Source organism: Ruegeria sp. BHSB196 (genome assembly GCF_059613135.1).
Window position 1 is genome coordinate 1 of sequence record NZ_JBXWRY010000032.1, and the last position, 44,684, is coordinate 44,684.

A 44,684-nucleotide genomic window follows, 5' to 3' on the forward strand; every position below is an offset into this window, starting at 1 on the left:
ACGTACGACTTTCATGGTATGTCTCCTTCTCCCGATTTGACTTCCTAAGGGTCATCGCTCGAGGGCGGCGGGGTCCATACCATTGGCCCCGGTTTTGCAAGGGGTTTTTTAACGGCATTGATCAAAGCAGGTTGCGGTCATTTGTCCGGCCTTTGTGCGCGGTGCATGTGACCGCTGGCCTTGATGAAGTCCGCATGCCGGATCCCAATCAGACGATCGAGCTCGGTAGCCCTGGCAGCACCCCGGGATGTCCCGGCAGCGGATCCGTTCGATCATCATCACTCACGTTTGCCCTTGCGTTCTTTCGCGGCGACGCCTGGTTGCCGCATGTGTCTCCCTTTGTCAGGCGGCCGGCGCGGCCCTGTATGTTTCTCCCTTGGCAAGCAGCGCCCAAGCGGTTCGGGCGGTCTTGTTGGCAATGGCCACGGTGACGAGCCTCGTCGGTTTGCGCTCCAGAAGGGATCTGACCCAGGCCCCGGTTCGTGTGTGGGTCGTCTCCGCGCGCCGCGTCACTGATGTGGCGCCTACGACCAGCAGGCGGCGCAGATAACCGTTGCCCATCTTGGATACGGGCGGAGTTTTTTCCGTTGCTGTAAACGGCACCTCGGCGTCCATCGACGCTCCCGCCGGCGGTGCCGTGCTCGCCATCGGCGCATCCATTAACCCGGCAAGCCAGAACATCGACTGGACTGGACTCTCCGAGAGGATCGAGTGGACTGACTACGGCGACACTTTCGGTTCGGGTGCGGCCGATGCCGAGTTCGGTAGCGCGAGCGTGGGCCATGCTGTCGAGATGACCACGGACGGAAATTTTCTACAGATGGCACTGCTGGCGGTGCCGTCGCAGTGATTGGCCAGACAGTGCATCGCATACGCGGTTAGTTTGCCGACCTTGCGGTCATCTGAGGGAAAGGCTCGGATGACTGCGTTGACCGTTTCGAGACTACATCGCTCTTTTAAGCACGCGGAGGATCTCATCCTCGGGCGCAGCGTAGATCCCCTGGGACTTCTTGCTCTGGCCAATGAACAGCGTGAGGCCCTCGATTGCAGCAGTGATGTGAAGAGCAAGCGCATCGCAGTCTTTTTGCGGCCAGTCAGGCTTGCTGGCTCCGATCAAGCCGGAGATCACCTGACGCTCTGCCTCATGTATACTGTCCATCAGCCTGGCTGCGGTGGGATCATGCAGGGAAAGCGCCCAGAGCTGCGGGAAGAAGGCGATCTCCGGTCGGCGCAGATCCTGAACGAGCAGTATCACGACCCTGTCGAGCGCATCCTGAGGTGTGGCTTCGTCCAACTGCAGACAAATCAGGATATCGTTTGCGTAATCAGCAAGTCGATCTCGCACCAGACTGTCGAGGAGATCGTGTTTGGTCCTGTAGTGATAGGTCAGATTGCCCACCCGCATATCCAGGCTGTTCGCGAGGTTGCGCATGGTGAAATCTTCTGCTCGTGCATTGATGAAAAGCGACAACGCTCCATCGAGTATCCGACGCTTGGTCCTGTCGCCGCTCGGAAGCCCTTCGACGCCTTTCGCAACCGGACGCTGGGAAACCAGTTCCTGAAGCAGATCCACCACCGAGCCGGGTATGAAATTTACGATCTTCTTGTCCATTGCTCCCAGATAGCTTTGCATCCTGCCGGAACGCAACATTGACACAGACCGACCTGCCAAGCCAAGATTAGGACGATTGTCCTACCGATGGGCTTGGCGACAACGCGAGGACTGTAGGTCCTCCTCGAACCGTGAAACCGAGACGAGGGAAACCCGATGCGAAATCCGTTCAGTGCGCTCCTGCTCCCGTTCGCGGCCTGTGTCTTCTGCGGAACCTCGACGTTTGCAGAGACGGCCGAACGACCCAATGTCGTCATCTTGATGGTCGATAATCTGGGCTGGGGCGAGTTGGGCGTCTACGGCGGTGGTGAACTGCGCGGAGCGGCGACACCCCGCCTTGATGCGCTGGCCGAAGAGGGCATGCGCCTGCTCAACTTCAATGTCGAACCGCAGTGCACACCCAGCCGTTCGGCCCTCATGACAGGCCGTCGTCCTATACGTTCGGGCACCACAAAGGTCGTCTGGGGTGTCCCCTACGGAATGACCAACTGGGAAGTGACCATGGCCGAGTTGTTTTCGGACGCGGGCTACGCAACGGGTATGTTCGGCAAGTGGCACCTCGGCGACATGCCGGGGCGCTTCCCGACCGACCAGGGGTTTGACGAGTGGTACGGGGTCGCGAACACGACCGATGAATCAGAGTATTCGTCGCAGTTCCAGTTCGATGCCTCGGTCAGCGGACAACCGATGATCCAGAGGGCGGTGCGCGGTGAGGCTCCAACGGACGTCAAGCCATACGATGTCGCCGCCCGGCGGGAGATCGATGGTGATCTGACAGAACTCGCCATCGACTTCATGCAGCGGCAGGTTGCTGCCGACACACCGTTCTTTGCCTTTGTGCCCTTTACGCAGCCCCATCTGCCAACTCTTCCGCATCCGGATTTCGACGGGATTACCGGCAATGGCCACTACGCCGACGTACTGGCCGAAATCGACTTCCGGTCCGGACAAGTCCTTGATGCGATCAGAGACCTCGGGATCGAGGACGATACGCTCGTCCTCTGGCTGAGTGACAACGGGCCGGAGTATTTCGCTCCATGGCACGGCACGGCTGGGCCTTGGCGCGGTGCCTATTTCACAGCCTGGGAGGGATCGCTGCGGGTTCCGTTCCTTGCCAGGTGGCCGGGACGGATCGAAGCTGGCACAACCAGCAATGAGATCGTCCACCTCGTGGACATGCTGCCGACGCTTGCCGAGTTTGCTGGTTTCGAAACGCCCGACGACCGTATCATCGACGGTGTGGATCAATCCGATTTCTTTCTCGGAGAGCAGGAGACGTCCAACCGCGAGGGCTTCATCATCTACAACAACGATGACATCTACGGGTACAAGTGGCGCAACTGGAAGGTACACCTAGTTGAACTCGAGAACATGAACAGCGAACCGCTGCCGCTCAACGTGCCCCGGATCTATAACCTGATCACCGACCCGAAAGAGGAGTATCCGGTTCAGGAGCAATCCACCTGGGTTCTTCCGGTCATCTTCAGCAAGATTGTCGAATTCCAGACCACGCTCGCTTCTGAACCACCTATCCCGCTTGGCACACTCGATCCCTACCTGCCGCCAAATTGAGACCCCGTTTGCAGAGCAGACAATGCAAAACCGGGCCTAAAGGGCAGGAATGCGCAGTTCGCTGCCATCGACGTCATCGCTGCTGTGCTGCTTGGCGCCGATCCAGGTTCAACGGCAAGTTTGCCGACCTGGCAGACATCCGACGGTTTTTATCGGATGACTGTTCTGCACTCTGGAAAGAGATCGGTTCTTGTCACGGCTGTCGGTACAAGGCGTGGCAAGCAGACCGATCTGCTCATCGAGTTGCGCCAGTCCCCGTTACCATGCCAAGTTTGTACTTTTTTTATCGCATGGAACTCTTCGTACGGTTCGTACAGACGATCGTCTTGATCCACGTCCGATAGGTGGGCATAGTCCAGAAACATCTCCGGAATCTCATCCGGACGGCTTCATTGCGGGGCCGTTCTCTCTTTCGTTCGTGAGGAAAATCAATGAATTGGTCTATCCATCGGGCAGCCATGAAAGGCGTGCTCATATATGCACTCGGCGCCTTCTCACCGGCATTTGCCGAAACCGATCCGCAAGTGGCGTCGAGTAATGGCATCAACGTAGAATACTTCTCCTATGGCGCCGGGGACGAAACTGTTCTGATGGCTCCCGGAAACGGCCGTTCGGCCGAGGATCTCGTGGAGATCGCAGAGCTGATTTCGGAAGCCGGCTATCGCGCGATTGCAATCAGTCCTCGTGGCATTGGCGGCAGCGACGGGCCGCTCGACGAGGCCACCTTGTTCGACCTCGCCGCCGACATCTGGCGGGTGGCGGACGATATCGGTGCCGAAAAAGTCCACCTGCTCGGAAAGACCTTTGGCCAGCGCGTAATGCGCACCGCGTCCTCCATGGAGCCGGACCGGGTGCTCACCCTGATCGCGCTTGGGGCCGGCGGCGAAATCCTGCCCTCGCAGGACATCATAGACGCCTACGGACGCAGGGACGACCCAAACACTCCGAAGGACGAGTTGCTCGAGATCGTCCAGATGACCGACTTCGCGCCCGCCAATGCTGACAAGGCCTCCCGCCTGCTCGAAGGCCACTATCCCGAGTTGGGCACAACGCAGATGGCAATCAACAACCGCACACCCGATGACATCTGGCCTCAGGGCGGCACAGCGCCAATGCTTATCGTGCAGGGTCTGCTGGATCGCGTTGCCGTACCCCAGAATGCCTTCAATCTCGCCACGAGCCGCCCGGAGACGACGCTGATCGGGTTGCCAGGTATTGGTCACAACATGATATTCGAAGACCCTGCACTGGTTGCAAAATCGGTGGTGTTGTATCTGAACATCAAGCATGGACAGTAAAGAACTGAGCAGTTCGCCGGTCTGATCAGCTTGTCATCTGCGATTGGATGGGAACAGGAGTTCAAGAGTTCTGCAGCGGTAGGTCTTGTTTCGCGAGAAGGGCCAAGAGTCCTCATAGTCCCGCTTGCCTGACATTTGCCAGGAAACATTGAACGGCAGGAATGCGCAGTTCGCTGCCATCGACGTCATCGCTGCTGTGCTGCTTGGCGCCGATCCAGGTTCAACGGCAAGTTTGCCGACTTCGCAGTCATTCTCGGCGGTGCAGCAATTCCCTTCGCAGTCGCCCGGTATCCAGCATGGCGATCAAGGACCGGACCTTCGCTGCGCCACACATCAAGGGCGATGGAGCGGACAAAGCGCCAAATCGCTGCGGCTGCGCCAATGACCGCTTGTGAGAAATTGATGGCCAAACAAGGTTGTTTGTAACTGCAATCATTAGCTCAGCCGTTACTTGAACTCTTGCTTGGCTTTCGAACGCCCACAACTCTCAAAGAGTTACCGGTTTCCCGTGAGGGGTACGAAGGTATGCGGCCTCCCAGTCGCTGCGACGCTGCATGCGGGTCTCCTCGCAGATACCGGCACTCTCTGTGAGCGTTTCAAGTGCACTCAGGACTGCTGCATAGTATGTGCCAAGATCATCCGGAGCCCCTTTGCGCTCGGCGCTTCTCAATTCTTGGCCGAGCGTTTCTGCCCAAGCCGTCGCGGTAATATGACCGGCTTGGACCAAATTGTCTGCCAACGCGAGCGCCTGCGCCTGCCAAGGCTCATCAAAGACCGGCTGGGGTGGGGCAAGTGGATCGTCAGACCGGAACAAGGTAGCTTTCCCACAAATCGAGCGTGACATCGTCGCGCGGATCGGAATCCTCGCCCCATAATGTAACGGCGCGGAATCCAACTGTATAAAGATGTTCCGGCACCTCGACACCTTCGGCATTGCGGTCTGGCAGCACATGCGCGCCATGATGGGTAAGAACCGCCCCCTCCAGACCGCGCACATACCGCGGAAGGCGGGTATGATTTGCACTGATATGACGCCGCGCTTGGACCGTGTCTCCGACGGAAAAGGCGGGTGGCTGCAACGTGTCTCTCTCAAAACTGAAAGCCGACGCGGCCACATCCGCCACAGCTTCCTCAACGGTCATGGAAGGAGGCGGCGCAACGGGATCTTGTACGTGACCGCGTTTGACGTCCTCAAGTGTTATCGTGCCGTTGTCGAGCATCCGCATCAGATCGTTGGTGCACCACTTTTGGAAGTAGGAAAAGGCAAGGTAGTCAGCTGGCACCATGCGTTCGAGCCCGTGGCGAAACCAGTCGATGGTGCTGCCGGGCGCAATCGGCGACCAGCTCAACGCAAAGGCGCGTTTTTCCCAATCTTCCAAGTCGCGGAAATCCTTGTCGCCGCTCGTTACGGGCACCGGGCCAAAACCTTCAACGCCGCCGAGATCGTGAATGCCGTCCATCAGCCCGCCTCCGCCTTCAAATCTCGTTCTGTCCCGATCATGGAGTTTCGAGTGACAAGAGCTGCCAGGCGCTCCTCACTCCACCCATCGGTTCCCGAGGGCCGTTGCGGGACAACGATATAGCGGAGCTCGGCAGTGCTGTCCCAGACGCGGACGCCCACATCTTCAGGGAGTGCCACTCCGAACTCTGCAAGCACTTTTCGAGGCTCTCGAACGGCGCGGGCGCGGTATTCGGTCGATTTGTACCACGCCGGTGACATCCCCAGGATTGAAAAGGGATAGCAAGAGCATAGCGTACACACGACCATGTTGTGCTGCGTGTCGGTGTTCTCGACCGCCTTTAGATGTGCTGTCGCGTCGCCTTGATAATCAAACTGCTTGATAGCCTTGGCAGCATTCTCAAGAAGTTTTTCGCGAAAGTCTGGATCGAGCCACGATCGAGCCACGACCCGGGCGCCCCTCATCGGTCCAATATGCTCGGAATACGCTTCGATCCAAGCGTCCAAGCTTTCCGGCGCGACGAGTCCCCGTTCTACTGCGAGGCTCTCAAGTGTTTTTACCCGCAGAGCTGGATCGGAAGGGAGATGACTGTGTATCTCCCGGTGCAGCTTCGCGGCGTTTTCACTGTCGAATGTTGGCATCACGTCCCCCCTGCCGACTATTCCGCGAAGTTTTTCAAGCAGTCAACATTTTCGCGAAACAAAGAACAACAGTCGGAAAAACCGGAACTCATACATTTCCTGGATGCATTTACGGCGCTTACATGCGCTACAAACCCTTGACGAAGCCACCTTGGGTTTTTTTACGTTTCTGGCCGTATCCCAAACAGCGGACATTGGAGCGCAATGCGGCACTGGGCAATTCGGGCTCGTCACGGCCAATCGCCGCGCCAAACACGAATGGCTGCTTCCGGGGTACAGGGTGATGCTGTACATGCGAAGCGCTTTCGCGTCGTGAGCGGCGGCAATGCGCAGTTTTCGGCTATCGAAGGCCGAGCATTCACCCGGCCAAGTGCTTCGGGCTTCACCAAGTCTCACACACGTCACGTCACAACCGATTCGCCTACTTTGCGAAACACGTGGCACGATCGCCAGCGCTGCGTCTGGAGAACGGGCGATTTGGTGAGCAAGTGGTGAGCAAGAAAAAACAGCTTACGAGCGCCGTTGCAGGCGCGTCCGTAAGTGTCTGTTTTTCCGTAGATTTTTGGTTGCGGGGGTAGGATTTGAACCTACGACCTTCAGGTTATGAGCCAGAATCGAGCGCCGGTTGGCTATCTTACTTGAGAAGTCGGCGGCGTTACCGCCGCCTTACACGCGACCGGTTGCGTTCGCGGCGCTCGAGATTGATCGGGTGCTCGCGTCCCAGGCTGCGATAGAAGCCGTTGCTCTTGGACCAGTTCAGGAACTGGCTGAAGCTGTCGACCTGGTCGTCGTTGCGACCCCGCGGGAAGGACTGCAGCTCGCGCTTGAACATCGGCAACCAGGGCGCCTCAACAGGCAGGTACACCCTGCCCTCCTCCACCGCTGCGCAGGCCGCGGCGAACCGGATCTCCTTGTCTTTCTCCGGGGCCATGCGAACGTAGCGCTTGTCATCCTGGAACAGTTCCTGGAACAAGGGGCGACCGGTCGCCGCATCCTCGATCAGAACCGTGTCGGGGTTCCACTGGCGGACCAATGCGAGCGCCTTGAGTTTGAGATCCGGGTAGTCCAGTTGCCCACGCCAGACATCGAGCAGATACCAGGCGTTGTCCCAAAACCCCCAGGTGGTGCAAACGGAAAAGTCCGACCGCGGATCTGACGAAGTGCCGGTGTCCCAGCTCTGGACCACAAGCTGGCACAGGCGCATATCCGGCGCAGTTTCGTAGGTCTTGAACCACTCCCAGCGAAGCGGAGACCCGTCGGGCGCGATCGGGTTCTGCTGGTATTGGCAGTTGAAGACCGCGGACCCCATTTCACGGCGCATGCGATCGAGTGTCGCCCGGTCGAGCCTCGCCGGAAACAGAAGATCCCCGGGCTTGCGCCGATGCACTTGCCCGCGCCCGATCGGCACGACCTCGTTCTCCTCCGCGATGGCCGGCAGGTTCAGGTGGCGGTAGGTGCCCTTGTCGAGGAGGTAGCCCGGCGGATCCATCTCGTGCAGACGTTGTGCGATCATCACCACCCGGCCTTCGCCGGGGTTGTCAAACCGCGACAGCAACGTGCCCTCGATAAACTCCTGCGCCCGGACCAGTTCCACCTCGGAATTGGCGTCCCCGGCCTTCAGCAGATCATCGATGATGATGTAGTCGGCGCCATGGCCGGTGACGGAACTGCCGATGGACACCGCCTTGCGGCTGCCGCCCTTCGTCGTCCGGATCTCCTCCGACGTATTGCCCTTCTTCGCCAGCCGGGTGTCCGGGAACATCTCCTGGTACCAGCGCGAAGACATGACCCGCCGGCAATCCTCGGAATGCTTGCGGGCAAGATCGAGACCGTAGCTGGCCACGATGATCTTGGCCCCGGGATGATGCCCCAGCAGGAAGGCCACATAAGCCACGGCAACCGTTACGGACTTGAGACACCGGGGTGGAATGTTGATGACCAGCCGGTGGGTCTCGCCGATCCGCACGTTGTCGAGTTCATGGCACATGGCGCGCACATGCCAGGCCGGTTCAAACTTGTCATTGGCGCCGTGGTGGAGGGTGTCGAACGTTTTCCATACGAAAGGAAAGAAGTTGTTCCGGCAGACATCGTTTGCTGCCCGCCGGATCAGGATGGGATCAGGTGCCGTCATCATCGGTCTCCTTGTCTTCGACGGTTTCTTCGCCGGCTCGCGGGGCGGAAAAGAAATCCCGGAGAATGTCATAGTCGACCGGCTCGGGCGTGTCCGCATGGCTGCTTGCCTCTGCCTCTCGCTCGACCTGTGCTGACAACTCACCGTCAAGCTGGGTCAACAACTTGATGGCCGACATGTCTCCTTTCAGGGCTTTTTCCATCAAACGCTTTGCCAGGGCTTCGGTTTTGGAGATGTAAACCTCGCGGCCACCCTTCAGCACTCTGATCTTGCTTTCCATTTCCCGCTTGAGGTTGGCATTCAGACCTTTCGCGCCCTTCGGACGCCCCTTCGGATTGCCGGATTGGCCCTTCTGGAACCGGCTGTGTTTCGGCGGCTTGCCGTACCCGACCTCGTAGTTGTCCTGCTGATCAGACATGACCGACCTCCTTTTCAGCTTCGGCCGCAAGGATCGCGGTGCGGTCTTCAAAGCTCTGGCCGGAGGCGTCATGCACGGCTGTCGCGCCGGTCATCTCCTGCCAGCGACGGATGGCGACATCGACATAGGCCGGGTCGAGTTCGATGAGCCGCGCCCGCCGGCCGGTCTTTTCGGCAGCCAGCAGCGTGGCGCCGGAGCCGCCAAAGGCGTCCAGCACCACATCACCGCGATGGCTGACATCCATGATCGCATCCGCCACCAGTGCCGTCGGCTTGACGGTCGGATGATCGACCAGGTCGGCCGCGCGGGTCTTGCCGAAGCTGTTCACCCCGGCATAGTCCCAGACATTGGTGCGGTTGCGGCCGTGCTTGCCCAATTCGACGTTGTTGATGTACGGCGCGCCCGGTTTCCGGAAGATGCAGACCAGCTCGTGCTTGGAGCGATAGAGGCTGCCCATGCCGCCATTGGTCTTGTTCCAGATACACAGGTTGATCATCTCCAGACCGCCGGCCTTGCCCGTCGCGATCAGTTCCTCGATATGGCGCCAGTCCATGCAGATCATGGCAATGCCTCCCGGCGACAGGCGCGCCTCGATACGCCTGAGGACGGTTTCAAGGAACGCCCGGAACTCCGCCTCGGTCATCTCGCCCGAGGCCATGGCGAACTCGCGGTGCCGGTCGGAATTGCCGGACCGAACGTGGCCATTGACCGGCACGTTGTAAGGCGGGTCCGTGAACACCATGCACGGCGCATCGCCGTCCAGCACCCGCGCATAGCTGGCCTCCGCCAGCGCGTCGCCGCAGAGGATCCGGTGATCGCCCAGCAGCCAGAGATCACCCGGTTGCGTCACGGCCGGTTTGCCCGGATCAGGGACGTCCACGGATTCCGGCTCGGCCGTATCGTGGTCGCCGCAGATGATGACGTCGATCTCCGGCGTTTCGAATCCGGTGATGTCGAGCCCGAAGTCGAGCGTGACTTCGCGGCCAAGGTCGATCAGTTCAGCAAACTCGATCCGCAATGCGTCGGTGTTCCAGTCCGAGAGTTCCGCCAGCTTGTTGTCGGCGATGCGCAAGGCGCGCACCTCCGCATCCGACAGGTGATCCGCCACAACGGTCGGCACAACCTTCAACCCCAGCGCCCTGGCGGCCTCGAACCGGCCATGACCGGCGATGATCACCCCGTTGCCATCGACCAGGATCGGCGTGACAAAGCCGAACTGCGCCACGGACGCTTTCAGCTTGGCGATGTTCCTGGCTGTATGGATGCGGTTGTTGTTGGCATAGGGCTTGAGTTCGGAAATCGGCGTCCGGACAACCTTGTCGGCCATCCAGACGGGTTTGGTCGATGCCGGGGCATCCTGGCTTTGAGAGGACTTGCGCATTTGCGCCTCCTATGGATCACACCGCGTGAGCGGCTGGGTTGCACTTCGGATCGCATCGGAATGTTCGGAGCAAACGCCGGGGCGACTCCGAACCGAAAGATCCGGTTCTTCCACCCCGTGTTCTGGATCCCCGTCGGCCGCACGAATGCGTCTCCCGGGGGCGCCATGCGAATGTGACAAAGTCCTCTCTCTGTGTCGCAAGGCACATAGCAGAGAATAGTCGCAGCAACGTTCGACCGCAAGACCTAAATCGACCACGCGCGAAGTTAACTCATTGTTACTTTTGAAGAATCATGGGTGTGGTACTTTCCAGGCCCTGACCCAACCCTAGTCCACAGTCTTGTTCAGAAAGTTCTGGACTCCACACCTGAACCACGCATCACTGGTGCCACGCCCGAACCGTTCGGGCCCTCCTCGGTACCGGGTCCGGCCTTCTGCCGGCCCCCGAACCAAAGGAGAAACCAATGTCCAAATCCCGGCAAACCAAGACCGCCAAGGTGCAGGCCATGCTACGCCGCCCGACCGGTGCCAGCCTTGCGGCGATCTGCAAGGCCACAGGCTGGCAGCAACACTCGGCCCGGGCGGCGCTCAGCATGCTGCGCAAGAAAGGTGTTTTGATCGAACGGCGCGCATCGGACACACCCGGTGAACCCGCCACCTACCACATGGGCGACGCATCGGAGGGCGGGTCGTGATGGCGGCGGTCGACATCGCTGATCTGAAGGTCATGGATCGCGGCGACCTTCTGGCGCTCTGGCAGCGGGTGTTCGGCACCCCTGCACCCAGGAAGATGAGCATGCCGTTCCTGCGCCGCTTTCTTGCCTTTGAACTGCAGTCCCGCCGTTGCGGCGGGCTGCCACGGCAAGTCAAGACCGCGCTTGAAGACGGCTCGAAACCGCCATCGCGCAATCAAAGCCCCGCCCTCAAACCGGGTGGGCGCCTGTTGCGCGAATGGAACGGGGTCACCCATGTGGTCGATGTCACCGAGGACGGGTTTGTCTGGAACGGCTGCGCCTACCGGTCGCTCTCGGCCATCGCGCGTGAGATCACCGGCGCGCATTGGTCCGGGCCCCGGTTCTTCGGCCTGGGCGGAAAGGTCACCACGTGAGCCCGCGCCCGAAAACCCGCTGCGCCATCTACACGCGCAAATCCTCCGAGGAAGGGCTGGATCAGGATTTCAACTCGCTGGACGCCCAGCACGAGGCTTGTGCCGCTTACATCGCCAGCCAGCGCCACGAGGGCTGGAAGCTGCTGCCGGACCGCTATGACGATGGCGGCCTTTCCGGCGGCACGCTCGAGCGCCCTGCCCTGCAACGCCTGCTCGACGAGGTCGATGCCGGGCGGGTCGACATGGTGGTGGTCTACAAGATCGACCGGCTGACCCGGTCGCTGGCGGATTTTGCCCGGCTGGTCGAGCGGCTGGAGCAGGCCAACTGTTCCTTCGTGTCGGTGACGCAGGCCTTCAACACCTCCTCCTCGATGGGGCGGCTGACGCTGAACGTGCTGCTGTCCTTCGCCCAGTTCGAACGCGAAGTGACCGCCGAGCGCATCCGCGACAAGATCGCCGCCTCCAAGAAGAAGGGCCTCTGGATGGGCGGCAACCTGCCCCTGGGCTATGACCGCCATCCCGACCCGAAAGCCCGCACGTTGATCATCAATGACGGCGAGGCGCGAACGGTGCGGCGGCTGTTCGATCTCTACGCGGAGCGGGGTTGCCTGAGCCAGGTCGCAGAGATTGCCGCCCGGGACGGGTTGCGGTCGAAGCGGGTGGACCGGTCCGACGGCACCGTCAAAGGCGGTCACGTCCTGTCGCGCGGGCAGATCTATTACCTGCTGCGCAACCCGGTCTACCTCGGCCGCATCCGGCACAAGGACAAGGTCTGGCCCGGCCAGCACCCCGCCATCATCGGGGAAGACCTCTGGAACCGGGTGCAGGATCTGATGCAGCAGGCGTCCCGCCGGTCCCGCGCCCGCTCATCGCCTGGCCCCAATTCCAGCGCGACGGATCCCGGCGCCTGGCTCACCGGTCTGCTACGGGACGAAACCGGCGACCGGCTGACGCCGACCCACACCACCCGCAAGGGCCGGCGGTTGCGCTACTACATCTCCAACCGGCTGATCTCTGGCGGCGCCGATCCCACTGGCTTGCGATTGCCGGGTCCGGCACTGGAGACCGCCGTGGCCCGCATCGTGGCATCTCATCTTGAAGCCGCGGCGCGAAAACACAGGCTCCTCATCCAGCCCGAAGCCGAGGCGACAACCGCCGCCGCGAAACACCTGCGCGGGCTTGCCGCCGGATTGACCGATGCCGGCGGCGCAGAGAGCTCCGACCTGATCCAGTCCGGCACTCTCCGACGCGGGCAAATCGAACTCCAGCTGGATGGCCGGGAACTGGCCAGGATCCTCTGCGTTGCCGTGGACGATCTCCACCCCTCCCTGCTGCAGATGGCCGCGCCCTTCGATCTGCGCCGCCGCGGTGTCGAGACAAGGATCATCGCCGGAGACATGGAACCGAAACCGGATCCGCAGCTTCGCGCCATGCTGATCCGGGCCCATGCCTGGGCCCGCGAGCTGAAATCCGGCACCACCCTCTCCGACCTCGCCCGGCGCGAAAACCACTCCGACGCCTTCATCCGCACCCGTACCCAGCTCGCCTTTCTGTCGCCGAAGATCCAGGCCGCCATTCTTGATGGGTCGCAACCGCCGGAGTTGTCGCTCAAACGTCTGACCACCGTCATCCACCCTGTCGATTGGCGGGAACAGGAGCAGCTCTTCGGCTTTAGCTGAGCGGGTGTCCGGGCTTCCCTGATCTTCGTTTTGGGTTCCCTGTACTGATCGACAAGCTTCCCTGTTCGCGCCAGAAAATTCCCTGTTCCAGCACTTAGGGAAATCTCTGGAAAGCCGCACAAAAACAGCGCGTTAGGTGTAGCCATATTCGTGCGAACAGGGTTTGTTCGACGGAATTCCCTGTAAATTGCCGGTAATCAGGGAAAACGTCTCAAACCGAACCCGCCAAATCGCCGAACAGAGACTTCCCGTCAACCCGAGCCCAAAGCGTGCCGAAACCTCCGTCTCAGGTCACAACACGGCACACCAAGCCCCGGGGATTGCGGTGCAATTCCCGGTCAAAAAACGTCGCTGAAATGAGACTGGAATGGGTGGCGGAGAGACAGGGATTCGAACCCTGGAGACGGTTTCCCGCCTACACACTTTCCAGGCGTGCGCCTTCGACCACTCGGCCACCTCTCCGTGTCGGCGTTATTTGGACGATCAGACCGGAATTTGCAAGGGGCCAATCCGGGGATTCACGGCTCCAGATGCAGATAGACCCGACGGTTCTGCCGGCCCTTTTTCTCGATCTTTCCCAGCCGGATGCGCCCGATCTCGCCGGTGCCGGCCACATGCGTGCCGCCGCAGGGCTGCAGATCGACCCGATCCGCGCCCTGCCCGATTCCGATCAGCCGCACCCGGCCCGATCCGCGCGGCGGCGCCACCGACATCGTCTTGACCAGAGTTGGGTTGGCATCCAGCTCCGCCTCGGTGATCCAGTCCTGTGTCACCGCGAGATCCCGGTCGATCAAAGCCTGAAGCTCCGCCTGCAATGCGTCCTTGTCGGACGGAGCCTCGGGCATGTTGAAATCCAGTCGCCCCTTTTCTGCCCCGACGGATCCGCCCGTCACTTCGAGCGGTATCACGACGGACAGAAGATGCAGCGCCGTATGTACGCGCATGTGGCCATACCGCCGCGCCCAGTCCAGCTCCTGAATCACCTCCGTGCCGACCGGCGGCAGGTCGCTCCCCTCGGTCAACGTCAACGCGATGGCATCCCCTTCGCCCTTGGTTGCGGTCGTGACGCCGGCCCGTCCGTCCTGCCATGTCAAACCACCGGAATCGCCCGGCTGTCCGCCCCCGGTCGGATAGAACACGGTCCGATCGAGGATCACGCCGCCTTCGGAAGTGTGGCCGACAACCGTGCCCGTCGCCCGGCGTAAATAGGCGTCTTCCCGAAACAGGGGTTCAGTCGTCATCGCCGCCTCCGGTTTCCAGGTCCGCTTCCGTCATCTCGATCGGGCCCTCGGTGCGGGCCGGTGTGGCCTCCTTCCCGTCCGGGCGATCCGATCCGGGCGGTGTCCCCTCCGCTCCGGCGCGCAGGGTCTCGGGGTTGCGCAGCCACACGTCGCGCTGCGCAAAGGGAATCTCGATTCCTTCTTCGACGAAACGGCGGTTGATTTCGTGGTTCATGTCGGATCTGACCGAAAGCACCCAGTTCACGTCGCGCAGGATCGCCCGGATCTCGAAATCCAGCGAATCCGCGCCGAAACCCTGGAACACGATGTTGGGCGCCGGATTGGCCAGAACCATGGGATGCGCGTTCGCGACCTCCTTCAGGATTGTCTCCACCTTGCGCGTATCGGTTCCGTACGCCACGCCGACCGGAACGATCACGCGCCCGACGGTATTGCCGCGCGTGTAGTTGGTGACGACGCCGCTGATCAGGTCCGAGTTCGGGATGATCACGTCGGTCCGGTCGAAGGTTTCGATCCGGGTCGAGCGCACCGAAATGTCCCGAACATAGCCCATCATGCCGTTGACATCGATCCAGTCGCCTTTCGAGATCGGGCGTTCGACCAGCAGAATGATTCCGGAAACGAAGTTGGACACGATGGTCTGCAGCCCGAAACCGATACCCACCGACAAGGCGCCGGCCACGATGGCCAGCGACGACAGGTCGAACCCGGCCACGGTGATCGCGACCAGCGCCGCCACGAAAACACCGACATAACCGGTGCCGGCCACGATCGCATTCTGACCGCCCGGGTCGATCTTGGTCTTGGGGAGCAGCGAGTTTCGCAATCCACCTTGCAATAGACGGGTCAAACCATAGCCGATGGCAAAGACCGCCACGAAAGTCAGGAAGTTCGATGGCGATATCGTGACCCCGCCAATGTCGAAACCCTGCAGGATCTGCGACCAGATCTCGCGCAGATCGGCCTCTCTCGCGCCCCAGTAGAGCGCCAGGATGGGCAACGCCACAACGGCCAGAACGAACCCGACCAGGACCGAAAACAGCGAATCCGAAGCCGCCTCGCCCTGTCCGGTGAGCCAGCCATACACGTTGCCCAGAAACCGTTGTACGATCACCAGAGCCGCGATCAGAGCCAGCGTCTTGACGGCCGGAAAGACGATCGCCTCGGCGGCATGGGAATAGCCCAGCACGGCAAGCAGCGGCGAGGCGATGCCCAGCAGGAACATGCCGCGCCGCAGAACCTCGACCATCTGTCCAAAGCCCGCCGCCCGTGGCGACGGTTTGTCATCGCCTTCGCCGCCGTCGTCCTTGTGGCGAATCTGCCTGACGCGCAACAGCACCAGCGCGGTCGCGACGATGACCGGGAACCCGACAACGGCGCGGGTCGCGTCCGAGACGTTCTCGATCTCCTCGAACAGGTTCACGAAATCATGCATTACCAGAAGGATCGCCAGAAGGCTGATATGTACCCGCACCTCCGCGATCTGCGCCGCCGTCAACCTCTGGAACTTGTTCGAGGAGCCCATGACGAAGATCTGGCGCCCGATCCATTCGAAATACAGGATGATCGCGGCCCAGTACGGAACCTGATTCAACACCAGCGTCCCGCGCAGGCCGAGCACACCGCTCAACGACAGCGCGGTGACCAGGCAGAGCACACCGATCCACGGCAGGACGATGCGAAACAGCGACACGATAAAGGTCCACACCCCGGTACCGGCGCCGCCCAGAGAGCGCAGAAAATCCCCGAAACGTTCGACCCAACGTTTGCCGCGCCACAGCAGCACGAAGGCGATCAGGACCAGGATGATGATGACCGGCGCGCGCGACTGCACCTGTTCGCGCGTCACATCGCTGCGGATGTTCGCGACAAACTCGTTCGTCAGGGAAAGCGTCGCGTCCTTGACATCCGACCAGGCCTCAAGCCAGTGGCTCGGGTTCAGCGGCGACGGCCCGCGCGACAACAGTTCCTTGGCCTGACGGTCCCGTATGATCCGGTCGATCTCGTTGATCAGCCCGTTGGCCCGGCTGAACGCCTCTTCCGAAATGATGCGCGGAACGCGCAACTGGTCCAGCTGGCTTTCGAGATGGGTTCGAAGCTGGGCGATGTCCTGCGGTTCTTCCGTTCCATCCTCGGGCTTCGGACCCAAAGCCTTGAGCTGGCTTTCCAGCGTCCGGATTCTCTCGGTGTTGGCGTTGCGCTCGCGGTTGAACGTGTCGCGGTATTGGCTGATTTCGTTCCGCAGGTTCTCCAGCGCAGCCACCGAAGCCCGGTTGGCCTTCACCACCTCTTCCGCCCGCTGCGCGGTCTTGAGCCAGCCCTGGTAAAATTCGGTCTGGGTTTCGGACAGCTGCGCCGAAGCCTGCCCGCTCAACCCAAGCAGCAGGACCGCCGCAGCGACGATCAGCAGCCGGCCCAGCCAGGCCATCACGCGTCCTCGAACACGCCCGGAATACTGCGGGGGGCTTCGGTCATCCAATCCGGGACCGGGAGCTCCTTTTCGCGCAGGAATTGCGGGTTGAACAGTTTGGACTGATAGCGTGTCCCATAGTCGCACAGGATGGTGACGATCGTGTGCCCCGGCCCCATGTCCTTGGCCAGACGCACCGCGCCGGCGATGTTGATCGCGGTCGATCCGCCCATGACCAGCCCCTCTTCGCGCAAGAGAGCGAAGATATAGGGCAAGGCTTCGTCATCCGGCACCTGATAGGCGAAGTCGGGCTTGAACCCTTCGAGGTTCTTGGTGATGCGCACCTGGCCGATCCCTTCGGCAATCGAGCCGCCTTCCATCGCAAGTTCGCCGGTCGTATAATAGCTGTAGAGCGCCGCGCCCATCGGATCGGCCAGACCGATCTTGACCCCCTTGGGCTGCAAGGCGTCCGCGACTCCGGCGATGGTGCCCCCGGACCCGACCGCACAGACGAAGCCATCCACCTTGCCGTTGGTCTGCTCCCAGATTTCCGGTCCCGTGGTTTCCACATGCGCCTGACGGTTCGCCACGTTGTCGAACTGGTTGGCCCAGATCGCGCCGTTCGGTTCCATCTTGTTCAACTCCTCCGCCAGGCGGCGCGAATAGTGGACAAAGTTGTTGGGGTTGCGATACGGCGCGGCGGGCACCTGTACCAGTTGCGCGCCGGCGAGGCGCAGCATGTCCTTTTTCTCTTCGGATTGCGTCTCGGGAATCACGATCACGGTCTTGAATCCCATCGACGCCCCGACAAGCGCCAGGCCGATGCCGGTATTGCCCGCGGTCCCCTCGACAATCGTTCCCCCGGGTTTCAGATCGCCGCGCGCGATGGCGTCGCGGATGATGAACAGGGCCGCACGGTCCTTGACCGACTGACCGGGGTTCATGAACTCGGCCTTTCCGAGGATCTCGCACCCGGTTTCCTCGCTCACGCGGCGCAACCGGATCAAAGGAGTCTTCCCAACGGCGTCCGCCAGATCGCGTGCAATGCGCATGATGCCCTCTTTCGATCAGTTCGATGCCCAGATGTAGCCCTGCCCCCCCGCAACCTCAAGCGCTCTCGGGGCGGATGGGCGTTAATTCCCCTGCCGCAGCCGCGATCGGTTCCGACAGAGCCAATGCGCCAGCGCCAGCAGCGGCAGATCCTTGACCTTGTGTCCGTCCACCATCTCCATCAGCGCATCGAAGGACAGGATCTGGCTGCGGATGTCCTCGCCCTCGGTATCGACACCGCCATTCTCGACTGTCCCGGTCAGATCCGCCAGCCCGACGAAAAGGTGCACGAATTCCGTCGATGAGCCGGTCGAGGCATAGGCGCCGCCGGCATATTCAACCCTGTCCAGCGCCACATGCGCCTCTTCCTGCGCTTCGCGAAACGCCGTTTGCTCGGGCGTTTCGCCGGGATCGATCATGCCGGCGACCGGTTCCCACACCCATGGCTCGGGGTCGCCGATCATGTAGACCGGCGCCCGGAACTGCTCCACCAGCAAGACCGTGTCCCGTTCGGGATCATAGGGCAACACCACGGTCGCCTGTCCGGTCATCAGACCGTTCCGGTTCAGCACCGGACCCATGGTTCCGTCATGCTTTCGGTGCTGAAGCTCCACCTCTTCCATACCGAAATAGTCGACATAGGCATATGTTCTGCGGTGCAGGACGACGTCCTGTTCAATGTCGCGCGGGTCGCCGGTGCGGCGCCGACGGGCCGCCATGCGTGCCCAGGCGCGGGTGCGGATGGCCTTGAAACTGCGGGCGATCTCCGCAGCATCCACCTTGCCGTAATATCCCATGACTTCTTCGGCGGCGAAAACGGTCAGCTCTCCCCAGGCCTCCGCCCAATCGTCGAGCGACCAGAGCGCGCCTTTTTGCCAGCGCCCGCCTTCCGGAAAGAACACCTGCGCCGAGGCGTGCCCACCGTCCGGCAGGTCGAGCCGCCGCGTTTCGAGGTCATAGGCAAACCCGCCCTCATAATAGGTGAGCCGCGCAATGTCCTCGGCGCTCAGTCCCCGCACCAGCACCCCCTCGGCACGCGTGCCGGGGGTTTGCGCGATCATCGGAAAGATCTCGCCCTTGACCGCATAGACCGCATGATCCGCCAGACTGGCGCGCGTCATGTCGATGTCCCGGGCTGGCCGGCCGAGAACGCGCTCCAACAGCGGCGCGTGGCGCAGCGTGCCGTAGAAAAACAGATCGGTCACAGGTCAGAGCTTTCCGTGGTTTGGACAGGGCTACCGCCAGCGCCGCCACGCGGCCTCGGCAATCAGCCCGGACAATACGCCACCGATCAGCAACGTCCAGATGATATGCGGCACCAAAAGGATCTGGCCGAATTCGACCCCGAGCTTGAAGATGGCCAGAACCGCCTCGAACGGGCCGTCATATCGGTGGCGCATCGCCAGCCGGAACATCTCGTAACAGCCCTGCACGAACAGGCCCCAGAACACCAGGGCGGCCATGCCGGTCAGCCCGTTGTTGATCGCCCAGGTCGTACCCCGTCCGACGCGCCGGCCCATGATGACCCAGCCGCACAAGATGCCAAGTCCGACGTTCACAAGGGTGAAATAGCCGAAATCGGTGCCTTCCGGCTTGGCATCCATGACCTGACCCGACACCACGAAGGCAAGCACGGCCAGACAGATGGCAGCGACGAGACGGGAAGCGGTGGGCATGTCTGTGGTCCGGCGTTAGCTTGGTCTTGCAACTGTGATCTGTGTCACATCGCAATTGCCGGTGTCAAAGGCTGCGCCGCAGGAGGTGAGATAAAAATTCCACATGCGGCGAAAACGCTCGTCAAAGCCCAGCGCCGCGATCTGCTCCCATTTCTCGTTGAAGGTCTCGTGCCACCGCCGCAGCGTCAGGTCATAGCTCTTGCCGAATTCCTTCGACCGCACCACGTTGAGCCCGGCCCGTTCGATCTGCTGGCGCAGCACCTTCGGAGCCGGCAGCATCCCGCCGGGAAAGATGTGCTTCTGAATGAAATCCACGCCGTTGCGGTACAGTTCCCATCGCTTGTCCGCGACGGTGATGATCTGCAGGGTCGCGTTCGCGCCCGGTTTCAGTCTTTCGCGCACCGCATCGAAATACACCGGCCAGTATTTCTGGCCAACCGCCTCGAACATTTCGATCGAGGCCACGCCGTCATAGGTGCCGCGCTCGTCCCGGTAGTCTTGAAGCTTGAATTGAACGGAATCTGAAAGACCCGCCTTTTCAATTCTTTGCGTCGCGTACTTGAACTGCTCTTGGCTGATGGTCAGCCCGGTGACCCGCAGACCGCGTTCCTTGGCGGCATATTCCGCAAAGCCGCCCCAGCCGCATCCGATTTCCAGAACGTGGTCGCCGGGCCGCGCGCCCATTTCGTCGATCAGGCTGGCATATTTCGCGGTCTGCGCCTTTTCCAGGCTTTCCTGCCCCGTTTCAAAGATCGCGCTGGAATAGGTCATCGTTTCGTCCAGCCACAGGCTGTAGAAATCGTTCCCCAGATCGTAGTGATAGGAGATGTTCCTTTTGGCCTGCTCCTTGTGGTTGCGCTGAAGCCAGAACCGGAACCGTTCGTAGGCGCGCACTAGAAACTGGCCCGGAAAATCGTCATAGACCGTTTCATTGTCCAGATTGACCAGATCCATGAAGGCGCGCAGATCGGGCGTACTCCAGTCGCCATCGAGATAGGCGTCCGAAAAACCCAGGTCTCCTTCGCGGATCAGCCGCGCGAACACGTCCGGATTGTGGACATCGATCCGGGCCACCGGTCCGGGTTCCCGGCCCTCGGCCCGAAAGATCCGCCCATCCGGCATGGCAATGTCCAAACGCCCGGCCCGCATGCTCTGGAGCATTTTCATGACCTGGGTGAAATAGCGCGGCAGGTCGTTCTGCCCTTCTGTCGTCGTCAGGATCATCCGCTCTCCCCGTTGCGGTGCGATTACAGGCTAGGCGCAGATCGAAAATCAGGCAAGCGCCGCGTTTTCCAAGCCATTCTTCCACATCTCGTATGCTGACAGCGCCCGCTTGCGGCCTGCGTCCAGTCCGACAACAGGCTGAGGATAGTCGTCCTGCGCGGACAGCTTCCAGCGCGCCGGGATGGCCCGGAAATAGTCTCGGGCGGTTTCGGGCGGCTCGGCCTGACCTTCGGCAATCCACCGCGCGACATACCGACCCTCGGGATCGAATTTCTGCGCCTGCAGGTCGGGATTGAAGACCCGGAAATACGGCGCCGCATCCGGGCCACTGCCCGCCACCCACTGCCAGCCCAGCGCATTCGCGGCCGGATCCCAGTCGATCAGGCAGTCGGCAAACCAATCCAGCCCGATTCTCCAATGGGTCATCAGATGCTTGGTCAGATAGCTGGCCACGATCATCCGGGCGCGGTTGTGCATCCGCCCGGTCACGTACATTTCGCGCAATCCGGCATCGACGATGGCAACCCCGGTGCGTGCGCGCTTCCAGGCCAGGACATGCGGGTGATCGGCGTCGGTGTTCCACGGAAACGCCTGCCAGCCGGGTTTCCAGTTCAGGGTCAGAAGTCCGGGCGTGTGATACATCAGGTGGTAGGAAAATTCCCGCCACACCAGCTGCCGCAGATACCCTTCTGCGCCGGCCACACCCGTTTCCCGCGCCCGGATCGCCGCGTGCCAGATCGCGCGCGGACCGATTTCGCCCAACGACAGGTATTCGGACATGCCCGAGGTCGCGCCGAGATCAAGCCGGTCGCGACACGTGTCATATTCCGGGACTCCTTCGGCAAGAAAACGTTCGAGCCGGTCGCGGGCCGCGTCTTCCCCCGGATCAACATGAGGGCGCATGATTGCCGCGCCCCGCCGCATCGACCGCTCCAGCCGCCAGTCCTCCAGCCGCTCCGAAGCGGGCCAGCGCACGGGCGCTGGGATGCGTGATGCGGCGGGCAGCGGCGCAGGCACGTCGCGGGTTCTGACTTCGCGCCACATCGGCGTGAACACCTTGAAATATCCGCCTGATTTCGTTTCGACCGTCCAGGGTTCGAACAGCAGGTGCCCCGGATGCGACCGCGCTTCGATGCCCAGCCGTTTCAGGTCTGACTTGATCGCGGTATCGCGCCGGATCGACTCGGGATCATAGGCGCGGGTCCAGTGAACCGCCGTGGCCCCGGTGTCCGCGATCACCGCGCGCAACACGTCGCGTGCGTTTCCGCGGCGCAGGATCAGCTTGCTGCCACGGCCGCCAAGCGCCTTGGCCAAAACCTCCAGCCCCAGTCCCAGACGCCATTTCGGCGCCGAGCCCAGACTGTCAGCCACGTCGTCCAGAATGAACACGGGGATGACCGGTGCGCCCGCGCGCACCGCCTCGGTCAGCCCCGGATGGTCCGAAAGCCTCAGATCGCGGCGAAACCAGAAGATCGCCGGTTTGGTCCCTGTGTCCATGCCCGCCCTCGCATTATGCCCTGCTTACGTGGCGCGGGCGGGCGCGGATCACAAAACCCGGTCCAGCGCGTCGATCAGCCGGTCGATCTCGGCCCGCGTGGTGTAGTGGGTGAAGCTGACCCGCAGCACGCCTTCCTGCGGATCGACGCCCATCGCGCGCAGCGGACGCACGGCGTAGAAATCCCCGCCACAGGCCATGATGCCGTGTTCGGCAAGCCGTTCCGCCACCGGTTCCGCCGGCCCGTTCAGGGCCAGCGCCACCGTCGGCGCGCGCCGTTCCGCCTCGGACGGCCCGATCAGCCGCACGGCATTTCGGTCCTTGACCGCGTCGAGCAGCGGTTGGAGCAGATCGGCCTCGTATCCGCGCATCAGATCGTGGACGAACGCGCCGCGCTCCACCGCCCCCGAGGCCGGTCCGCCGTGATGGTCGCAAATCAGATCGACGTAATCCGCCATGCCGGCACTGGCCGCGATCTGCGCGTGATCCGGCCCGGCCGGCGTGAACCGCTTGTAGAGCACATCGGCGTTGAAGAAATGCGCCTGGTTCGGCAGCAGCCGTCCCAGCGCGCGCCGGATCACCATGCAGCCCTGATGCGGGCCATAGGTCTTGTAGGCGGAAAACAGATAGATGTCCGGGCCGAGATCGCCGACATTGGGAAAGCCGTGCGGCGCATAGGACACGCCATCGACGCAGACGAAAGCCCCGGCGGCATGGGCGATCGCGGTGATCTCGGTCACCGGATTGATCTCGCCGATGACGTTCGAACAATGCGGGAAACAGACCAACCGCACCTTTTCGTCCAGAAGATTCTCAAGATCCTGGGGATCGAGGGAACCAGTCTCGGGATCGATCTGCCATTCTCGGATCTCGATTCCGTCATCCGCCAACCGCCGCCAGGGCCCGGAATTCGCCTCGTGATCCTGATTGGTCACGATGATCGCCTCGCCCGGCTGCATCCATTTGCGGAAGGCCTGCGCCAGGACATAGGTGTTCTGCGTGGTGGAAGGGCCAAAGCTCAATTCGTCCGTCTCGACGCCCAACAAGGCGGCCATGCGCTGCCGGGCCTCGTCCATCTCGGCGCCGGCCAATCGGCTCGCCTCGTAGGGTGCATAGGGCTGGACCTTGCGTTGCGTGTAGAACCGTGTCAGCCGGTCGATGACCGGCCGACAGGTGTAGGATCCGCCGGCGTTCTCGAAAAAAGCCTGCCCTTGCAGGGCGTTTTCCGCGAACGCAGGAAATTGAGAACGAACGAAATCGATGTCCAGCGCCATTGCTTTCCCCTGTTTTTCGCAAATGGATGCCCGCGACCCGGCGGCAGGTCAAGCACAGTTGCGGCCGATGGTTTCAGGTTTCACGCCAGTTGGGCGAATGCCTTACCCCTGCACCTTGGTATAGGTGCCCTCGCCCGCCAGAATGCCGCGGAACCCGCCGGGTTCGTCCAGCGAGAACACGATGATCGGCAGGTTGTTGTCGCGTGCCAGCGCGATGGCCGAGGCGTCCATGACCCCGAGTCGCTTGGCCAGAACATCGTCGTAGCTCACGGTGTCATAGCGCTTTGCATCGTCGAATTTCGCCGGATCCTTGTCATAGACCCCGTCAACCTTGGTGCCCTTGAAGATCGCCTCGCACCCCATTTCGTTGGCGCGCAGGGTCGCGGCGGTGTCCGTGGTGAAGTAGGGGTTGCCGGTGCCGGCGGCAAAGATGCACACGCGTTTCTTTTCCAGGTGCCGCACGGCGCGGCGGCGGATGTAGGGCTCGCAGACCTGATCCATCGGAATGGCCGAGATCACTCGGGTGAACACGCCCAGAGCTTCCAGAGCGGATTGCATGGCCAGCGCGTTCATGACCGTCGCCAGCATCCCCATGTAGTCGGCGGTTGTCCGCTCCATCCCCTGCGCCGAGCCGGACAGCCCCCGAAAGATGTTGCCGCCGCCGATCACCATGCAGATCTCGACGCCCAGATCGTGCACCGATTTCACCTCTTCCGCGATCCGGTGAACCGTCGGCGGATGCAGGCCGAATCCCTGATCCCCCATCAGCGCCTCGCCGGAGATCTTGAGCATGACCCTCTTGAATTTCGTCGCCGGCCGTTGGGTTTCGGGCTGATCGATGGTTGCTTGGACGTTTGAAGAGGTCATGTTGCGCTCCGCTGCGGCACCGGTTTATTTTCCGGCGCAAAATGAAGCAAAAGACCCGCAGGTTCAATGCGGCTTGACCGGGAACGAGGCGAACGCGCAATGGCGGCCGACCGAACCACTCGAATGCTGGACCGGCTTCCCCCGATCCCGCCTGACAAACCGGTCCTGATCGCCGGCCCCACCGCCTCGGGAAAATCCGCCCTGGCACTGGCCATCGCCCAGCGGCACGGCGGCGTCATCGTCAACGCGGATGCCAGTCAGGTCTACGGTTGTTGGCGGATCGTCACGGCCCGACCCTCGATCGAGGACGAGGCGCTGGCGCCGCATCGTCTCTACGGTCATGTCGCCTGGGACGCGGCCTATTCCGCCGGGCACTGGCTGCGCGAGGTCGCTCCCCTGCTCTCCGGCGGTCCCCGGCCGATCATCGTCGGAGGAACCGGTCTCTATTTCACGGCCCTGACCGAGGGCATGGCCGACATCCCCCCGACGCCGCCCGAGGTCCGGGACCGGGCCGATCGTCTGACGCTGCGCGACCTGACCGCCGAGCTGGATCGGGCAACGGCGGCCCGCATCGACCTGAACAACCGCGCGCGTGTGCAACGGGCTTGGGAAGTGCAACAGGCAACCGGCCGGCCGCTGGCCGACTGGCAGGCCGAAACGCCGGCGCCGCTCTTGCCGCTCGACCGGGCGGTGCCCCTGGTCTTCGATGCCGACAAAGACTGGCTGAACGACCGCATCGCCCGCCGGTTCGACCAGATGATCGCCCAGGGCGCCCTGAACGAGGTCGAAGCGATGCGGGACCGCTATGACCCCTCCCTGCCGTCCTGCAAGGCAATCGGGGTGCCGGAACTGATGGCGGTTCTGAGCGGCAGCCTCTCCCTGGAGGAAGCCCGGATGCGGGCGACCATCTCCACCCGGCAATTCGCCAAGCGCCAGCGCACCTGGTTCCGCGCCCGCATGAAGACCTGGCATCGCATTGATTCGGCTTGCTGATTCTCGGACCCGACGCGCCGCAGCCATGCGGCCGAGCCGGAAACCGGCCCGATGAAAGCACGGGGTCGCCTTGTCGTAAACTGGCGCTGGCCAGGGGTGAATTCGTGTCCGTTTCAGCCCTATCCGCCTTGTCTGCAAGGGCTCTTCGGTTTCCGGCGAATCATCTCACAATGTCGTTTTTGTCCCATTGATGACGATTCCCATCATTGACCTATGTTAAATTCTGGTGCGGAATACCGAGCATGGGGATGTTTACGTTCCAAAACACGGCAACCGCGGAACCGGGCGACCCGACTGGTCGCACTGCGTTCCTGAAACCCTCCAAGAATAAATGCGTCACAGGGAGACATTCATGACACATAAGACAACGACTGGAGCACCGGTGCACTGGGCTGCGGAAATGCACGCTCAGGAATACCGGGACGGCAAGCTGAGCCGTCGAGAGTTCCTGACCCGCGCCACCGGCCTAGGCGTCACCGCCGCCGCGGCCTATGGGATGATCGGCCTGCCGGCCCCGGCCCATGCCGCGGGCGAGGATGCCAAGAAGGAAGGCGGCACCTTGCGCGTTCAGGCACAAGTTCGCGCGCTCAAGGATCCGCGCACCTATGACTGGTCGGAAATGGGCAACCAAAGCCGCGGCACATTGGAATACCTGGTCGAGTACAACTCGGACGGCACGTTCCGCGGCATGCTGCTGGAAGGCTGGGAGATCAACGAGGACGCGACCCAGTACACGCTGAAGGTCCGTCAGGGCGTGAAGTGGAACAATGGCGACGACTTCACGGCCGACGACGTGGCCCGCAACATCGCGCGCTGGTGCGACAAGAGCTCGGAAACCAACTCGATGGCCGGTCGTTTCGCGACCCTCGTCGATGCGGACAGCGGCCAGGCCATCGACGGCGCCATCGAGGTGGTTGACCCCCATACCGTGCGCCTCAACCTGCCGAAATCCGACATCTCGCTGATCGCAGGCATGTCGGACTATCCGGCGGCCATCGTGCACAGCTCGTTCAGCGAAACCGATCTGCTCAACAACGTGGGCACCGGTCCCTACCTGATCGAAGAACTGGAAGTTGGCGTGAAGTGCACGCTCGTGCGCAACGAAAACCACGCCTGGTGGGGCGAGGCCGTCTTTGGCCGCCCGGCGCTCGACCGCATCGAATACATCGATTACGGCACCGATCCGTCCTCGTGGCTGGCGGCGCTGGAATCGGACGAGGTGGACATGCTGCACGAATCCGTCGGTGAGTTCATCGACGTGATGGACAGCCTCGGCTACGTGAAGTCCGAAGTGATCACCATGGGCACCATCGTGATCCGCCCGAACCAGTTGGCCGAGATCGACGGCAAGAAACCCTACGCCGACAAGCGCGTGCGCAAGGCCCTGCAGATGGCGGTCAACAACGATGTCTGCCTGGAACTGGGCTATGGCAACCGGGGATCGACGGCGGAAAACCACCACATGGGTCCGATCCACCCGGAATACCCGGAACTGCCCAAGCAGGAACCCGATCCGGCCGGTGCGATGAAGCTGCTGGAAGAGGCCGGAATGGCCGATTTCGAGCACGAGTTGCTGTCGATCGACGACGATTGGCGCCGCAACACCACCGACGCCGTCGCCGCGCAGTTGCGCGACGCGGGCATCAAGGTCAAGCGGACCGTTCTGCCGGGCAGCACGTTCTGGAACGACTGGGCCAAGTATCCCTACAGCTCGACCAACTGGAACCACCGTCCGCTGGGCGTGCAGATCTGGGCACTGGCGTACAAGTCAGGTGAAGCCTGGAACGAGTTCGGCTGGGCGAACCCGGACTTCGACGCCATCCTCGACGAAGCCTTGGCGATCGCGGATGCCGACAAGCGCCGCGAGGTCGCGGCCAGGGGCGCTGCGCTGATTCAGGAAGAAGGCGTCACGGTGCAGCCCTATTGGCGCGCGCTCTATCGCCACATGAAGGACGGGTTGGTCGGGACCGACATGCACATCTCGTTCGAACACCACCACTACAAGTGGGGTTGGGCGGCGTAAGCCCGGCCTGACGAACCAACTCGGGGCGCCCGCGCAGGGCGCCCCGATCCAGCCGCAGACGAACCGGCGCAGACCGGAGGTCCGAGGCCAGAAAATGGTCCACTGATCTGCGGAACACCCGAACAACAGGGGCCGATATGGGACTTTTCATCCTCAGACGGTTTGGCGTCATGCTGTTGACGGCATTGTGCCTGACCTTCGTGGTCTTCTTTCTGACCAACCTCTACCCGAACCTCGAGAAACTCGCCAAGACACAGGGCAACCAGCGGATGTCCGACGAGCAGGTGCAAGCCTGGCTGGAAAACCGCGGATACCAGCAGCCGATGCTGGTCAAGTATGGCCAATGGCTGGGTGTCATGCCGGGTTTCACCAAGACGCTGGCCGACGGTCAGTTCGTCGGCACCTGCGTGCGCCCCGGCGCCACGCCCGAGACCACGCCGCGGTTCTGCGGCGTGCTGCAGGGGGACTGGGGATACTCCACCGTCTTCAAGGACGAAGTCGGCGGCATCGTCGCCAAGAGGCTGGGAAACACGGGATATCTGATGTTCTGGGTGCTCGTGCTCATGGTTCCCTCGGCCCTGATCGTGGGCGTTCTGGCGGGGATGCGCGAGGGCACGGCGCTCGACCGGTCGCTCTCGACCTTTTCGATCATCACCACCGCGACGCCGGAATACGTGTCGGGCGTGATCTTCATCGCGATCTTCACCTCGTCCACGGTGGGCCTGAAATGGTTCAAGGGCACCGCGACGGAGGCGATGGACAACCCGACCTTCGAGAACTTCTTCCTGCCGGTGCTGACAATCGCGCTCTACGGCATGGGCTACATCGCCCGGATGACCCGCGCCTCGATGACCGAGGTCATGACGGCGCAGTACATCCGCACCGCGCGGCTCAAGGGGGTATCGTTTCCGAACATCGTGATGAAACACGCCCTGCGCAACGCGCTGATCGCCCCGTTCACGGTCATCATGCTCCAGTTCCCGTGGCTTCTGAACGGCGTTGTGATCGTCGAGACGCTGTTCAACTACAAGGGCTTCGGATGGGCGCTGGTACAGGCGGCCGGGAACAACGACATCCAGCTCCTGCTGGCAATTTCGGTCGTGTCGGTCTTCGTGGTCCTGGTGACGCAGCTGATATCGGATATCGGCTATGTCTACCTCAACCCGCGCATCCGGATATCGTAAGGGAGAACAGGACATGGAACCTCTCAGCTGGACCGGCTCTATCGCCTTTCTCAACCCTGTTCTCGTGATCGTCCTTGCGGCGCTGACCCTGTCGATCCTGTTCTGGATCCTCATCAGCATCGTCACCACCGAAGGCCCGGTGATGGTCAATCCCGACGGAACGCTCAAGGCGGCCGTCGGGCCGCGCGGCCTGGCGCAGACCGCCCTGCGATTCACGTTCCTGGCCACCGTCCTGCTGGCGCTGGCCTATATCGTGCTGGGCGTCTTTCTGGGCAGCGGCGCCGGGATCGTCGGCGCGGTATCGCAGCAATTCCTGCCTGTCTGGGTGTCGCTGATCATCGTCTTCGCCATGTCGGTCGCCTTCAAGCGCCGGTTGGGGCTGTACGGCAAGCTGTTCGACAGCCCGGTCGGAATGATCGGGTTCGGACTGGTGATGTTCTGGGTCTTCACCGGGATCTTCGGAGCCCTCGACCTGATCGTGACCCATGACCCGCTGGTGCAGCTTTCGGGCATGAAGAACAAGGTGCCCGGAACGCCGCTGCCCAATCTGGAAGAAGGCGAATACCCCTGGTATCTCCTAGGCGGCGACAACCTGGCGCGCGACGTTTTCAGCCGCATGGTCAAGGGCGCCTGGATCGTGGTGCAGATCGCGCCGCTTGCGACGCTGTTCGCCTTCATGGTCGGCATCACGCTGGGTCTGCCCGCAGGGTACTACGGCGGACGTCTCGACACGCTCCTGTCCTTCCTGGCCAATCTGATCCTCGCCTTCCCGGTGATCCTGCTGTTCTACCTGCTGGTAACGCCCGAGATCATCGCGACCGGCGTGCCCAACTACATGGCGGCCGTGCTGTTCGTCTTCCCCATTGTCTTCATCGGGGTGCTGCTGAATTCGCGCTATTACACGCGGCCGAATTTCCGCACACCGCTGCTGATCGGCGTGCTGGGCGTCGCGGTTTGGCTGTACCTGTCGCTGATCTCGACCGGCGGATACGTGATCAACACCAAGGACTATGCGATCTGGGGCCTGCCGACCTTCATGGATCTGTTCGACGTGCCCGGCGGCATCCTCGTGGTGTTCGTTTCGGTTGTCTTCGTGAACTCGCCCACGGTGTTCCGGATCGTCCGGGGCCTGGCGATGGACATCAAGACCCGCGACTATGTGGCGGCCGCCCAGACCCGCGGCGAGGGTCCGTGGTACATCATGCTGTGGGAGATCCTGCCCAATGCGCGCGGACCGCTGATCGTCGATTTCTGTCTGCGGATCGGCTATACCACCATCCTGTTGGGAACCTTGGGTTTCTTCGGACTGGGCCTGCCGCCCGAAAGCCCGGACTGGGGCTCGACGATCAACGAAGGGCGCAAGCTCCTGTCGATCTACCTGCATCCCGCGCTGCCGCCGGCCCTGGCCCTGCTCTCGCTGGTGCTCGGCCTGAACCTCCTGGCAGACGGTCTGCGCGAGGAAAGCCTGAAAGACTGATGTGATTGGTGCCGGGGGCGATGCTCCCGGTTCTCTGCCTCAATTTCAACAAGAAGAAGCGGGCCGCTGCCAAGGCTCGGACGGGGAGAACAAGAATGAGCAAACTGGCGGAATATGACGGCCCGATCCTCGAAATAGACAAGCTGTCGATTTCCTTCTTCACCCGCTTGCGGGAAATCCCCGCGGTGATGGATTTCTCGGTCAGCGTGCAACCCGGCGAGGCGGTGGGCCTGGTCGGCGAATCGGGTTGCGGCAAGTCCACCGTCGCGCTCGGGGTCATGCAGGATCTGGGCAAGAACGGCCGCATCGTGGGTGGCACGATCAAGTTCAAGGGCCGCGACATGAGCCAGATGAGCGCAGAGGAACTGCGCGACATCCGCGGCAACGAGATCGCGATGATCTATCAGGAACCCATGGCCTCGCTGAACCCGGCAATGAAGATCGGCAGGCAGCTCATGGAAGTGCCGATGATCCACGAGGGCGTCGGCAAGGAAGAAGCTTACAAGCGGGCGCTGGAGGTGGTCACGGATGTGCGCCTGCCCGATCCCGAACGGATGCTGAATTCCTTCCCGCACCAGCTGTCGGGCGGGCAGCAGCAGCGCATCGTGATCGCGATGGCGCTGATGTCGAAACCGGCGCTGCTGATCCTGGATGAACCCACCACCGCGCTCGACGTGACCGTCGAGGCGGCCGTGGTGGAACTGGTCAAGGATCTGGGCAAGAAATACGGCACCTCGATGCTGTTCATCTCGCACAACCTCGGGCTGGTGCTGGAAACCTGCGACCGGCTCTGCGTGATGTATTCCGGCGAGGCGGTCGAGCGCGGATCGATCGAGGACGTGTTCGACGAAATGCGCCACCCCTACACGCAGGCACTGTTCCGGTCGATCCCCTTGCCGGGCGCCGACAAGAACTCTCGCCCGCTGGTGGCGATTCCGGGCAACTTCCCCCTGCCCCATGAACGCCCGCCGGGCTGCAATTTCGGGCCGCGCTGCGACTATTTCGAAGAAGGCCGCTGCGACGCGCAGGACATCCTGATGCAGGCGGTTCCCGGCAATGACCGGCACCACACGCGCTGTCTCAAGTTCCAGGAAATCGACTGGGACGCGCCGATCACGGCCAGCGAGCAAAAGGACAAGGCCGAAGTCGGCAAGGTCGTCCTGAAAATGGACAACCTCAAGAAATACTACGAGGTCGCCGCGAATGCCCTGTTCGGCGGCGGGGACACGAAGGTGGTCAAGGCCAACGAAACCCTGAGCTTCGAGGCGCACGAATCCGAAACTCTTGCCATCGTGGGCGAATCCGGCTGCGGCAAGTCCACCTTTGCCAAGGTGCTGATGGGGCTCGAAACCGCGACCGACGGCCAGATCCTGCTCGACAACCGCAACATCGAACAGGTGCCGATCGAGGAACGCGACGCCAAGACCGTCGGCGAAGTTCAGATGGTGTTCCAGAACCCGTTCGACACGCTCAATCCGTCGATGACGGTGGGGCGCCAGATCATGCGCGCGCTCGAAATCTTCGGAGTCGGCAATTCCGAGGCCGAGCGCCGGCAGAGAATGCTGGAACTGCTGGATCTGGTGAAACTGCCGCGCGCCTTTGCCGAGCGCATGCCCCGGCAACTGTCAGGCGGCCAGAAACAGCGCGTGGGAATCGCGCGCGCCTTTGCCGGCGATGCGCGCATCGTGGTGGCGGACGAACCGGTTTCGGCGCTGGACGTGTCGGTGCAGGCCGCCGTGACCGACCTGTTGATGGAGATTCAGCGCCAGCACAAGACCACCCTGCTGTTCATCAGCCACGACCTCAGCATCGTGCGGTATCTCAGCGACCGGGTGATGGTGATGTATCTGGGGCATGTCGTCGAACTGGGTTCGACCGACCAGGTCTTCAACCCGCCCTATCATCCCTATACCGAGGCGTTGCTGTCGGCGGTGCCGATCGCCGACACGTCGGTCGAAAAGAAGCACATCGTTCTGGAAGGCGACATTCCCTCGGCGATGAACCCGCCGCCGGGTTGCCCGTTCCAGACCCGGTGCCGCTGGAAATCCGAGGTTCCGGGCGGCCTGTGCGAAAAAGAGGTTCCACCGACCAAAACGCTGGCCGAAGGGCATCAGGTCAAATGTCACCTGTCCGACGAGGTGCTCGCCCAGATGGAGCCTGTCATCAAGATCGCCGCCGAATAGCGCGGCGATCTGGCTGCTCCGGGTTCAAGCCGCCGGTCGCGCGCTGCGGCCGGTCGCGCGTCAATCAGGCCGTTGGGCGCGGGAGTCAGCCGCCCCAGATCGCCTTGACGTAATTCTGGGTTTCCTCATACGGGGGAACACCGCCGTGCTTTTCCACGGCTTCTGGACCGGCGTTGTAGGCCGCCAGCGCCAGCCGCCAGGATTTGAACTTGCGGAACTGCCAGGACAGGTAACGCGCGCCGCCTTCAAGGTTCTGTTTGGGATCATGAGGATTGACGCCCAGCAAATCGGCGGTCTGCGGCATCAACTGCGCCAGCCCCAGGGCCCCCTTGTGAGATTTTGCGTGCGGGTTCCAGCCGGATTCCTGCTGAACCAGCCGCAGGAACAGCTCTTCGGGCACGTCGTGCAGCCGGGCGGCCGCCCGTGCCATCTCCAGGTACTGGCCGCGATACTTGCCCGAATACCGCTTGTCGAAGCCACCCTGCGCGCCTTTCGGCTTCAGCCGTTCGGAATCCTTGTACTGGACCGCCGCGCGGCTGTCCAAGACCTTTGCCTGATTGCGGAAAATGTCGAGCCGGTTCTTGGTAGACAGAACATCGGCCTGCACCGGAATCGATGCAAGTACCAGAGAACCGATGACAAAACCGCCAAAAAACCTGTGCATTCACATATGCCTGGTCGTTGAACCTCGGCGGCCAGTATAGGAGATTCGGGTCGAATTGGAAGCAAGGCCAAACCGTCCGGCCAGCATGTGTTGCCCATGAACGGAGTTTTAACCATGCCGCAGGACGTATAGGGTCACGTGGACGGATCGTGCAGATTCGGAAGGTATCGAGACAACAGGACGGGGAAATTCATGGCTGGCTCAGTCAACAAAGTCATTCTGGTCGGAAATCTGGGCCGCGATCCCGAGGTTCGCTCGTTCCAGAACGGCGGCAAGGTCTGCAACCTGCGCATCGCGACTTCGGAGAGCTGGAAAGACAGAAATACCGGCGAACGGCGGGAAAAGACCGAATGGCACTCGGTGGCGATCTTTTCCGAGCCGCTGGCGCGGATCGCCGAGCAATATCTGCGCAAGGGATCGAAGGTCTATGTCGAAGGCCAGCTGGAAACCCGCAAATGGCAGGACCAGTCCGGGCAGGACCGCTACACGACCGAGGTCGTGCTGCGTCCGTACCGGGGCGAGCTGACGCTGCTCGACAGCCGCGGCGACGGCGGCGGCGGCTATGGCGGCGGTCAGTCCGGCAGCTATGGCGGCGGTTCCCAAGACGATCCCTACGGTGCCCCCGCCGGCAGCCCCGCCCCCGCATCCGGAGGGATCGACGACGACGAAATCCCGTTCTAGGACCGGAGGGAAGAAATGACATGGTCCTTCTCGCTCGGCCGCCTGCTCGGTTCGGAACTGCGGGTCCATGTCACCTTCTTCCTGCTGCTGGCCTGGGTCGGCTTTTCGGCCTATTCCGCGGGCGGCTGGCCCGCGGCGGTGGAAAACATTCTCTTTGTCCTGGTTCTGTTCGCCTGCGTCGTCGCGCATGAATTCGGCCACGCCCTGATGGCGCGCCGGTACGGCATCCGGACCCCCGACATCACGCTCTTGCCCATCGGCGGCCTGGCGCGGCTGGAGCGGATGCCGGAAAAGCCGATGCAGGAGGTTCTGGTGGCGCTCGCCGGTCCGGCGGTGAACGTTGTGATCTGGGGTGTGCTGGTCCTCTTCGGCGCCGGGATGAATATGGAGGCCCTGGCCCGGATCGACTCGGCGCATACCGACCTGCTCAGCCGGCTTGCCTTCGTGAACCTGTTTCTGGCCCTGTTCAACATGATACCGGCCTTTCCGATGGACGGCGGCCGGGTGTTCCGGGCGCTTCTGTGCCTGACCATGGATCGGGTCAAGGCAACCCGGGTCGCGGCGCTTGCCGGTCAGGTCGTGGCCTTCCTGCTGGGGTTTGCCGGGCTCAGTACGGGCAATCCGATCCTGGTCCTGATCGCCCTCTTCGTCTTCATCGCGGCCAATGCCGAAAGCCAGGACGTCGCGATGCGCTCGGTCGCGCGGCGGATGCTGGCCCGCGACGCCATGATCACCAGTTTCGAGGCGCTGTCGCCGACCGACACCCTGGCGACCGCTGCACAGGCCGTGATCCACACGACCCAGCACGAGTTTCCGGTGCTGGACGACTCGGGTCATCTGCGTGGCTTCGTCACCCGGGGGCGCCTCTTTGCCGCGCTGGCCGGGGACCATCCGCGCTCGGACCCGGCAACATCGGTCATGGATGAGGACATTCCCGCGGTCGGCCTGACATCGGGGCTGGAATCCGTCCTCGACGCGCTGCACAAGGGCGCGCCGGCCGTCGCTGTTTGTACTGAAAGCGGACGGATGGTGGGCTATATCACGCGCGAGAATATCGGCGAACTCATGGTGATTACCGGACGGTAATCCACCTGGGATCAACGGGTTGCCAACGCATCCTCAAGTACCGAAAGCACCGCGCCGCGCGGAACGTCCGAGGTGACGAAGGCCTGTCCGATGCTGCGCGCCAGAATGAACCGAAGCTGCCCGTCCACCACCTTCTTGTCCTGCGCCATCAGATCGAGCAGCGCCCCGGCCCCCGGCAGATCGCCCGGAATATCCGCCAGATCGGTCTTCATCCCCATCGCCTTGAGATGCGCCCGCACCCGGCTGGGCGCTTCCTGCGCACACAGCCCAAGTCGCGCCGACAGCTCGAAGGCCAGCGCACAGCCGATCGCCACGCCCTCGCCATGCAGCAACCGGTCGGAATACCCCGTGGCCGCCTCCAGCGCATGACAAAAGGTATGACCCAGGTTCAGCAGCGCCCGGTCGCCCTGTTCGGTCTCGTCCCGCGCCACGATGTCGGCCTTCATCTGCACGGAACGCGCGACCGCCTGAACGCGCGCCGCCATGTCGCCCGCCGCCAGCGCCGGCCCGTGGGTTTCCAGCCATTCGAAGAACCCGGCATCCCCCAGCAGACCGTATTTCACCACCTCGCCGTACCCCGCCAGGAAATCCCGCCTGGTCATGGTGTCCAGAACTGCGGTGTCGGCCAGCACCAGCGACGGTTGGTGAAACGCGCCGATCAGGTTCTTGCCCTGCGGGGCATTGATCCCGGTCTTGCCGCCGACCGAACTGTCCACCTGCGCCAGCAACGAGGTCGGGATCTGCACGAACCGCACCCCCCGCCGCAGCACCGCCGCCGCAAACCCGGCCAGGTCGCCGATCACGCCGCCGCCGAAAGCGATGACCACATCGCGCCGTTCGACCCTTTCCGCCAACAGCCATTCGACGGCCCGTTCGAAATGCGGCCAGCTCTTGGTCGCTTCGCCGGGCGGCAGCGCCAGCGACACCATGTCGATGCCGGCCCTGTCCAATCCGGCGCGCAGGGCCTCCAGATGCAGGGCCGCCACGGTCTCGTCGGTCAGCACCGCAACTCTGGGCCTTGAAAGCAGCGGCGCGATTCTCGGCCCGGCCTCGGCCAGCAGGTCGGGACCGATCTCGACATCGTAGGATCTTTCGCCCAGGGGGACATGTACGGTTTGATGCATCATTTCCGTTCCAGAACGTCCGGGCGGGTCAGAAGGGCCGCGATCACCCGGTCCACCATGTTGTCGATCGAGGTTTCGCCATCCGAATCCACGATCAGGTCGGCCTTGGCATAGATCGGCACCCGGTCGTCATACAGCGCGCGCAACGTCGCACGCGGATCGGGCGTGCGCAGCAGGGGCCGCGTGTCCTTGTGCCGGACCCGGTTCCAGAGCACGTCCAGCTCGGCCCTGAGCCAGACCGCGACGCCGCGCTCGGAAATCATCCGCCGGTTTTCTTCGCGCAGAAAGGCGCCGCCGCCGGTGGACAGGACGCCCCGCGCTTCGTCCAGCAGGCGGCCGATCACCTGGCTCTCCTTGCGGCGAAAGAACGGCTCCCCGTCGCGTTCGAAGATTTCCGGGATGGTCATGTTGGCCGCGGTTTCGATTTCGGCATCGCTGTCGAGAAACGGAACGCCCAGACGCGCCGCCAACGCCCTGCCCACGGCGGTCTTGCCCGCGCCCATCATGCCCACCATGACCACTGTCTTGTGGAGCGCAAAGGCCGAGCTACGGGCGGTCTGCGTGGAGTTATGCTTAATTTCGCTCATTTCACCGTGAATGACGTGATCTTGGGAAAAATGCCAGTTATAACTTGGTCAAAAGAGCAGAATGGGGCAGCGAGGACGATGGGCCGTCTGATCAAGTTTCTGGTTTACATCCTGTGCCTGTGTTTCATCGGGCTGGTTGGGTATGCCTATCTGGGGCCGTTTTTCGGCGTGGATTTTTCGGCGCCGCAAAGCGAGATTAGCGAACCGGTGATCCTGAATGTTGACTAGGTCGGCGCTGCTGGCGCTGTGCCTGTGCGCACCGGCCTCGGCGCAGCAACCCCTGTCGGCGATCGAATGGCTGAACGATCCGCCGGAACACCTGCCCGGCACCGTGCTTCTGGAGCCGCCGGTCACGCAGACGGGCATGCAGCCGCCGGTCGTGGTGACGCCGCTGGAGGCGATCGCCCGCCCGCTCGGGCTGGTGTCCTCAAGCGTCACCGGCCTGCCGCTGGATCTCTGGCGGGGCAGCGATCCCGCCTACATCTCCGAATTGATCGCCAACGCTCCGGTGCGCGACAGCCCGGCCATGCAGAAACTGCTGTTCACGCTGCTTTTGTCGGAATCCCGGGCGCCGTCGGGCACCGGGGCGGACGACACGCTGCTGCTGGCGCGGCTGGACCGGCTCTTGCAACTCGGCGCGGCCGATCCCGCGCAGGCCCTGGTGCAGTTGGCCGGCCCGACCGATTCCGTCGCGCGATTCTCGCGCTGGTTCGACGCCACCCTTCTGACCGGCGACGAGGACCGCGCCTGTTCGGCCCTGATCGCACAGCCGCACCTGTCGCCGGACTATGCCGCCCAGATCTTCTGCAAGGCGCGGCGCGGCGACTGGACCTCGGCGGCGCTGACGCTGGAGGCCGCCCACGCGCTGGATCTGCTGCCGGACGAGGAACTGGCGCTGCTCGACCGTTTTCTGAGCCCCGAACTGTTCGAGGGCGCCCCCCCGCTGCCGCAGCCAGCGCGGCCCGATCCGCTGACCTTCCGCCTGTTCGAGACGATCGGTGAGCGCATCCCGACGCAATCGCTGCCCAGGGCCTTCGCGACGGCGGATCTGCGCGACGTTGCAGGCTGGAAGGCACAGATCGAGGCCGCCGAGCGCCTGACCCGGATCGGCGCCCTGACGCCCAACCAGTTGCTGGGACTTTACACCGAACGGGAACCGGCTGCCTCGGGCGGGGTCTGGGACCGGGTCGCGGCGGTGCAGCGGTTCGAAACCGCGCTGGCCGCCGGGGACGCTGCGGCCATCTCCAGGGCCCTGCCGACCGTGTGGAAGGCGATGGAGGGCGCGGGCCTGCAAGTTCCGTTTGCCGAACTTTTCGCCGCGCGCCTGATCGGCGTTGACCTCGCCCCCGCCGAGGCCGAGAACCTGCGCTGGCGCGTATTGCTGCTGTCGGACCGCTACGAGGACGCCGCCCGCACCGTTCCCGACGACTCCGAGACCAACGCCTTTCTCGCCGCGCTGGCCCAAGGCGAACCCGACCACGTTCCCGCGCCGTCGATCACCGCCGCGGCGATTGCCGGTGGGTTCACCCGCGCGGCGGAAGTCCCGCCGGAAATACAGCAATTGCTCGACAAGGAGCAACTGGGCGAGGCGATCCTGGAGTCGATGCATCTGTTCGCCCGCGGCGCGCGGGGCAACGTCGTGGACCTGACCGGCGCGCTGGCGGCCTTCCGCCATATCGGGCTGGAGGACACGGCCCGCCGCGCAGCCCTGCAATTGCTGATCCTGAACGGAGCCTGACCATGGGCGGGCCTCGCACGGCGGAACTCTGGATCTCGGCCTTCCTCGAAGCGCAGGCCGCCGAACTCGGCGCGGCGACCAACACCCTGCTGGCCTATGGGCGGGATCTCAAGGATTTCGCCGCCTGGCTGGAGCGGCGACAGGCGGATTTCGCGACCGCCGACCGCGACAGGGTCGAGGCGTATCTGATCGATTGCGACGCGCAGGGCATGGCCCGCTCGACCCGCGCCCGGCGGCTTTCGGCCATCAAGCAGCTGTATCGTTTCGCCTTCGAGGAAGGCTGGCGCGAAACCAACCCCGCCATCCAGATCCGCGGACCGGGGCGCGAAAAGCGCCTGCCCAAGACGCTGGAAGTGGTCGAGGTGGACCGCCTGCTCGCCGCCGCGCGCGGCACGGGCCGCACCGCTGCCGACCGGCTGCGCAACACCTGCCTGATGGAGTTGCTCTATGCGACGGGGATGCGGGTCAGCGAGCTTGTCTCTCTGCCGGTCGCCGCCGCGCGGGGCGATCCCCGGATGCTGCTGATCCTGGGCAAGGGCGGCAAGGAACGCATGGTGCCGCTTTCGCCCCCCGCCCGCGACGCCCTCGCCGCCTGGCTGTCGGTCCGCGACGAGGCGGAGGCACAGGCGACCGCCAAGGGCGCGCCGCCGTCGCGTTACCTGTTCCCCTCGCGCGGCAAGTCGGGCCACCTGACCCGCCACCGGTTTTATCTGCTGATCAAGGAACTCGCGGTGGCCGGCGGCGTGTCGCCGGACAAGGTGACGCCGCACACCCTGCGCCACGCCTTCGCCACCCATCTTCTGGCCAACGGTGCCGATCTGCGCGCGATCCAGACGCTTTTGGGCCATGCGGATGTCGCGACGACGGAAATCTACACGCACGTTCTCGACGAACGGCTGTCGGAACTCGTGCTCGAACACCACCCTTTGGCCAAGGACAAAGGCTAACCCCTTGATCGGACTGACCACCGCCCCCATAACGGATGCAGCATCAAGGACAACGAAGGACCGATGGACGCGACTTCTTCCGCTTTTGACGGCGCATTCTGGATCACCTCCGGCGCCATCCTGTTTCTGCTCGTGCTGTCGGGCTTTTTCTCGGGCTCGGAAACGGCGCTCACAGCCTCGTCGCGCGGCAAGCTGCGGGCACAGGCCGACAAGGGGTCGCGCGGCGCGCAGAAGGCATTGGACATCACCGACGACAACGAGCGTCTGATCGGGTCGGTCCTGCTGGGCAACAACCTGGTGAACATCCTGGCGGCCTCGCTGGCGACCGCCCTTTTCACCCGTCTGTTCGGCGAAAGCGGCGTGGCGCTGGCGACGCTGGTGATGACCCTGCTGGTGCTGATCTTCGCCGAGGTTCTGCCCAAGACCTACGCCATCACCAATGCCGAAAAGGCCGCCGCCTGGGTGGCCCCGGCCATCAGCGTCGTCGTGACGCTGTTCGCCCCGGTCGTGGCCGCCGTGCGCCTGTTCGTGCGGGGGGTGCTGCGGCTGTTCGGCGTGCAGATCGACCCGGACAGCCAAATCCTCGCCGTGCGCGAGGAAATCGCCGGGGCGCTGCAACTCGGTCATTCCGAAGGCGTGGTCGAAAAGGAAGACCGCGACCGCATTCTGGGCGCGCTGGACCTGGCCGAACGCACGGTCGAGGAAATCATGCTGCACCGCTCGAACATCCAGATGATCGACGCCGGCGCCGAGCCCGAGGCGATTCTCGAACAGTGCCTGCAAAGCCCGCACACGCGCCTTCCGGTGTTCCGCGACGAGCCCGAGAACATCATCGGCGTCGTCCATGCCAAGGATCTGTTCCGGGCCATGTATGCCCAGGTGGGCGGCTCCGAGGGCGATGCCAACCGGCTCAGGAAGTTCGACATCACCAAGGTCGCCAACGCCCCTTATTTCGTTCCCGAAACCACCACGCTGGACGACCAGATGCGGGAATTCCTGCGGATGCGCAGCCATTTCGCGCTGGTGGTGGACGAATACGGCTCGCTGCGCGGGCTGATCACGCTCGAGGACATCCTCGAAGAGATCGTCGGCGAGATCACCGATGAGTTCGACCCGGACGCCGAGATGCCGGTCATGCGCACCGAAGACGGCCAGTTCCACGTCGAAGGCGCCATGACCATCCGCGACCTCAACCGCGCGATGGACTGGTCGCTGCCGGACGAGGAAGCGAACACGGTCGCCGGCCTCGTGATCCACGAAGCGCAGATGATCCCGACCGTGGGACAGGTCTTTTCGTTCCACGGATTCCGGTTCGAAGTCACCAGGCGCGAAGGCAACCGGATCACCGGTCTCAAGATCCGGCCGCTATGACCGCCGCGGCGCGCCTGTCCGGCTGGTTCGACGCGGTCGTTCTGGATCTGGGCCGGCAGTTCCGCCTGTCGTTTCTCCCTCCGCTGATGATCTATTTCGCGGCCGGCGCGCAGGGCCTGACCGCCATCGTCGGCACGTTCTTCGTCAAGGAGTACCTCGATGTCTCGGCGGCGTTCATCGCCGGACTCGCCTTCTGGGCCGGGCTGCCTTGGGCGCTGAAGATGCCGATGGGACATTTGGTCGACCTGATCTGGCGGTGGAAGGCGCTGCTGATCTATGTCGGCGCGGGTCTGATCGCCGTCAGTTTCCTGATCATGTTCGGACTGGCCACACGGGTGCCCTGGATGGCCGGCCTCATGTCCGTCACCGGCTGGTACGTGCTCGCCGTCATCCTCGCGCCCTGCGGCTATGTCGTTCAGGACGCGGTGGCCGACGCCATGTCGGTCGAGGCCGTGCCGCGCGTGGACGCGAATGGGCAACCTCTGGATGCCGACACCGAACGCGCGCTGCACACGACCATGCAGACGCTGGGCCGGTTCGCGCTGATCGCCGGGGCGAGCACGGTGGCGCTGCTCAACATCTGGCTGTTTGCGGGCATCGAAACCCTGCCCGAGTCCGAAAAGGCCACCGTCTATGGCCAGATCTACCTGCTGGCGCTGCTGATCCCCTGCATCTCGATCTCCGGCGTGCTGCTGGCCGTCCTTCAGAAACGGCGCACCATCCGGCGGCTGATCGCAGGCGGCACGCCGCGCCAGGAGGCCCTGAGGCACTTCGATCCGCCGGGTGAGCCGGTCAAGGCCAACCACTGGTATTTCACCGGCGGCGCGGCCTTCGTCGCCATGACGCTGACGGTCGGACTGACCGACGTGCCCTTTTCGCAGGAGATCGTCTTTGCCGGCTCCATGGCCATCGTGCTGACGCTGATGCGCCAACTCATCCGCAATCTCGACCCCGCCAAGGCCCGGACGCTGGTCGGAACCGCCGTCATCGTCTTCGTCTTCCGCGCCGTGCCCTTGAACGGGGCCGCCGCGACCTGGTTCGAAATCGACGTGCTGGGCTTTGACCAGCAATTCCTGTCGGTTCTCTACTTGATCACGTCGGTGCTCACGCTGGTCGGCATGGTGGTTCTGCGACCGCTGATGGCCTCGAAGACCATCGCCGACATCGTCATTCTTCTGAGCATCGCGGCGGGCTTGCTGTCGCTTCCGGGAATCGGGCTCTACTACGGCCTCCATGAATGGACCGCGGCGCGAACCGGAGGCGTGGTCGATGCCCGCTTCATCGCGGTGATCAACACGGCGGTGGAATCGCCGCTGGGCCAGATCTCGATGATTCCCATGCTCGCCTGGATCGCGCGCAACGCTCCGCCGGCGCTCAAGGCCACGTTCTTTGCGGTCATGGCCTCGTTCACCAACCTCGCCCTGTCCGCGTCGAGCCTCGGCACCAAGTACCTCAACCAGATCTACACCGTGACCCGCGAGGTGAAGGATGCCGACGGCGTGATCACCACACAGGCGGATTACTCGGAACTCGGGATGCTGCTGATCACGGTCGCTGTCATCACCGTCGCCGCGCCGCTGCTGGCGGTCTGGCTGATCCAGCGCTCGCCCCTGCGCACAAGCGACTGAGCCAAACGACACCGAAAGTCGTTTTCGGAACAGAATGGACCCCGGCACCTTTGCAGTGTCGGGCCAAAACAAGGAGAGCTGCAATGAAAACCACATGTCAGGTGGCCGTGATCGGCGGCGGTGTCGTCGGATGCTCCGTGCTCTATCACCTCACCAAGCTCGGCTGGTCCGACGTGATGCTGCTGGAGCGTTCCGAACTGACCTCGGGGTCCACCTGGCACGCGGCGGGCGGCTTCCACACCCTGAACGGCGACACCAACATGGCGGCGCTGCAGGGCTATACCATCCGGCTCTACAAGGAACTGGAAGAGATCACCGGCATGTCCTGCGGCCTCCACCATGTGGGCGGCATCACCCTGGCCGACAATCAGGACCGGTTCGACATGCTGCTGGCCGAACGGGCCAAGCACCGCTTCATGGGGCTGGAAACCGAGATCGTGGGCCCGGACGAGATCAGGAAGATCGCCCCCATCACCAATACCGACGGCATCATCGGCGCGCTCTATGATCCGCTGGACGGGCACCTCGACCCCTCGGGCACGACCCACGCCTATGCCAAGGCCGCACGAATGGGCGGCGCCACGATCGAGACCCACTGCATGGTGCGCGAGACCAACCAGCGCCCCGACGGCACCTGGGACGTGGTCACCGACAAGGGCACGATCCACGCCGAGCATGTCGTCAACGCCGGCGGGCTCTGGGCGCGCGAGGTGGGCGCGATGGCGGGCATCTACTTCCCGCTGCACCCGATGGAGCACCAATACCTCGTCACCGACACCATCCCCGAGATCGAGGCGATCATCGACGCGGGCGGCGAACATCCGCACGTCATGGACCCGGCCGGCGAGAGCTATCTGCGGCAGGAAGGGCGCGGCCTGTGCATCGGGTTCTACGAGCAGCCCTGCAAACCCTGGGCCGTGGACGGAACGCCGTGGGAGTTCGGGCATGAATTGCTGCCCGATGATTTCGACAAGATCACCGACTCGATCGAGTTCGCCTACAAACGTTTCCCGGTTCTGGCGGAGGCCGGGGTGAAATCGGTGATCCACGGCCCCTTCACCTTCGCCCCCGACGGCAACCCGCTGGTCGGGCCGGTGCCGGGCCTGCGCAACTACTGGTCGGCCTGCGGTGTCATGGCCGGGTTCAGCCAGGGCGGCGGCGTCGGCCTGACGCTGGCGCAATGGATGGTCGAGGGCGAGCCCGAGCGCGACGTCTTTGCCATGGACGTGGCCCGGTTCGGCGACTGGATCAGCCCCGGCTATACCCGCCCCAAGGTGATCGAGAACTACCAGAAACGCTTCTCCGTCGCCTATCCCAACGAGGAGCTACCCGCCGCCCGTCCCAACCGCACCACGCCGATGTATGACATCTTCAGCGATCTGGGCGCGGTCTGGGGTCAGCAATACGGGCTGGAGGTGGCGAACTATTTTGCCCAAGGCGACGAGCCCACCTATGAAACCCCGTCTTTCCGCCGCTCTGACGCCTTCGAGGCCACCGCCCGCGAGGTGCGCGGCGTGCGCGAGGGCGTCGGCATCAACGAGGTGCACAATTTCGGCAAGTACCTCGTGACCGGTCCGAATGCCCGCGCCTGGCTCGACCGCATCATGGCCGGGCGCATCCCCGCCCCGGGCCGCCTGTCGCTGACCCCGATGCTGTCGCCCAAGGGCAAGCTGATCGGGGATTTCACCGTATCGTGCCTGGGCGAGGAGGAATTCCAGCTCACCGCCTCATACGGGGCACAGAATTTCCACATGCGCTGGTTCCAGCAACATCAGGAAGACGGCGTAACCATCGAGAATATCAGCGACAAACGCAACGGCTTCCAGATCGCCGGCCCCAAGGCCCGCGAGGTTCTGGCCGCCTGCACCCGCGCCGATGTCAGCGACATGCGCTTCATGGACGTGCGCCGCATGGTCGTGGGCATGACCGACTGCATCGTGCAGCGGGTCAGCTACACCGGCGATCTGGGGTATGAAATCTACTGCGACCCGATGGCGCAACGCCAGCTGTGGTGGACCCTGTGGCAGGCCGGGCAACCGCACGGCATGGTGCCCTTCGGCATGCGCGCGATGATGAGCCTGCGGCTCGACAAGTTCTTCGGCTCGTGGATGCGCGAGTTCTCGCCCGACTACACGGCCGCTGAAACCGGGCTCGACCGGTTCATCGCGTTCCGGAAGAACGCAGATTTCATCGGCCGCGCCGCCGCCGAGGCAGAGCGCGACTCCGGCCCCTCGCGCAAGCTCGTGGCTTTCGAGGTCGATGCCGACGATGCCGACGTGAACGCCTATGAACCGATCTGGCTGGAGGGCGAGGTGGTCGGATTCTGCACCTCGGGCGGCTATTCCCATTTCGCCCGCAAATCCATCGCCCAGGGATTCCTGCCGGCAGGCCGCGTGGCGGATGGGCTGGAGGTCGAAATCGAGATCCTCGGGCAGATGCGCAGGGCGCGCGTGATCTCGAC

General features: G+C 63.1%; 37 protein-coding genes, 1 tRNA gene and 1 pseudogene. 19 read left to right on the forward strand and 20 right to left on the reverse strand.

Annotated elements, in window-relative coordinates:
- Positions 1–342: 342 nt before the first annotated feature.
- Positions 343–570, reverse strand: a pseudogene (locus AC2FNJ_RS14890) (IS110 family transposase); the annotation flags it as partial.
- A gap of 67 nt (positions 571–637) precedes the next feature.
- Here AC2FNJ_RS14890 and AC2FNJ_RS14895 point away from each other — a divergent pair.
- Positions 638–850 (forward strand): hypothetical protein, encoded by a 213-nt coding sequence (locus tag AC2FNJ_RS14895; RefSeq protein WP_496765324.1) that lies wholly within the window; start codon positions 638–640, stop codon positions 848–850.
- Between the two features lie 93 nt (positions 851–943).
- Here the strand turns inward: AC2FNJ_RS14895 and AC2FNJ_RS14900 are convergent, their stop codons facing one another.
- Positions 944–1,612, reverse strand: coding sequence for a TetR/AcrR family transcriptional regulator (locus AC2FNJ_RS14900; protein WP_496765326.1), 669 nt, complete (start codon positions 1,610–1,612; stop codon positions 944–946).
- Between the two features lie 156 nt (positions 1,613–1,768).
- On the opposite strand from AC2FNJ_RS14900, the gene AC2FNJ_RS14905 reads away from it, so the two are divergent.
- Positions 1,769–3,184: an arylsulfatase gene (locus AC2FNJ_RS14905; RefSeq protein ID WP_496765328.1), complete on the forward strand. Its 1,416-nt coding sequence runs from the start codon at positions 1,769–1,771 to the stop codon at positions 3,182–3,184.
- A 431-nt stretch (positions 3,185–3,615) separates the two neighbouring features.
- Positions 3,616–4,482, forward strand: coding sequence for an alpha/beta fold hydrolase (locus tag AC2FNJ_RS14910; protein WP_496765330.1), 867 nt, complete (start codon positions 3,616–3,618; stop codon positions 4,480–4,482).
- 800 nt (positions 4,483–5,282) lie between these two features.
- On the opposite strand, the gene nthB is transcribed toward AC2FNJ_RS14910, so the two are convergent.
- The 5 genes from nthB to AC2FNJ_RS14935 form a co-directional block, all read right to left on the reverse strand.
- On the reverse strand, positions 5,283–5,942 hold the full coding sequence (nthB, locus tag AC2FNJ_RS14915) for a nitrile hydratase subunit beta (protein WP_496765331.1): 660 nt from the start codon (positions 5,940–5,942) through the stop codon (positions 5,283–5,285).
- Positions 5,942–6,583, reverse strand: a complete 642-nt coding sequence (nthA, locus tag AC2FNJ_RS14920) for a nitrile hydratase subunit alpha (protein ID WP_496765333.1) — start codon at positions 6,581–6,583, stop codon at positions 5,942–5,944. The genes nthB and nthA overlap by 1 nt, the downstream gene beginning before the upstream one ends.
- 655 nt (positions 6,584–7,238) lie before the next feature.
- Positions 7,239–8,714: a phage terminase large subunit gene (gene terL / locus AC2FNJ_RS14925; protein WP_496765335.1), complete on the reverse strand. Its 1,476-nt coding sequence runs from the start codon at positions 8,712–8,714 to the stop codon at positions 7,239–7,241.
- A complete protein-coding gene (locus AC2FNJ_RS14930) occupies positions 8,701–9,132 on the reverse strand; it encodes a DUF5681 domain-containing protein (protein ID WP_496765337.1) in 432 nt (143 codons plus the stop codon). Before AC2FNJ_RS14930 ends, terL begins: the two co-directional genes overlap by 14 nt.
- A complete protein-coding gene (locus tag AC2FNJ_RS14935) occupies positions 9,125–10,513 on the reverse strand; it encodes a site-specific DNA-methyltransferase (RefSeq protein WP_496765338.1) in 1,389 nt (462 codons plus the stop codon). Before AC2FNJ_RS14935 ends, AC2FNJ_RS14930 begins: the two co-directional genes overlap by 8 nt.
- Before the next feature lie 464 nt (positions 10,514–10,977).
- Between AC2FNJ_RS14935 and AC2FNJ_RS14940 the strand changes: the two genes are divergently transcribed.
- From AC2FNJ_RS14940 to AC2FNJ_RS14950, 3 genes are read left to right on the forward strand one after another with little or no spacing between them, the layout of a single operon-like run.
- Positions 10,978–11,208, forward strand: coding sequence for a DUF3489 domain-containing protein (locus AC2FNJ_RS14940; RefSeq protein ID WP_496765340.1), 231 nt, complete (start codon positions 10,978–10,980; stop codon positions 11,206–11,208).
- Positions 11,208–11,621 carry a DUF2924 domain-containing protein gene (locus tag AC2FNJ_RS14945; RefSeq protein WP_496765342.1) on the forward strand — a complete coding sequence of 138 codons (414 nt, stop codon included), beginning with the start codon at positions 11,208–11,210 and terminating at the stop codon, positions 11,619–11,621. The genes AC2FNJ_RS14940 and AC2FNJ_RS14945 overlap by 1 nt, the downstream gene beginning before the upstream one ends.
- The gene (locus tag AC2FNJ_RS14950; RefSeq protein ID WP_496765344.1) at positions 11,618–13,300 is read left to right on the forward strand and encodes a recombinase family protein; all 1,683 of its coding nucleotides are present in this window, start codon (positions 11,618–11,620) and stop codon (positions 13,298–13,300) included. Before AC2FNJ_RS14945 ends, AC2FNJ_RS14950 begins: the two co-directional genes overlap by 4 nt.
- Positions 13,301–13,672: 372 nt before the next feature.
- On the opposite strand, the gene AC2FNJ_RS14955 is transcribed toward AC2FNJ_RS14950, so the two are convergent.
- From AC2FNJ_RS14955 to pyrH, 10 genes are all read right to left on the reverse strand, one after another.
- A tRNA-Ser gene (locus AC2FNJ_RS14955) sits at positions 13,673–13,762 on the reverse strand.
- Positions 13,763–13,818: 56 nt separating this feature from the next.
- Positions 13,819–14,541: an alanyl-tRNA editing protein gene (locus tag AC2FNJ_RS14960; RefSeq protein WP_496765346.1), complete on the reverse strand. Its 723-nt coding sequence runs from the start codon at positions 14,539–14,541 to the stop codon at positions 13,819–13,821.
- Entirely contained in the window at positions 14,531–16,969 is a 2,439-nt protein-coding gene (locus tag AC2FNJ_RS14965; RefSeq protein ID WP_496765348.1) for a DUF3772 domain-containing protein, read from the reverse strand. Before AC2FNJ_RS14965 ends, AC2FNJ_RS14960 begins: the two co-directional genes overlap by 11 nt.
- Complete coding sequence (locus AC2FNJ_RS14970; protein ID WP_496765350.1) at positions 16,969–18,003, reverse strand: cysteine synthase A; 1,035 nt, start codon at positions 18,001–18,003, stop codon at positions 16,969–16,971. Before AC2FNJ_RS14970 ends, AC2FNJ_RS14965 begins: the two co-directional genes overlap by 1 nt.
- Positions 18,004–18,084: 81 nt before the next feature.
- Complete coding sequence (locus tag AC2FNJ_RS14975) at positions 18,085–19,206, reverse strand: NUDIX domain-containing protein (RefSeq protein WP_496765352.1); 1,122 nt, start codon at positions 19,204–19,206, stop codon at positions 18,085–18,087.
- 30 nt (positions 19,207–19,236) lie between these two features.
- Positions 19,237–19,677: a TrgA family protein gene (locus tag AC2FNJ_RS14980; RefSeq protein WP_496765354.1), complete on the reverse strand. Its 441-nt coding sequence runs from the start codon at positions 19,675–19,677 to the stop codon at positions 19,237–19,239.
- 15 nt (positions 19,678–19,692) lie between these two features.
- Positions 19,693–20,901 (reverse strand): class I SAM-dependent methyltransferase, encoded by a 1,209-nt coding sequence (locus tag AC2FNJ_RS14985; RefSeq protein ID WP_496765355.1) that lies wholly within the window; start codon positions 20,899–20,901, stop codon positions 19,693–19,695.
- Positions 20,902–20,949: 48 nt separating this feature from the next.
- Positions 20,950–22,398 carry a cryptochrome/photolyase family protein gene (locus AC2FNJ_RS14990; protein WP_496765356.1) on the reverse strand — a complete coding sequence of 483 codons (1,449 nt, stop codon included), beginning with the start codon at positions 22,396–22,398 and terminating at the stop codon, positions 20,950–20,952.
- 48 nt (positions 22,399–22,446) lie between these two features.
- The gene (locus tag AC2FNJ_RS14995; protein ID WP_496765358.1) at positions 22,447–23,670 is read right to left on the reverse strand and encodes an aminotransferase class V-fold PLP-dependent enzyme; all 1,224 of its coding nucleotides are present in this window, start codon (positions 23,668–23,670) and stop codon (positions 22,447–22,449) included.
- A 102-nt stretch (positions 23,671–23,772) separates the two neighbouring features.
- Positions 23,773–24,462, reverse strand: a complete 690-nt coding sequence (gene pyrH, locus AC2FNJ_RS15000; RefSeq protein WP_496765380.1) for a UMP kinase — start codon at positions 24,460–24,462, stop codon at positions 23,773–23,775.
- A gap of 174 nt (positions 24,463–24,636) precedes the next feature.
- Here pyrH and miaA point away from each other — a divergent pair, with 174 nt between their 5' ends.
- The 5 genes from miaA (at position 24,637) to AC2FNJ_RS15025 (ending at position 32,397) form a co-directional block, all read left to right on the forward strand.
- Positions 24,637–25,530 (forward strand): tRNA (adenosine(37)-N6)-dimethylallyltransferase MiaA, encoded by an 894-nt coding sequence (gene miaA / locus AC2FNJ_RS15005; protein ID WP_496765359.1) that lies wholly within the window; start codon positions 24,637–24,639, stop codon positions 25,528–25,530.
- 352 nt (positions 25,531–25,882) lie between these two features.
- Complete coding sequence (locus tag AC2FNJ_RS15010; protein ID WP_496765361.1) at positions 25,883–27,553, forward strand: ABC transporter substrate-binding protein; 1,671 nt, start codon at positions 25,883–25,885, stop codon at positions 27,551–27,553.
- Between the two features lie 137 nt (positions 27,554–27,690).
- Positions 27,691–28,737 (forward strand): ABC transporter permease, encoded by a 1,047-nt coding sequence (locus AC2FNJ_RS15015; RefSeq protein ID WP_496765362.1) that lies wholly within the window; start codon positions 27,691–27,693, stop codon positions 28,735–28,737.
- Positions 28,738–28,750: 13 nt separating this feature from the next.
- Entirely contained in the window at positions 28,751–30,214 is a 1,464-nt protein-coding gene (locus AC2FNJ_RS15020; protein WP_496765363.1) for an ABC transporter permease, read from the forward strand.
- Between the two features lie 95 nt (positions 30,215–30,309).
- Positions 30,310–32,397: a dipeptide ABC transporter ATP-binding protein gene (locus AC2FNJ_RS15025; protein WP_496765364.1), complete on the forward strand. Its 2,088-nt coding sequence runs from the start codon at positions 30,310–30,312 to the stop codon at positions 32,395–32,397.
- Positions 32,398–32,482: 85 nt separating this feature from the next.
- On the opposite strand, the gene AC2FNJ_RS15030 is transcribed toward AC2FNJ_RS15025, so the two are convergent.
- The gene (locus AC2FNJ_RS15030) at positions 32,483–33,061 is read right to left on the reverse strand and encodes a lytic transglycosylase domain-containing protein (protein WP_496765365.1); all 579 of its coding nucleotides are present in this window, start codon (positions 33,059–33,061) and stop codon (positions 32,483–32,485) included.
- A 192-nt stretch (positions 33,062–33,253) separates the two neighbouring features.
- Here AC2FNJ_RS15030 and ssb point away from each other — a divergent pair, with 192 nt between their 5' ends.
- Positions 33,254–33,742: a single-stranded DNA-binding protein gene (ssb, locus tag AC2FNJ_RS15035; RefSeq protein ID WP_496765366.1), complete on the forward strand. Its 489-nt coding sequence runs from the start codon at positions 33,254–33,256 to the stop codon at positions 33,740–33,742.
- 15 nt (positions 33,743–33,757) lie between these two features.
- The gene (locus tag AC2FNJ_RS15040) at positions 33,758–34,828 is read left to right on the forward strand and encodes a site-2 protease family protein (RefSeq protein ID WP_496765367.1); all 1,071 of its coding nucleotides are present in this window, start codon (positions 33,758–33,760) and stop codon (positions 34,826–34,828) included.
- Between the two features lie 11 nt (positions 34,829–34,839).
- On the opposite strand, the gene aroB is transcribed toward AC2FNJ_RS15040, so the two are convergent.
- Together aroB and AC2FNJ_RS15050 are read right to left on the reverse strand one after the other, a co-directional pair.
- On the reverse strand, positions 34,840–35,952 hold the full coding sequence (aroB, locus tag AC2FNJ_RS15045; protein ID WP_496765382.1) for a 3-dehydroquinate synthase: 1,113 nt from the start codon (positions 35,950–35,952) through the stop codon (positions 34,840–34,842).
- Complete coding sequence (locus AC2FNJ_RS15050) at positions 35,952–36,539, reverse strand: shikimate kinase (protein WP_496765369.1); 588 nt, start codon at positions 36,537–36,539, stop codon at positions 35,952–35,954. The genes aroB and AC2FNJ_RS15050 overlap by 1 nt, the downstream gene beginning before the upstream one ends.
- 78 nt (positions 36,540–36,617) lie before the next feature.
- Between AC2FNJ_RS15050 and AC2FNJ_RS15055 the strand changes: the two genes are divergently transcribed.
- From AC2FNJ_RS15055 to AC2FNJ_RS15080, 6 genes are all read left to right on the forward strand, one after another.
- On the forward strand, positions 36,618–36,767 hold the full coding sequence (locus AC2FNJ_RS15055; RefSeq protein ID WP_496765370.1) for a hypothetical protein: 150 nt from the start codon (positions 36,618–36,620) through the stop codon (positions 36,765–36,767).
- Positions 36,757–38,277 carry a hypothetical protein gene (locus tag AC2FNJ_RS15060; RefSeq protein ID WP_496765371.1) on the forward strand — a complete coding sequence of 507 codons (1,521 nt, stop codon included), beginning with the start codon at positions 36,757–36,759 and terminating at the stop codon, positions 38,275–38,277. The genes AC2FNJ_RS15055 and AC2FNJ_RS15060 overlap by 11 nt, the downstream gene beginning before the upstream one ends.
- A 2-nt stretch (positions 38,278–38,279) precedes the next feature.
- Positions 38,280–39,224, forward strand: coding sequence for a site-specific tyrosine recombinase XerD (locus AC2FNJ_RS15065; RefSeq protein ID WP_496765372.1), 945 nt, complete (start codon positions 38,280–38,282; stop codon positions 39,222–39,224).
- Positions 39,225–39,287: 63 nt separating this feature from the next.
- Positions 39,288–40,595 (forward strand): HlyC/CorC family transporter, encoded by a 1,308-nt coding sequence (locus tag AC2FNJ_RS15070; protein WP_496765374.1) that lies wholly within the window; start codon positions 39,288–39,290, stop codon positions 40,593–40,595.
- Positions 40,592–42,223: an MFS transporter gene (locus tag AC2FNJ_RS15075; protein WP_496765376.1), complete on the forward strand. Its 1,632-nt coding sequence runs from the start codon at positions 40,592–40,594 to the stop codon at positions 42,221–42,223. Before AC2FNJ_RS15070 ends, AC2FNJ_RS15075 begins: the two co-directional genes overlap by 4 nt.
- An 83-nt stretch (positions 42,224–42,306) precedes the next feature.
- Positions 42,307–44,684 (forward strand): GcvT family protein (locus AC2FNJ_RS15080; RefSeq protein WP_496765378.1); only part of this gene is annotated, 2,378 nt, incomplete at its 3' end.

Coding starts and splice junctions, on each gene's coding strand:
- AC2FNJ_RS14900 (WP_496765326.1), bottom strand. CDS start 1,612: ATGGACAAGAAGATCGTAAATTTCATACCCGGCTCGGTGGTGGATCTG.
- AC2FNJ_RS14905 (WP_496765328.1), top strand. CDS start 1,769: ATGCGAAATCCGTTCAGTGCGCTCCTGCTCCCGTTCGCGGCCTGTGTC.
- AC2FNJ_RS14910 (WP_496765330.1), top strand. CDS start 3,616: ATGAATTGGTCTATCCATCGGGCAGCCATGAAAGGCGTGCTCATATAT.
- nthB (WP_496765331.1), bottom strand. CDS start 5,942: ATGGACGGCATTCACGATCTCGGCGGCGTTGAAGGTTTTGGCCCGGTG.
- nthA (WP_496765333.1), bottom strand. CDS start 6,583: ATGCCAACATTCGACAGTGAAAACGCCGCGAAGCTGCACCGGGAGATA.
- terL (WP_496765335.1), bottom strand. CDS start 8,714: ATGACGGCACCTGATCCCATCCTGATCCGGCGGGCAGCAAACGATGTC.
- AC2FNJ_RS14930 (WP_496765337.1), bottom strand. CDS start 9,132: ATGTCTGATCAGCAGGACAACTACGAGGTCGGGTACGGCAAGCCGCCG.
- AC2FNJ_RS14935 (WP_496765338.1), bottom strand. CDS start 10,513: ATGCGCAAGTCCTCTCAAAGCCAGGATGCCCCGGCATCGACCAAACCC.
- AC2FNJ_RS14940 (WP_496765340.1), top strand. CDS start 10,978: ATGTCCAAATCCCGGCAAACCAAGACCGCCAAGGTGCAGGCCATGCTA.
- AC2FNJ_RS14945 (WP_496765342.1), top strand. CDS start 11,208: ATGGCGGCGGTCGACATCGCTGATCTGAAGGTCATGGATCGCGGCGAC.
- AC2FNJ_RS14960 (WP_496765346.1), bottom strand. CDS start 14,541: ATGACGACTGAACCCCTGTTTCGGGAAGACGCCTATTTACGCCGGGCG.
- AC2FNJ_RS14965 (WP_496765348.1), bottom strand. CDS start 16,969: ATGGCCTGGCTGGGCCGGCTGCTGATCGTCGCTGCGGCGGTCCTGCTG.
- AC2FNJ_RS14970 (WP_496765350.1), bottom strand. CDS start 18,003: ATGCGCATTGCACGCGATCTGGCGGACGCCGTTGGGAAGACTCCTTTG.
- AC2FNJ_RS14980 (WP_496765354.1), bottom strand. CDS start 19,677: ATGCCCACCGCTTCCCGTCTCGTCGCTGCCATCTGTCTGGCCGTGCTT.
- AC2FNJ_RS14985 (WP_496765355.1), bottom strand. CDS start 20,901: ATGATCCTGACGACGACAGAAGGGCAGAACGACCTGCCGCGCTATTTC.
- AC2FNJ_RS14990 (WP_496765356.1), bottom strand. CDS start 22,398: ATGGACACAGGGACCAAACCGGCGATCTTCTGGTTTCGCCGCGATCTG.
- AC2FNJ_RS14995 (WP_496765358.1), bottom strand. CDS start 23,670: ATGGCGCTGGACATCGATTTCGTTCGTTCTCAATTTCCTGCGTTCGCG.
- pyrH (WP_496765380.1), bottom strand. CDS start 24,462: ATGCTCAAGATCTCCGGCGAGGCGCTGATGGGGGATCAGGGATTCGGC.
- miaA (WP_496765359.1), top strand. CDS start 24,637: ATGGCGGCCGACCGAACCACTCGAATGCTGGACCGGCTTCCCCCGATC.
- AC2FNJ_RS15010 (WP_496765361.1), top strand. CDS start 25,883: ATGACACATAAGACAACGACTGGAGCACCGGTGCACTGGGCTGCGGAA.
- AC2FNJ_RS15015 (WP_496765362.1), top strand. CDS start 27,691: ATGGGACTTTTCATCCTCAGACGGTTTGGCGTCATGCTGTTGACGGCA.
- AC2FNJ_RS15020 (WP_496765363.1), top strand. CDS start 28,751: ATGGAACCTCTCAGCTGGACCGGCTCTATCGCCTTTCTCAACCCTGTT.
- AC2FNJ_RS15025 (WP_496765364.1), top strand. CDS start 30,310: ATGAGCAAACTGGCGGAATATGACGGCCCGATCCTCGAAATAGACAAG.
- AC2FNJ_RS15030 (WP_496765365.1), bottom strand. CDS start 33,061: ATGCACAGGTTTTTTGGCGGTTTTGTCATCGGTTCTCTGGTACTTGCA.
- ssb (WP_496765366.1), top strand. CDS start 33,254: ATGGCTGGCTCAGTCAACAAAGTCATTCTGGTCGGAAATCTGGGCCGC.
- AC2FNJ_RS15040 (WP_496765367.1), top strand. CDS start 33,758: ATGACATGGTCCTTCTCGCTCGGCCGCCTGCTCGGTTCGGAACTGCGG.
- aroB (WP_496765382.1), bottom strand. CDS start 35,952: ATGCATCAAACCGTACATGTCCCCCTGGGCGAAAGATCCTACGATGTC.
- AC2FNJ_RS15050 (WP_496765369.1), bottom strand. CDS start 36,539: ATGAGCGAAATTAAGCATAACTCCACGCAGACCGCCCGTAGCTCGGCC.
- AC2FNJ_RS15055 (WP_496765370.1), top strand. CDS start 36,618: ATGGGCCGTCTGATCAAGTTTCTGGTTTACATCCTGTGCCTGTGTTTC.
- AC2FNJ_RS15060 (WP_496765371.1), top strand. CDS start 36,757: ATGTTGACTAGGTCGGCGCTGCTGGCGCTGTGCCTGTGCGCACCGGCC.
- AC2FNJ_RS15065 (WP_496765372.1), top strand. CDS start 38,280: ATGGGCGGGCCTCGCACGGCGGAACTCTGGATCTCGGCCTTCCTCGAA.
- AC2FNJ_RS15070 (WP_496765374.1), top strand. CDS start 39,288: ATGGACGCGACTTCTTCCGCTTTTGACGGCGCATTCTGGATCACCTCC.
- AC2FNJ_RS15075 (WP_496765376.1), top strand. CDS start 40,592: ATGACCGCCGCGGCGCGCCTGTCCGGCTGGTTCGACGCGGTCGTTCTG.